This is a genomic window from Chloroflexota bacterium (assembly GCA_026706485.1).
GTDB lineage: Bacteria > Chloroflexota > UBA11872 > UBA11872 > UBA11872 > JAJECS01.
On sequence record JAPOYR010000002.1, the window covers coordinates 230,686 to 288,149 of the forward strand.

Annotated in this window: 50 protein-coding genes and 1 pseudogene (2 of these 51 only partly in view); 22 read left to right on the forward strand and 29 right to left on the reverse strand. The window is 67.6% G+C overall.

The genetic code is table 11. The features are described from left to right. From OXG79_01365 to OXG79_01375, 3 genes are all read right to left on the reverse strand, one after another. A protein-coding gene (locus tag OXG79_01365; GenBank protein ID MCY3782416.1) for a phytanoyl-CoA dioxygenase family protein crosses the window boundary here: on the reverse strand, positions 1 to 738 show its 5' portion. It extends 417 nt beyond the left edge of the window; the window shows 738 of its 1,155 coding nt (coding positions 1-738); its start codon is at positions 736 to 738; its stop codon lies beyond the left edge, outside the window. 277 nt (positions 739 to 1,015) lie between these two features. Then, on the reverse strand, positions 1,016 to 1,927 hold the full coding sequence (locus tag OXG79_01370) for a phytanoyl-CoA dioxygenase family protein (protein MCY3782417.1): 912 nt from the start codon (positions 1,925 to 1,927) through the stop codon (positions 1,016 to 1,018). A gap of 317 nt (positions 1,928 to 2,244) precedes the next feature. Then, positions 2,245 to 3,006: an SDR family oxidoreductase gene (locus OXG79_01375; GenBank protein MCY3782418.1), complete on the reverse strand. Its 762-nt coding sequence runs from the start codon at positions 3,004 to 3,006 to the stop codon at positions 2,245 to 2,247. A 462-nt stretch (positions 3,007 to 3,468) separates the two neighbouring features. Between OXG79_01375 and OXG79_01380 the strand changes: the two genes are divergently transcribed. Beyond that, positions 3,469 to 4,437, forward strand: coding sequence for a dihydrodipicolinate synthase family protein (locus OXG79_01380; protein MCY3782419.1), 969 nt, complete (start codon positions 3,469 to 3,471; stop codon positions 4,435 to 4,437). A gap of 16 nt (positions 4,438 to 4,453) precedes the next feature. On the opposite strand, the gene OXG79_01385 is transcribed toward OXG79_01380, so the two are convergent. Both OXG79_01385 and OXG79_01390 read right to left on the reverse strand, forming a co-directional pair. Next, entirely contained in the window at positions 4,454 to 5,224 is a 771-nt protein-coding gene (locus OXG79_01385; protein MCY3782420.1) for an SDR family NAD(P)-dependent oxidoreductase, read from the reverse strand. A 30-nt stretch (positions 5,225 to 5,254) separates the two neighbouring features. Then, positions 5,255 to 6,406: an alanine racemase gene (locus tag OXG79_01390; GenBank protein MCY3782421.1), complete on the reverse strand. Its 1,152-nt coding sequence runs from the start codon at positions 6,404 to 6,406 to the stop codon at positions 5,255 to 5,257. A gap of 159 nt (positions 6,407 to 6,565) precedes the next feature. Here OXG79_01390 and OXG79_01395 point away from each other — a divergent pair, with 159 nt between their 5' ends. The 4 genes from OXG79_01395 to OXG79_01410 are packed head-to-tail and all read left to right on the forward strand — an operon-like array spanning position 6,566 to position 10,350. After that, positions 6,566 to 8,056 (forward strand): CoA-acylating methylmalonate-semialdehyde dehydrogenase, encoded by a 1,491-nt coding sequence (locus tag OXG79_01395; protein MCY3782422.1) that lies wholly within the window; start codon positions 6,566 to 6,568, stop codon positions 8,054 to 8,056. Positions 8,057 to 8,074: 18 nt separating this feature from the next. Further along, complete coding sequence (locus tag OXG79_01400; protein ID MCY3782423.1) at positions 8,075 to 8,749, forward strand: O-methyltransferase; 675 nt, start codon at positions 8,075 to 8,077, stop codon at positions 8,747 to 8,749. 59 nt (positions 8,750 to 8,808) lie between these two features. Then, positions 8,809 to 9,561: an aldolase/citrate lyase family protein gene (locus OXG79_01405; protein ID MCY3782424.1), complete on the forward strand. Its 753-nt coding sequence runs from the start codon at positions 8,809 to 8,811 to the stop codon at positions 9,559 to 9,561. Between the two features lie 6 nt (positions 9,562 to 9,567). Beyond that, a complete protein-coding gene (locus tag OXG79_01410) occupies positions 9,568 to 10,350 on the forward strand; it encodes an aldolase/citrate lyase family protein (protein ID MCY3782425.1) in 783 nt (260 codons plus the stop codon). Between the two features lie 204 nt (positions 10,351 to 10,554). Here OXG79_01410 and OXG79_01415 read toward each other — a convergent pair whose 3' ends face one another. After that, positions 10,555 to 11,523, reverse strand: a complete 969-nt coding sequence (locus OXG79_01415) for a quinone oxidoreductase (protein MCY3782426.1) — start codon at positions 11,521 to 11,523, stop codon at positions 10,555 to 10,557. A gap of 83 nt (positions 11,524 to 11,606) precedes the next feature. On the opposite strand from OXG79_01415, the gene OXG79_01420 reads away from it, so the two are divergent. After that, a complete protein-coding gene (locus OXG79_01420) occupies positions 11,607 to 12,830 on the forward strand; it encodes an MFS transporter (GenBank protein MCY3782427.1) in 1,224 nt (407 codons plus the stop codon). A 168-nt stretch (positions 12,831 to 12,998) separates the two neighbouring features. Here the strand turns inward: OXG79_01420 and menC are convergent, their stop codons facing one another. Both menC and OXG79_01430 read right to left on the reverse strand, forming a co-directional pair. Beyond that, on the reverse strand, positions 12,999 to 14,111 hold the full coding sequence (menC, locus tag OXG79_01425) for an o-succinylbenzoate synthase (GenBank protein MCY3782428.1): 1,113 nt from the start codon (positions 14,109 to 14,111) through the stop codon (positions 12,999 to 13,001). A 96-nt stretch (positions 14,112 to 14,207) separates the two neighbouring features. Further along, positions 14,208 to 16,496: an MMPL family transporter gene (locus OXG79_01430; protein ID MCY3782429.1), complete on the reverse strand. Its 2,289-nt coding sequence runs from the start codon at positions 16,494 to 16,496 to the stop codon at positions 14,208 to 14,210. 236 nt (positions 16,497 to 16,732) lie between these two features. Between OXG79_01430 and OXG79_01435 the strand changes: the two genes are divergently transcribed. Beyond that, on the forward strand, positions 16,733 to 16,861 hold the full coding sequence (locus OXG79_01435; protein MCY3782430.1) for a hypothetical protein: 129 nt from the start codon (positions 16,733 to 16,735) through the stop codon (positions 16,859 to 16,861). A gap of 128 nt (positions 16,862 to 16,989) precedes the next feature. Here the strand turns inward: OXG79_01435 and OXG79_01440 are convergent, their stop codons facing one another. Then, positions 16,990 to 17,751, reverse strand: coding sequence for an SDR family NAD(P)-dependent oxidoreductase (locus OXG79_01440; GenBank protein MCY3782431.1), 762 nt, complete (start codon positions 17,749 to 17,751; stop codon positions 16,990 to 16,992). Between the two features lie 115 nt (positions 17,752 to 17,866). Between OXG79_01440 and OXG79_01445 the strand changes: the two genes are divergently transcribed. Together OXG79_01445 and OXG79_01450 are read left to right on the forward strand one after the other, a co-directional pair. Next, positions 17,867 to 19,912, forward strand: coding sequence for a thioredoxin domain-containing protein (locus tag OXG79_01445; GenBank protein MCY3782432.1), 2,046 nt, complete (start codon positions 17,867 to 17,869; stop codon positions 19,910 to 19,912). Between the two features lie 44 nt (positions 19,913 to 19,956). Then, on the forward strand, positions 19,957 to 20,856 hold the full coding sequence (locus tag OXG79_01450) for a 4-hydroxy-3-methylbut-2-enyl diphosphate reductase (GenBank protein ID MCY3782433.1): 900 nt from the start codon (positions 19,957 to 19,959) through the stop codon (positions 20,854 to 20,856). Here the strand turns inward: OXG79_01450 and OXG79_01455 are convergent. Then, the gene (locus OXG79_01455) at positions 20,853 to 21,908 is read right to left on the reverse strand and encodes an Ldh family oxidoreductase (protein MCY3782434.1); all 1,056 of its coding nucleotides are present in this window, start codon (positions 21,906 to 21,908) and stop codon (positions 20,853 to 20,855) included. The two genes, OXG79_01450 and OXG79_01455, sit on opposite strands and share 4 nt — an antisense overlap. A 171-nt stretch (positions 21,909 to 22,079) precedes the next feature. On the opposite strand from OXG79_01455, the gene OXG79_01460 reads away from it, so the two are divergent. Further along, the gene (locus OXG79_01460) at positions 22,080 to 22,382 is read left to right on the forward strand and encodes a hypothetical protein (GenBank protein MCY3782435.1); all 303 of its coding nucleotides are present in this window, start codon (positions 22,080 to 22,082) and stop codon (positions 22,380 to 22,382) included. Positions 22,383 to 22,533: 151 nt separating this feature from the next. Here the strand turns inward: OXG79_01460 and OXG79_01465 are convergent, their stop codons facing one another. The 9 genes from OXG79_01465 to OXG79_01505 all read right to left on the reverse strand — a co-directional run bounded on the left by OXG79_01465 (position 22,534) and on the right by OXG79_01505 (position 32,311). After that, complete coding sequence (locus tag OXG79_01465; protein MCY3782436.1) at positions 22,534 to 24,747, reverse strand: hypothetical protein; 2,214 nt, start codon at positions 24,745 to 24,747, stop codon at positions 22,534 to 22,536. A 132-nt stretch (positions 24,748 to 24,879) separates the two neighbouring features. Continuing rightward, positions 24,880 to 25,902, reverse strand: a complete 1,023-nt coding sequence (locus tag OXG79_01470) for a phytanoyl-CoA dioxygenase family protein (GenBank protein ID MCY3782437.1) — start codon at positions 25,900 to 25,902, stop codon at positions 24,880 to 24,882. Between the two features lie 71 nt (positions 25,903 to 25,973). Beyond that, positions 25,974 to 26,996: a phytanoyl-CoA dioxygenase family protein gene (locus tag OXG79_01475; GenBank protein ID MCY3782438.1), complete on the reverse strand. Its 1,023-nt coding sequence runs from the start codon at positions 26,994 to 26,996 to the stop codon at positions 25,974 to 25,976. Positions 26,997 to 27,045: 49 nt separating this feature from the next. Continuing rightward, positions 27,046 to 27,882: an ABC transporter substrate-binding protein gene (locus tag OXG79_01480; protein ID MCY3782439.1), complete on the reverse strand. Its 837-nt coding sequence runs from the start codon at positions 27,880 to 27,882 to the stop codon at positions 27,046 to 27,048. Positions 27,883 to 27,895: 13 nt separating this feature from the next. After that, the gene (gene mqnC, locus OXG79_01485) at positions 27,896 to 28,999 is read right to left on the reverse strand and encodes a dehypoxanthine futalosine cyclase (GenBank protein ID MCY3782440.1); all 1,104 of its coding nucleotides are present in this window, start codon (positions 28,997 to 28,999) and stop codon (positions 27,896 to 27,898) included. Then, positions 28,996 to 29,757 carry a menaquinone biosynthesis protein gene (locus OXG79_01490; GenBank protein MCY3782441.1) on the reverse strand — a complete coding sequence of 254 codons (762 nt, stop codon included), beginning with the start codon at positions 29,755 to 29,757 and terminating at the stop codon, positions 28,996 to 28,998. The genes mqnC and OXG79_01490 overlap by 4 nt, the downstream gene beginning before the upstream one ends. Beyond that, positions 29,747 to 30,853 (reverse strand): aminofutalosine synthase MqnE, encoded by a 1,107-nt coding sequence (gene mqnE / locus OXG79_01495; protein ID MCY3782442.1) that lies wholly within the window; start codon positions 30,851 to 30,853, stop codon positions 29,747 to 29,749. The genes OXG79_01490 and mqnE overlap by 11 nt, the downstream gene beginning before the upstream one ends. Next, positions 30,846 to 31,496: a TetR/AcrR family transcriptional regulator gene (locus OXG79_01500; GenBank protein ID MCY3782443.1), complete on the reverse strand. Its 651-nt coding sequence runs from the start codon at positions 31,494 to 31,496 to the stop codon at positions 30,846 to 30,848. The genes mqnE and OXG79_01500 overlap by 8 nt, the downstream gene beginning before the upstream one ends. Before the next feature lie 74 nt (positions 31,497 to 31,570). Then, positions 31,571 to 32,311, reverse strand: coding sequence for a hypothetical protein (locus OXG79_01505; protein ID MCY3782444.1), 741 nt, complete (start codon positions 32,309 to 32,311; stop codon positions 31,571 to 31,573). Positions 32,312 to 32,466: 155 nt separating this feature from the next. On the opposite strand from OXG79_01505, the gene fba reads away from it, so the two are divergent. Together fba and OXG79_01515 are read left to right on the forward strand one after the other, a co-directional pair. Next, positions 32,467 to 33,516: a fructose-bisphosphate aldolase class II gene (gene fba / locus OXG79_01510; GenBank protein ID MCY3782445.1), complete on the forward strand. Its 1,050-nt coding sequence runs from the start codon at positions 32,467 to 32,469 to the stop codon at positions 33,514 to 33,516. 17 nt (positions 33,517 to 33,533) lie between these two features. Continuing rightward, entirely contained in the window at positions 33,534 to 34,121 is a 588-nt protein-coding gene (locus OXG79_01515; GenBank protein ID MCY3782446.1) for a hypothetical protein, read from the forward strand. Here OXG79_01515 and OXG79_01520 read toward each other — a convergent pair. The 3 genes from OXG79_01520 to OXG79_01530 form a co-directional block, all read right to left on the reverse strand. Continuing rightward, complete coding sequence (locus OXG79_01520; protein ID MCY3782447.1) at positions 34,118 to 34,450, reverse strand: DUF971 domain-containing protein; 333 nt, start codon at positions 34,448 to 34,450, stop codon at positions 34,118 to 34,120. The two genes, OXG79_01515 and OXG79_01520, sit on opposite strands and share 4 nt — an antisense overlap. Next, positions 34,447 to 36,951, reverse strand: a complete 2,505-nt coding sequence (locus tag OXG79_01525; protein ID MCY3782448.1) for a sugar phosphate nucleotidyltransferase — start codon at positions 36,949 to 36,951, stop codon at positions 34,447 to 34,449. Before OXG79_01525 ends, OXG79_01520 begins: the two co-directional genes overlap by 4 nt. A 137-nt stretch (positions 36,952 to 37,088) precedes the next feature. Beyond that, a complete protein-coding gene (locus OXG79_01530) occupies positions 37,089 to 37,973 on the reverse strand; it encodes a tyrosine recombinase (protein MCY3782449.1) in 885 nt (294 codons plus the stop codon). Between the two features lie 166 nt (positions 37,974 to 38,139). Between OXG79_01530 and larA the strand changes: the two genes are divergently transcribed. Continuing rightward, positions 38,140 to 39,396: a nickel-dependent lactate racemase gene (gene larA, locus OXG79_01535; protein MCY3782450.1), complete on the forward strand. Its 1,257-nt coding sequence runs from the start codon at positions 38,140 to 38,142 to the stop codon at positions 39,394 to 39,396. Positions 39,397 to 39,406: 10 nt separating this feature from the next. Here larA and OXG79_01540 read toward each other — a convergent pair whose 3' ends face one another. Beyond that, positions 39,407 to 39,823, reverse strand: coding sequence for a CoA-binding protein (locus OXG79_01540; protein MCY3782451.1), 417 nt, complete (start codon positions 39,821 to 39,823; stop codon positions 39,407 to 39,409). Between the two features lie 323 nt (positions 39,824 to 40,146). Here OXG79_01540 and OXG79_01545 point away from each other — a divergent pair, with 323 nt between their 5' ends. From OXG79_01545 to groEL, 3 genes and pseudogenes are all read left to right on the forward strand, one after another. After that, on the forward strand, positions 40,147 to 40,344 hold the full coding sequence (locus OXG79_01545; protein ID MCY3782452.1) for a hypothetical protein: 198 nt from the start codon (positions 40,147 to 40,149) through the stop codon (positions 40,342 to 40,344). 165 nt (positions 40,345 to 40,509) lie between these two features. Continuing rightward, a complete protein-coding gene (groES, locus tag OXG79_01550; GenBank protein ID MCY3782453.1) occupies positions 40,510 to 40,812 on the forward strand; it encodes a co-chaperone GroES in 303 nt (100 codons plus the stop codon). 62 nt (positions 40,813 to 40,874) lie between these two features. Beyond that, positions 40,875 to 42,494: pseudogene (gene groEL / locus OXG79_01555) on the forward strand (chaperonin GroEL). 243 nt (positions 42,495 to 42,737) lie between these two features. Here the strand turns inward: groEL and OXG79_01560 are convergent. Beyond that, entirely contained in the window at positions 42,738 to 46,010 is a 3,273-nt protein-coding gene (locus OXG79_01560) for an N-6 DNA methylase (GenBank protein MCY3782454.1), read from the reverse strand. A 45-nt stretch (positions 46,011 to 46,055) separates the two neighbouring features. Further along, entirely contained in the window at positions 46,056 to 47,045 is a 990-nt protein-coding gene (locus OXG79_01565; GenBank protein MCY3782455.1) for an FRG domain-containing protein, read from the reverse strand. Between the two features lie 610 nt (positions 47,046 to 47,655). On the opposite strand from OXG79_01565, the gene OXG79_01570 reads away from it, so the two are divergent. The 6 genes from OXG79_01570 to OXG79_01595 all read left to right on the forward strand — a co-directional run bounded on the left by OXG79_01570 (position 47,656) and on the right by OXG79_01595 (position 53,701). Further along, a complete protein-coding gene (locus OXG79_01570) occupies positions 47,656 to 48,771 on the forward strand; it encodes a PLP-dependent aminotransferase family protein (protein ID MCY3782456.1) in 1,116 nt (371 codons plus the stop codon). After that, positions 48,768 to 49,808, forward strand: coding sequence for an Ldh family oxidoreductase (locus tag OXG79_01575; GenBank protein ID MCY3782457.1), 1,041 nt, complete (start codon positions 48,768 to 48,770; stop codon positions 49,806 to 49,808). The genes OXG79_01570 and OXG79_01575 overlap by 4 nt, the downstream gene beginning before the upstream one ends. Positions 49,809 to 49,812: 4 nt before the next feature. Beyond that, positions 49,813 to 50,889 (forward strand): Ldh family oxidoreductase, encoded by a 1,077-nt coding sequence (locus tag OXG79_01580; protein MCY3782458.1) that lies wholly within the window; start codon positions 49,813 to 49,815, stop codon positions 50,887 to 50,889. A 31-nt stretch (positions 50,890 to 50,920) separates the two neighbouring features. Then, entirely contained in the window at positions 50,921 to 51,892 is a 972-nt protein-coding gene (locus tag OXG79_01585; protein ID MCY3782459.1) for a cysteine synthase family protein, read from the forward strand. A gap of 128 nt (positions 51,893 to 52,020) precedes the next feature. Beyond that, positions 52,021 to 52,347, forward strand: coding sequence for a cupin domain-containing protein (locus OXG79_01590; GenBank protein MCY3782460.1), 327 nt, complete (start codon positions 52,021 to 52,023; stop codon positions 52,345 to 52,347). A 67-nt stretch (positions 52,348 to 52,414) separates the two neighbouring features. After that, positions 52,415 to 53,701, forward strand: a complete 1,287-nt coding sequence (locus OXG79_01595) for a hypothetical protein (GenBank protein ID MCY3782461.1) — start codon at positions 52,415 to 52,417, stop codon at positions 53,699 to 53,701. Positions 53,702 to 53,967: 266 nt separating this feature from the next. On the opposite strand, the gene OXG79_01600 is transcribed toward OXG79_01595, so the two are convergent. The 4 genes in view from OXG79_01600 to gmd are tightly spaced (at most 22 nt apart) and all read right to left on the reverse strand, a layout consistent with a single transcriptional unit that may run on beyond the window. Then, positions 53,968 to 54,339 carry a cupin domain-containing protein gene (locus tag OXG79_01600; protein MCY3782462.1) on the reverse strand — a complete coding sequence of 124 codons (372 nt, stop codon included), beginning with the start codon at positions 54,337 to 54,339 and terminating at the stop codon, positions 53,968 to 53,970. Then, positions 54,336 to 55,760: a phosphoglucomutase/phosphomannomutase family protein gene (locus tag OXG79_01605; GenBank protein ID MCY3782463.1), complete on the reverse strand. Its 1,425-nt coding sequence runs from the start codon at positions 55,758 to 55,760 to the stop codon at positions 54,336 to 54,338. Before OXG79_01605 ends, OXG79_01600 begins: the two co-directional genes overlap by 4 nt. 22 nt (positions 55,761 to 55,782) lie before the next feature. Beyond that, positions 55,783 to 56,745 (reverse strand): NAD-dependent epimerase/dehydratase family protein, encoded by a 963-nt coding sequence (locus OXG79_01610; protein MCY3782464.1) that lies wholly within the window; start codon positions 56,743 to 56,745, stop codon positions 55,783 to 55,785. Next, positions 56,742 to 57,464 carry the 3' portion of a GDP-mannose 4,6-dehydratase gene (gmd, locus tag OXG79_01615; GenBank protein ID MCY3782465.1) on the reverse strand. It continues 279 nt past the right edge of the window, so only the last 723 of its 1,002 coding nucleotides appear in the window; its start codon lies beyond the right edge, outside the window; its stop codon occupies positions 56,742 to 56,744. The genes OXG79_01610 and gmd overlap by 4 nt, the downstream gene beginning before the upstream one ends.

Genomic DNA, 57,464 nt, shown 5'->3' on the forward strand with positions numbered 1-57,464 from the left:
GGCCGACGGCGACAGATGGCGTGTGAAGCCGGTGTCCCGCGGCATGGCGTGCACCGCCATGCCGCCGTGCACGGTGCGCCGCAGCTTCGGGCTGTAGTTGCTGCCCCAGTGCAACATGCTGTGGAGATAGATCAAGCCGTCGCCGGCCTCGAGCTTCACCGGCATGCCACCCGGCAGCGGCGACCGCGGATCGTCCGCCAGCTGCCGGTCCTCCTCCGGGGTATTCAAGCGGCGGTGGCTTCCCGGCACCACCCAGAGCACGTCGTCGTCGTAGAGCGGCAGGTTCCACTGCAAGTAACGCGGACCGGTTTCCGCCAGCTCCTCTTGCAGCAGCCACAGCGGGGCCACCTCGAGCGGCCCAATGTCACGGTGCCACTTGGCCGGGCCGTGGTCGGTGCGCGGGTTGCACATCATCATCATGTGCATGGGCACCGCCTCATTTCCGCTGAGCAGCTCGCGGCTGATGCTCATGACCGGCTCACTGAGCCATAGCTCGACCGCGAGCGCTGTTTCCGCGTCCACCAGCGCATGGAACTCGGGCACGCGCGGCTGAGGGCGCATGTCCCACACGCCGCCCGGGAGATCGTCGGGACCAGCCTCCTGGCGCCAAATCTCGCGCTGCCGATCCAGCACGCCCTCGCAGGCTTCGCGCACCTCGTCGAGCCGGTCGGCCGGGATGACGTTGCGCACGATGACGTAGCCGTCGCGACGGAGGAGGGATTGGTTGTGGCTGGGCATGGGGACTCCAGTGCTGAACGACGCGCTACGCGTCGATAGAGGCTAGGCGCGTCGCGCAAGTCACATGGGTGTCACGTGTCCCACGCTGCACGCAGCCTGGGCCACCGGAAACTGGGATTGGCTGGAGCCGTTCGTGGTGAGCCTGTCGAACCACGCCCTTCGACAAGCTCAGGGCGAACGGTTCCGCCGCCGACCGAGCGGGTCTGGGTTGAAGGTTCGCGGCGTGGCCGGGCCTGGATTCCGGCTTTCGCCGGAATGACGGAACGTCACGCACGCCCTATGTCCCATCCACGCCGATGTATTTCATCACCTCGTCCACCCACACGTCGTCGTAGCCTTTGCCTTCCCAGAGGCGGATCAGCGGCGCGTCGGCATCGGTGGGATGCACGCCCGCGGGATCGTGATCCAGCACGCCGAGGAGCTGCCGCCGCACGGGGTCGGCACGCGCGATCAGCTCCGGCGAGCTGGCCACGCGATCGCCCAGCCGCATCCAGATCGGGGAGTAGACGTAGAAGAGGTTCTTGCGCCGCACGGTCGAGGTGTTGCGCGAGACGGAGTGCCAGAGCGCGTTGTGAAACAGCATCGCATCGCCCGCGCGCAGCAGCAGCTGCTTGGCGCCCGGCACGCCCGCGTCGATCTCGTCGACCTCCTTGAATCGCTCCGGCGAGGCGAGGACTTCCGCGTTGGCGTCCTCTCGCGGAAAGTTGCCGCGGTGGCTGCCGGGAATGAGCAGGAAGTTGCCCATGTCGGGCGCGTCCACGTCGGTGAGAAACCAGCCGATCTTGAGGTGCAGCAGCGGCGTGAGCCCGCCGGCGCTGGGAAACGGATAGGGCTTGGGGCCGTCGTAGTGCCAGCGGCTGCCCGGATGCGGCGTTGGCGGTCGCACCATCACCTGCGACGCGAGCAACTGGATCGTGGCGCCCATCAGGTCCAGCACGATGCCCAGGTGATTGGGATGGTCGATGAGGTCGAGGAAGGCGTCGTCCTCCTCGATCACGTTGAGGGTGCTCAGCCACTCGTCGGGCGAACGGCCGGCGCGCTGCGAGGCCTCGTCGACGCGATCCACGGCCTCGCTGAGGCGCGCGATTTCATCGGGCGACAGCACGCCGGGCAGCACCAGATAGCCCTGCGAGTCCCAGTGCTCACGCTGCTCGGGCGTCAGGCGCGTGAGGGTCTTGACGTCGATCACGGGCGCACCTCCCCGAATGGGGCCTTCCGGGTCCGAGGCTCGGTCAGCGACAGCGTAGCGCGGGCGACCCTGGAATGTGTCGAGTCCGTGACTCGAACGAGTCCGTCATGCCGAACGAGTCCGTCATTCCGACCGCACCAAATGTCATTCCGACCGCAGGGAGAAATCAAAGGACTCGGTGCAGTCTCCCAACCCCTTGGATTTCTCGCTCCGCTCGAAATGACAGAAGCGGGCTCAGAGTGAGGGGACTCGGCGTCATTACTTCGCCCTCGAAGTTAAACGCCGAACATGCCAAAAAACCCCCGCCCGCAGCCGCCCTACCAGTTGCCGTTGACCACCCAGCCGCCATCGGCGAAGAGACAGTGGCCGGTGACAAAGCTCGACTCGTCCGAGGCCAGGAAGACGGCCGCCGCGGCGATCTCCTCCGGCGTGCCCAGGCGTCCCGCCGGGACGCGCAACAGCAGCGGCGCGATGGCCTCGTTGCCTTCCTCGCGGGCGCCGCGGAACAGTGGGGTGTCGGTATAGCCGGGGCCGATGGAGTTGGCCCGCACGCCGTGCTCCGCCAGCTCCACCGCCATGACCTGCGTGGCCATGATGACCGCCGCCTTGGAGGTGCAGTAGGCGACGCGCTCGCGCACGGCGCGTCCGCCATAGATCGAGGCGATGTTGATGATGGAGCCGGCGCCGCCTTCCACCATGCGGCGGGCGGCCGTCTGGGCGCTGAAGACGACGGCATCGAGATTGAGGTCCATCAGGCGACGCCAGTCCTCGCGCGTGTGGTCGAGAAACATGGCCCCGATGGAAACGCCCGCGCTGCCCACCCAGACGGTAAGGCCGCCGAGGTCGCTCGCAACGCCGTCGACGAACCGATCGAGGTCCTCTTGCTCGGTCACGTCGATCGGCATGTCCAGGGCGCGTCGGCCCAGCGCGCGCACCTCGTCGGCCACGCTTGCGGCGCGTTCCGGATCGAGATCGCCGATCGCGACGTCGGCTCCCTCGCGCGCAAAGGCCAGCGCGCAGGCGCGGCCAATGCCCGAGCCGCCACCGGTGATGGCGGCGATCTTGCCCTCCAGCCGCATGTTCAGCCTCCTTCGATGTTGGGTTGCACGGATTGGCTGCCGCATTGTCGCGAGATTTCGCGGACGGCGGGGAAGGGTCCGGTGGCCCATGCTGCGTGCAGCGTGGGATCGGCCGTTCCCCGCACCCCATCCCTCTCCCTGGGAGAGGGAGCCGGACCCGACCGGCGGCGGGCTCGCTCGCTGTCCCGTGCCAGCGGAAGAACTGGTCGGTGTAGGGGCAGCCCTAGTGGCTGCCCGGAAAGACCCGGACGGGCGCCCACTAGGGGCGCCCCTACAGAGGCGAAGCGTTGCAGGGCCTGGATTCCGGCTTTCGCCGGAATGACGAAGGGGTTACGCCGAGATTCGAGCGAGGGCGAGGGCGTCGAACGGGCAGTCCCGGCCAGCCGCTATCCTATGCCCGAGCGACGACCAACGCGCGGCCGGGACCGGCCGCCGACGCACCCCTCTACCGGAGGATCTCCCATGCCCCCTAGCAGCGAACGCGCCATACAGGAGTTGCGCGGCCCCGCCGCCCTGGTGATGGCGCCGTTCGACGACGACTTGAGGCTGGACCTTGACGCCCTCACCTCGAACATCCAGTTCCTGCTGGACGGGGGACTCGAAACCGGCAAGGGATTCATCATCTCGCCCTGCGGCAGCGGCGAATACCTGAGCCTCTCGCCGTCGGAGCACCGCGACATGGTGGCCGTGTCGGTCGAGGCCGCCGCGGGCCGGATCCCCGTGGTGGCGGGCGCGGCGAGCCTGAACCTGGACGAGGTGATCGCCCTCTCGCGGGGCGCGGTGGACGCCGGCGCGGAGTACGTAATGATCTCCCCGCCCTGCTACTACCCGATCAGCCAAGAGGGCATGTACGAGTGGTACCGGATCCTCACCGAGTCCATCGACGCCGGGATCATGATTTACGACCAGTCCTGGCGGCAGGAAATCGGTACGTCCCTGGGCGTGGAGCTCATCGGGCGGCTGGCCGAGTTTCCGGGCATCGTGTCGCTCAAGTACGGGGCGCCGAACATCATCGAGCCGATGGTCGAAGCGCTGGATCGCTACGCCGACCGCTACGCCTTCATCGACAACTCGCTGGGATACACCTCCACGCTGGCCTACATGCACGGCGCCACCGGCTACATCTCCGGACCGGCGACCTGGTGGCCCGAGTTCGAGCTGGAGTTCTTCCGCCTGCTCGAGGCCGGAGACTTCGCCGGGGCGGACCGCTGGCACGGCAAGATTGGGCCCTACATGTGGCTGCACCAGAGCGAGGGCGGTCCCGGATGGCGGGAACTGCAGGACTCGGCCATCATCAAGGCCGCCTTGGACTTCGTTGGGCTGCACGGCGGACCGACCCGGCCACCGTTTCGCGGCGTCAACGACGAGGAACGGCTCGTGATCAATGCGGTTCTTGACGATCTGGGCGTTCGGCAGGCGGTGCCCGCCTAGCGACTGATCCGGGCGCTCAGCCTTGACCTAGTGCGATGCGCACGTCTTCGGACGTGTCGCGCAGCACGGTTGGCCGAATCGAGATTTCCTCGATGAGCGTGCGGCCCGGCGTGGCGGCGCAGAACACGATGGCGTCGGCGACGTCGTCGGCCCCGATCATGGTGGCGCGGTCCTCGGCCGTCGGCGGGCGCGGGCGCTGCCCGAGCAGCGGCGTGTCGACCTCGCCGGGCAGGACGGTGCAGGCGCGGATGCCCCGGTTGCGGAACTCGGCGTTCACGCTGCCCATGTAGTTCAACAGCGCCGCCTTGGACGCCGCATAGGCCGCGCCGCCCAGCGGTCCGGGGCTGTAGACGGCGAACGACGAGACGCTCACGATGGTGCCGCCGCCGCGCTCGATCATGCCCGGAATCAGCCCGCGGCAGAGGATCGCCCCCGCGGTGACGTTGATGCGGAAGAGCGCGTCGAGCGCGGCGTCGGCCGTCGCCGAGCTGCGGTGGGGAGAGTTGGCGCCGGCGTTGTTGACCAGCACGTCCACGCCGCCCAACGTCTCCGCCGCCCAGCGCGCGAGCGCGTCAACCTGGGCGGGGTCCATGAAGTCGGCGACGTAGGTCGGGACATCGGCACCGCTCGTGTCCGCCACGACTTCCGCGGCTCGGGCGAGACGGTCGGACGTGCGGCTGGTGAGCGCCACCCGAGCGCCCGCGCGCGTGAGCGCCAGCGCGGCGGCCGTGCCGATGGCGCCTCCGGCTCCCGTGACCAGCGCAACCTGACCGTCCAAGCGACCCATACGTCCCTCCGCCGTGGCGACCGCGGACCGCTACTGGCTGCGGCCGCGCGCGGTGACGTGCCAAACGGCCTCAACGATACCGTCCCGAGCGGCGAAGGCATGGTCGTAGAGGTTCACGCAGGGGCAGATGTGGTTGGGGATGACGCGCAGCGTTTGTCCGATGGCGAACGCGCCCGCGTCCGGCGCGGCGATCACGCCGTGCTCGTCGGACACGCTGGTGATCACGGCTTCGGGATGGCCGACCACCATGCCGTGGCCGGTGTTTTCCAGCACGCCGGGTCCGCGCCGGTCGGAGGTGAGCGCCTTGGCGCCCGCGTCAATCACGACGCGATCCGGCGCCGGCAGGTTCACCACCGTCGCCAGCACCGTTGCCGCGCACCAATCGGCGTGTCCCAGCAGATGCGCGTGCGAGGCGTCGTTGAAGACGGCCGTGCCCGGGCGCAGCTCGTCAATGGGCGCGTGGAACGACTCGAGCAGGAACGACGGCGAGGAGCCCATGCTCACCTCGCACGGTGCGCCGGTTGCGTCCTGGATCGCCTGGGCGACAGTCGTCATCAGGTGCTGCGATTCCTCCGCGGCAACGTGGACGCCGGCCGGTTCGGCGGCCTGGTAGTCATGCCCTTCATGGGTGTAGATGCCGCGCAGGTTCAGGCCGTCGGCGCCGAGCGTCTGCTTGGCGAGGGCAACGGCGGATTCGGAATCCGCCACACCCGTGCGACCTTGGCCGGTGTCGATCTCGATGGAAACGTCGATCGTCGCGTCGGCCGCCGCGAACGCCGTGCCAAGCGCCCGCACGTGCTCGGCGTGATCGACGCCGACTGCGAGGCGGGTGCGCTCGGCAAGCTCCACGAGGCGAATGAGGCGCGACGCGCCCACGACCTGGTTGGCGATGAAGATGTCGTCGAAACCGGCGTCGGCAAAGGCCTCGGCCTCGCCGACCTTGGCGCAGCAGATGCCCTCGGCGCCAGCTCGCTGCAGACGCGACGCGACCGCCGCCATGCGGTGAGTCTTGACGTGCGGACGCAGCCGCCCACCCGCCTGGCGCGCGGTGGCGACCATGCGCGCAATATTGGCGTCGAGCACGGCGAGGTCGATCACGAGCGCCGGGGTCTCGAGGTCCGCCACGGCACGCCCGACGGCGGCGGAGGGCTCCCGGCTGGAGAGCACGGCTTCGGACGTCATGGGTTTTCGGCGCGGTCCTGCGCTGGCGTCAGTGTACGTATCGCGGTCACGCCGCGAAGTGGGCTGACCGGCGGATGTCGTACCGTTCCATACGCGGGTCGGGAATCGCACGAACAGCACCGCGTATGAACGTCACGGGTGGTCGGAGGTTGGGTCGGCATGGGCGCTGAGGTCAGGCGGCTGAGCAACTGGATCAACGGCGAGTGGGTGGAGTCGGCCAGCGCCAATCGCCTCGACGCCGACAATCCGGCGACGGGCGAGGTGATCGCCAGCGTGCCGCTGTCGACCGAGGCCGAGATCGACGCGGCCGTGGAGACGGCGAAGGCGGCCTTCCCGGCCTGGCGCGACACTCCGGCGGTCGATCGCGGACGGGTGCTGTTTCGGCTGCATTCGCTCATGCGGGATCGGTTCGAGGAGCTTTCCCGCACCGTGACCATCGAAAACGGCAAGACGCTGGAAGAGGCCCGCGGCGAGGTCCTGCGGGCCGTCGAAAACGTCGAGGTGGCGGCGGGTATCCCAACCTTGCAGCAGGGTTCGTTCTCGAGCGACATCTCGGCGGCCATCGACGAGCACTCGATCCGCGAGCCGCTCGGCGTGTTCGCCCAGATCGGACCCTTCAACTTCCCGGCCATGGTGCCCTTCTGGTTCGGCCCACTGGCGGTGGCCTGCGGCAACACCTTCGTGACCAAGCCCTCGCAGAAGACGCCGCTGAGCCAGACGTTGCTTACGGAGCTCACGGCCGAAGCGGGATTCCCGCCCGGCGTGATGAACCTGGTGCACGGCGAAGGCGAGCAGGCGCAAGCGTTGAGCGCTCATCCCGACGTGATGGGGGTGTCCTTCGTCGGCTCGACGCCGGTGGCGCGGGCGGTGTACGAAACCGCCACGCGGCACGGCAAGCGGGCACAGTGCCAAGGCGGGGCAAAGAACCACCTGGTGGTGCTGCCGGACGCCGACCTGGACGCCGCAATTCCCAATATCTTGGGCTCGACCTATGGCTGCGCCGGGCAGCGGTGCCTGGCCGGATCGGTGGTGGTGACGGTTGGCGACGTGCGCGAGGAGCTGACGGAGCGGCTGGTTGAGGCAACCTCGTCGATTCGTCTGGGTGACGGGCTCGATCCGGACACCGGCATGGGCCCGGTGATTTCGGCCGAGTCGCGCGACCGCGCGTTCGCCTACATCGATCAAGCGATCGAGGACGGTGCTGAGATGCTGCTGGATGGGCGCGGCGCGACGGTCGAGGAGCTGCCGGGCGGCTACTGGGTGGGCGCGACGGTGCTGCACGAGGTGACGCCCGACATGCCCGTGGTGCGCGACGAGATCTTTGGGCCGGTGGTGAGCCTGATGCACGCCGACACGCTGCAGGACGCCATCGACATGGTGGAAGCCAGCCCCTTCGGCAACGCGGCCACGCTCTACACCAACAGCGGCGGCGCGGCGCGGGAGTTCACGCGGCAGGTCAACGTCGGCAATGTCGGCATCAACGTTGGCGTGGCGGCCCCGATGGCCTTCTATCCCTTCGGCGGGCGCAAGCAGTCGTTCTTCGGCGACATCCACGCCCAGTCCACCGAGCTGGTGCGGTTTTACACCGACCCGAAGGTCGTGATCACGCGCTGGCCGGGCAAGACGGACGGCCGGGACCCATGGGACTGAGCCACCGGGAGCGGCCCAATGGCGCATGAGTACCGCCACTCCGGCGAGCGGCACATTCGCGACAGCGCCTACCTGGAGCGCATCCACCCGGACATCGGCCCCGTGCTGCTGGGCATGGAGGCCGAGGCCGACCGCGACGGCCTGCCGATCACGGAACGGCCGAGCACGCGCCTGCTGTCGCTGGTCGTGCGCGCGATGGGCGCACGGCGCGCGCTCGAGATCGGCACGAACATCGGCTACTCGGCCATCGCCATCGCCTCGGCCCTGGCGGAAGGCGGCGAGCTGGTCACGCTGGACATCGACGAGGAAATGCACGCGCGGGCGCGCGTCAATGCGGACCGCGCCGGCGTGGGCGACCGGGTGACGCTGGTCACCGGCCCGGCGCTGGAGACGCTCGCCGGGATCGAGGGACCGTTCGATTTCGCCTACATCGACGCCGACAAGGGCTCGTATCCGCAATACCTCGACGCCGTCGTGGAGCGGCTGCGGCCCGGCGGCGTTGTGGCGCTGGACAATCTGCTGTGGCTGGGCCAGGCGGCGCACGAGCCGGAGGACAGCGACTTCCACCGCGCGTCGACGCCAATCATCCGCGCGTTCAACAAGGCCTTTCTGGCCGACGCGCGGCTCGACTCGACCATCGTGCAGGTCGGCGACGGCATCGGGCTGGGAATCAAACGACCGTCTGTTGACTGAAATCGGCAGGGCGCGTAGCGTCACGCCGCGGAACGTAGCTGCGTAAGGAAACCGTCCCGATGCTGACCAATCGCGCGAAGCAACGGCTCGAGAGCGGCAAGGTAGCGCTCGGCGTGAGCTGCGGCTTCGGCGCGCCGTTTCTCGCCGAAGTGCTGGCGCGCGCGGGGTTCGACTGGGTCATGGTGGACAACCAGCACGGCATGTGGGACCGGCAGTCCTCGTCCCTCGCCATGATGGGCGTGCGGGCCGGCGGATCGACGCCCATGGTGCGCGCGCCCGAAAACGACTACTACGCCATCGGCCGGCTGCTCGACGAGGGCGCGCTTGGCGTGATCGTACCGATGGTCGACAACCGTGAGGAGGCCGAGCGGGTGGTCCAGGCCTGCCGCTATCCGCCCATCGGCAGCCGCTCGGACGGCGTGAGCGGTGCGAGCGTCTACGGCCCCGGCTATCGCGAGCGGGCCAACGACGAAATCCTGGTGGCGATCCAGCTCGAGTCGCGCGAGGCCATCGAAAACGCCGACGCGATCATGTCGGTGCCGGGCATCGACGCCTGTTGGCTCGGGCCGGCCGACCTGGCGAACTCGCTCGGCCACGCGCGCAACACGCCCGAGCACGACGCGGCGGTGAACGAAATGATCGCGGCCTGCAAGCGCCACGGAAAAGCCGCGGGCATCGCCGCGGGCAGCGTGGAGCAGGTGGAAAAGTGGGTGGCGGCCGGCTGCACCTTCGTCAGCGCCGGCGGCGACAAGATCTATGTAGGAACCAGCGCGGCGGCGGAGTTCAACGCGCTGGCGAGCTTGCGGGAGTAGCGACAAATGGCACGCATCGACTCATTGACCAATCCCGTCAAGGCCAAGTTGCGCCGCGGCGCGGTGGCCCTGGGCGTCGGTGTCGCGCTCGGCAGCCCAAACATCGTGGAGCTGCTCGCGCGGCAGGGATTCGATTGGATCTTGATCGACAACCAGCACGGCACCTGGGGGCGCGAGTCCACGTCGGCGGCGTTCATGGCGGCGCGGGCCGGCGGCGCGGTGCCCATTCCGCGGGTGCTCAGCAGCGAGTACACGGCCATCGGACATCTGCTCGACGAGGGCTGCACCGGGATCGTCGTTCCCATGGTGGATTCGCCCGAGGAAGCGGAGCAGGTCGTGCACGCCTGCAAGTATCCGCCCGCGGGCGGCCGATCGCTCGGCGCGGCGGGGGCGATCGCGCAGTGGCCGGAGTACATGAACCGGATCAACGACGAGCTGCTCATCATGGTGCAGATCGAGTCCAAGCAGGCCGCCGAGGCGGCAGACGAGATCATGGCGGTGGACGGCGTCGACGGCACGTGGGTCGGCCCGGCCGACCTGGCCGCATCCATCGGGCATGAGCAGGGAAGCACGGAGCACACGGATTGCGTCGTCGGCGTGTTCGACGCCTGCCGGAACCAGGGCAAGATCCCGGGCATCTCCGCCGGTCCGCCCGACTCCGCCAAGCGCTGGATCGAGCACGGCGCGCGCTTCGTGACCCTGGGCGCCGACGTGCTCTACGTGCTCCAGGGCGCGCAGGCCGAGCTTGAAGCCTTCGGCCGCGAGCCGGGGCTGGGGGACTGGTCGTAGCCGAAGCGTCCGCGACCCTTGGTTCCAAGGGTGTTCAACCGAGCATCTAGGTTCCGTTCGTGGTGAGCCTGTCGAACCACGCCCTTCGGCAGGCTCGGGAGGCGCCCTTCGACAAGCTCAGGGCGAACGGATGAGAGTCGTCCTTCGGTGCGCCGCCTCCGCTAGATCGAATTCAGCAACCGGTCGCATGGAAAGCACACGTGGCTAGGGAATCAGCAGCAGCTTCCCGCTCGTGGCGCGGCCTTCGAGGTCGGTGTGGGCTTGGGCGGCGTCGGCCAGGGCGTATTCGCCGTGGATCTTCAGCTCGAGCGAGCCGTCCGCGACCCAGCCGAGCACGGACGAGGTGCGCCAGGCGAACTCTTCGGAGGTGATGAGATGGTGCCCAAGGCTCGGACGCGCCAGGAATAGCGATCCTTTCTGGTTGAGGATCTGCGGGTCCATGGGCGGCACGGGGCCGCTGGCCGCGCCGAACAGGACCATGTAGCCGCGCGGCTTGAGGCAATCGAGGCCGCGGTCGAAGGTCGCCTTCCCGACGCCGTCGTACACCACGTCCACGCCGGCCCCGTCGGTGAGCTCGCGGACCTTGGGAAGAAAGTCTTCTTCCCTGTAGTTGATGACGTGATCCGCGCCCACGGCTGCCGCGACTTCCGCCTTGGCGGGTGTGCCGACGGTGGTGATGACCTCCGCGCCGGACTTCTTGGCCATCTGAATGATCAGGCGACCGGCGCCGCCGGCGCCGGCGTGCACCAGCGCGGTGTGACCGGCGCGCAGCGGGAAGCTCGAGGTTGTGAGGTAGTGCGCCGTGCAGCCCTGGAGCATCACGGCAGCGGCGGTGCGGGTGTCCAGCGCTTCCGGAATGCGCACCAGCCGGTCGGCCGCGACGGCCTGCAGCTCGGCATATGAGCCGATTTCGGTGCCGTGCGCGACGCGATCGCCAGCCTCGAGGGAGGTCACCTCCGACCCAACCTCCACCACCACGCCGGCGCCTTCCATGCCCAGCGTGAACGGCGGCTCGACGGGGTAGCGGCCGGTGCGCTGGTAGGTGTCGATGTAGTTCACCCCGGCGGCTTCGGTGCGCACCAGGACCTCGTTGGGCGCGGGCGACGGGTCGGGGATGTCTTCGTAGCTGAGCGCCTCGATGCCGCCCGGCGTGTGGACGCGAATGGCTTTCATGGGTGACTCCTTTGCGGCGGGAAAACGCCAGCATAGGACGCGGCGCGGCCGGGCAGGAATGCGCGTGACTTATATTCCGGCCCGTGCGCATCCCCGACGTGCTCCAAACCCTGCGCCCGCTGATCGCCGGCGTGTACCTGCCGGCGTTCCTGATGTTCTTCGGCGTCGGGATGCTGACGCCGACGCTGCCGCTGTTCGCGGCGGAGCTGGGCGTGAACTACACGCTGGTGACGCTGGCGGTGGCGGTGACCGGGCTGGGCACGCTGCTGTGGAATGTCCCGGCCGGTCTGCTGCAGGCGCGTTGGAGCGAGCATCGCGCCGCGATTGTGGGGGTGCTCGCGATTGCGGCGGCGACGATGGCGATGGGTTTCACGCGCGACTACACCTTGGTGGTGGTCTTCCGCGCGCTGGCGGGGATCGGCATGGCGACTTGGACGATCTCGCGCATGTCGCACCTGGTGGCCGCCGTGCCGCAGCACCACCGGGGGCGCGCGATGTCGCTGTTCGGCGGGATCATGCGCATCAGCCTGTTTCCCAGTCCCGCCGTGGGCGGCGCCTTGGCCGAGTTGGTGAGCTACGAGGCGTGCTTCCTGGTGGCGGGCCTCATCACCGTCGTCGGCGTGCTGCCGATGTTGCTGATGCGGCAGCGGGTCGAGCGGCCGCTGGGCAGCGTTCCGGCGCGGCACGTGGCGCCGGCGAGCCTGTGGGCGGTGCTGCGGGATCACTGGCGCGACCTCGCCACGGCCGGCACGGGGCATGTGCTGGCATCGGCCGCCCGCGCGGGGCGGCAGGTAATCATTCCGATCTATGGGGCCTTCGTCCTCGGTCTGGACGCCGCCGAGATCGGCGTGGTGGTGAGCGCCTCGTCGGCCATCGACATGACGCTGTTTCCGATCGCGGGCTACGTGATGGACCGATTTGGGCGCAAGTTCACGAATGCGCCGTCGATGGTCATGCTCGGCGCGTCCATGGCCGTGCTGCCGCTGGCGCAGGACTTCGTTGGGCTCATTGTGGTGGGGCTGTTTGCGGGCGTGGCCAACGGGTGGGGGTCGGGCGCCATGCTGACCCTCGGCTCGGACCTGGCGCCCCGCGAGTCGCCGGGACCGTTCCTGGGCGTCTGGCAGTTCATGGGCAACACCGGCATGACGGGCGGGCCGCTGATCGTCGGCGTGGTGGCGGATGCCGCCGGTCCCGACGCGACGCCGTTCTACCTGGCGGCGGCGGGATTCGCCAGCGGGCTCATTTTCTTGCTGTTGGTGCGCGAGACGCACCGGGTGCGAGGTCAGCCGGCGACGGCGTCGGCGTAGCATGGGATCTTGGCGTAATTGGGTGCGGGCGGGTCTGAGACCCGCCCCTACCGGACGCTCGGTCTCACGCTGTAGGGAGGTCGGGCCACCGGGCAATTCTGAGTCGGTGTAGGGGCAGCTCTTGTGGCTGCCCGGACCGACTCGCACGGGCGTCCACGAGGGGCGCCCCTACGCGGACGGGGGCGTTACCACGGCATGCCGGGTCGACATGCGTTCCAGCCGCTCCGGGTCGGGTTCGGGAAGGCCCTCGGTCGCCGGCGAAAACGTCAGATCGGGCTCCAACTCCAGGGCTGGCTCCGCCAGGTCCTGGCGGTAGAACTTGGACGACGGGAACAGATCGCCGGGATAGGTGAAGTTGGGCAGCGTCGCGAGCTCCACGCACAGCGCCGCGCCCACGGAGCTCTCGAGCATCCCGCCGATCCACACGGGGATGCCGGCGTCGCGGCAGACGTCGTGCATCGCAACGGAATTGGTGAATCCGCCCGCGCGGCCGGGCTTGATGTTGACGTAGTGGCAGGCGCCGATGCGGATGGCCTGCTGGACCATTTCGAGGTCGCGGGCGGACTCGTCCAGGCAAATCGGGGTCTCGATTGCTCGCGCCAGCTCGGCGTGGTCGAGGATGTCGTTCCAGCCCAGCGGCTGCTCGATGAAGGCCAGCCCCAGATCGTCGATGGCCTCGAAGGTGTCGAGATCGTCGAGGGTGTAGCCGGAGTTGCAGTCGATGTGGATGAGGTGATTCGGAAACGTCGAGCGCACGGCGCGCAGCATGTCGACGTCCCAGCCCGGCCGCACCTTGAGCTTGGTGCGCGGGAAGCCGGCGTCCACGGCCTGCTGCATGTTGCCGAGCAGCATGTCGATGGAATCCTGCACGCCGAAATCGGCGCCGGCGATGACGGGGCGCGTCTCGCCGCCCAGCAGGCGATGGACCGGCGTGCCGGTAATCTTTGACTCCAGCGTCCACCAGCTCAGCTCGACCGCCGCCTTGGCGAAGCCGTTGCCCTTGGCGAAGGCAAGCCGGTCGTGTAGGTCCTGCGCGGTGTCGTACTCACGTCCCACCACGTGCGGCCCAAACACCTCGGCCACCAGGTAGAAGACGCCGCCGGCGCACTCGTTCACGTAGTGCGGGGCGAAGAACGGGGTGGCCTCGGCCCAGGCCTCGTGGTCGCCGCTGGTGGCCTTCACGAGCACCGAGTCGATGTCGTAGTCCTCGCCGTAGGCGGTGCGCCAGGGGTAAATCAGCGGCATTCGGACGTAGTAGACGTCCAGGCGGTCGATGCGCATGCGGGCCTCCTCTGACAGGCATGGTGACGGGACGGGACTCGGGATGCAATAGGAAACCGACGGAGAGACGCGGCGGGGACGCGCGTTGGGTCTGGGCTAGGGCGTGCGGCGCTTGCGGAGGGCGACCGTCGGCTTGGGCGGAGTCACGACCGCGCCTTCCAATCGGACTTGCGGCAGCCAGCGCAGCGGTCGCGGCAGCCACCAGTTGCGCGACCCCAGCAGTTTCATCGAGGCCGGCACGAGGATGGAACGAATGAGCGTGGCGTCGATGGCGACGGCAACCGCCAGCCCGAAGCCAATCTGCTGAAACACGACGAGGTCGCCGGAGGCAAATCCGCCGAACACCGCCACCATGATCAGGGCGGCGCCGGTGATGAGCGCGCCCGTCCGCCGCAGGCCGAACGCCACCGACTCGGCGTTGTCGCCGGTACGGTCGAAGCGTTCCCGAATGCGGCTGAGCAGGAACACGTGATAGTCCATGGAGAGTCCAAACAGCACGGCGAAGAGCAGAATCGGGACCCAGGCCTCGATGGCCGTGACCTTCTGAAAGCCCAGCAGATCGGCGGCGAAGCCCATTTGGGAGACGAGCACGATGAGGCCGTAGGCGGCCCCGACCGCCAGGAGGTTCATGAGGATGGCCTTGGCCGGCACGATCAGCGAGCGGAATACCACCAGCAGCAGGACGAAGCTGATGCTGAGGACGATGCCGAAGACCACCGGGGTGTATTGCGTGGCCACGTCGAAGTAGGCCACGTTCTGCGCCGTGACGCCGGTGACGTAGGCCTTGGCGTCGACATCGGCCAGCGCCTGCGGAATGACCTGGTCCCGCAGACGGCGAACGGCGTCGGCGCCGGCGCCGCTGGTTGGTTCCGCGACCAGCGGCACGGTGATGAGCGCCGCCGTGCCGTCGCGGCTGATCTCGAGGCGCGAGGGACCGAACTCCGGGTCGTCGGCGAGCGCCGCCTGCAGCCGAGCGATCGCCGCCTGCACCTCGGCCACAGAGGTGTCGCCGTCGACGACGATTCGTGCCGGTGAGATCAGGCCACCGAGGAACTCATCCTGTAGCGCCGCAAGTCCATCGTGCGTTCGAGTTCCCGGCGGCAGGCTCGAAAGGCTGGAGGAGCCCGTGTTGATCCCAATGTTGGGCACCGCGGCCGCGGCCAGCAGGCCAACCACGATGACCAGGCTGACGATGGGCCGGCGCATGACGGCGTAAGCCAGGCGGTCCCACAGGGGTCGGCCGCGCCGGCGGTTGGCGGCGGCGGCGAGTCGTCCGAGGAACGGCAGACGGAGGGCATCGACGCGATCGCCCATGAGGCTGAGAACCGCCGGGAGCAGCGTGAGCGCCGCAAACACCGCCGCGGCGACCACGAGGATCGCGCCGGCGGCCAGTCCCTGGAACACGTTGACGGGAATGACCAGCAGCCCGAGCAGGGCCACGATGACGACCAGGCCGCTGATCAGCACCGCGCGGCTCGCGGTCGCTCCCATGGTCCTGATTGCGTCGACGGTGTCGCGGCCCGCGCGGCGCTCCTCGCGGTATCGGGACACGACGAACAGCGAGTAGTCGATGCCGACCGCCAGACCCATCATCGTGACCATGTTGACCACGAAGAACGAGAGGTCGAACACCTGGCCGATCAGCGCGGTCGCGCCCAGGGCAATGACGATCGCCACCCCGGCGAGGACGATGGGGAGCAGCGCCGCGGCGAAGGCGCCGAAGACCAGCACCAGGATCAGAAAGGCGATTGGCAAGGCCACCAGCTCGCCTTTTTGCAGGTCGCGCTCGGCGATCTCGCGAAAGTCCTGGCCGCCGGTGGCACGACCGGTCACATGCGTGGTGAAGCCTTCGGCTTCGATAGCGTCGACGACGGCGTGGACCCGGTGGACGTTGACGATTGCGTCCTCGAGATCGCCGCTCATGAGCACCGGCAGCAGCAGCGATTGCCGGTCACGCGATACCAGCGAGGGATCGCCGGTCTGGTAGTAGCTGAACACGCCCTGGACCGTTGCCGGGCCGAGCGCGATCAGGTCGGCCTGCAGCTGCTCGACCGTGGTGCGGAACGGCAGCTCGTCGACGGTCGTCGCCTCGGCCTGCACGATCACCAGTTCGGTGACGCCGTCCGGACGGTCGAACCGCTCGGCGATGATCTGGTCGCCGCGCACGTAGTCGGGGTTATTCGAAATCCGTTGATCGGTCGTCAGCGAGCCGCCCAGCTGCGTCGCCACCAGCGCGCTCGCCGCCACAAGCATGGCCGCCCAGATGCCGACGGTGCGCCACGGGTGGCGGGCGCAATGGGCGGCGAGTCCTCCCAGCGAGAGCTCGGGAACGGGCAGGCCGCCGACAACTCGAAGGCTCTGCACGCGGCGCACGAACCGCCTCATCAATCCGCCCCCGGGCCGGACTCGGTCGGGCTCGGTTCCAACTAGGTCCTGTCTCCGCCAGAGCCGCGCGTGGCAGGTGCGAAACAAGATGCTGCTCCCAAGGGCGTGGGCATCGCGCTTCTCGAATCGCGGAGGGCGGCGGGAGACGCCGCATGCTAGGTCCGACAAGTGTGGGGCGCGCACGGACGGCGCCTGTGTGAGTTCCGCGACGCCGCGAGGGGATGTGCTGGCGCTTTGTGAGCAGACTTACATTGCGGACGGCGTCGCCGGAGGTAGTGACCACGCCGTGGCTGGGTCTCAACCAGATGTACGTGCTGACAGAGACGACGCTGCTGCGGGATCAGATGCGGGGACTATTGGGTTAGCTCTGAGCGAACAGCGAGGTCCGGTGGCCCGCGCTGCGTGCAGCGTGGGACCGGCCGGGGCTCAATCTCCCAGGCTGCACGCAGCCTGGGCCACCGGGCACGCAGCCTGGGCCACCGGAGCGGAGTGCCTAAACCGGCTTGCCGCCGTGGACCATGAGCACTTGTCCGGTGGCCAGACGGTTGTGGACCACGAAGCCCATGATCGCGTCGGCCACGTCCTCGGGCTCGCAGACGCGCTGGAGATAGGTGCCGGTGCGGGCTCGCTCGCGGTTGGTGTCGGCGTACGTGGGGTCGGGATGGTCGTAGTGCCACTCGGTGTTGATGAATCCGGGCGCGACGCAGTTAACGCGCACATCGGGAGCCAGCGCCCGAGCGAGGGTGCGGGTGAGGCTGTGCACCGCCGCCTTCGAGGCGCAGTAGGGGATCGAGCTGCCGGAGTCGCCGATGCCGGCGACGGACCCCACGTTCACGACCACGCCCGCCCCGCCGGCGCGCAGGTGCGGCGCGGCGGCGCGGGTGACGTTGAACAGCCCCTGGACGTTGGTGGCAAAGATGACGTCCCAGGCTTCATCCTCCACGCTGTCGAGGTTCAGGATGTCGCTGAAGCGGGTGACCGCGGCGTTGTTGACCAGGATGTCGAGGCCGCCCAGGGCGTCGACCGCGTCGGCGACGAGCGCTCGCGCGGCAGTCGGCGAGCTGACGTCCGCCGCAATCGGCACGGCGGCCACGCCGTGGGCGCGGGCCTTGTCCACAACTTCGTCGGCACGGTCCTTCGAACGCGCGTAGTTCACGGCGACGGAGGCGCCGCGCTCGGCCAGCATCTCGACCGTGGCGGCGCCGACGCCGCGGCTGCCTCCGGTTACCAGGGCGCGTTTGCCGCTGAGCGTCATTGCAATGACTCCTTCGATCCGCCTGTTGGACTGGCATGGTACGCGTCCGCCGTTGGCGGCAGGCCGGCCGCCGGGTGAGAATTGGCGGCCGCTCGGCAGTCCGCGCGGCTCACCGATGGGTTCCCGTGTGCCGAATCGCCTCGCCGCCGAGTCCAGCCCTTATCTCCTGCAGCATCAGCACAACCCGGTGGATTGGTTTCCCTGGGGCGAGGAGGCGCTGGCCAAGGCGCGCGACGAGAGCCGGCCGATCTTCCTGAGCATCGGCTACGCGGCCTGCCACTGGTGCCACGTGATGGAGCACGAGTCGTTCGAGGACGACGACACGGCGGCCTATCTGAACGAGCACTTCGTCTCGATCAAGGTGGACCGCGAGGAGCGGCCCGACCTGGATCAGATCTACATGAGCGCGGTCACGGCGATCACGGGGCACGGGGGATGGCCGATGACGGTGTTCCTGATGCCCGACGGGCGGCCGTTCCACGGCGGCACCTACTTCCCGCCCGAGCCGCGCTACGGCATGCCGTCGTTCCTCCAATTGTTGAAGCAGGTGTGGGAAGCCTGGGTGATTCGGCGCGACGACCTGGACAACGGCGCCCAGCAACTCGCGGAGGCGCTGCAGCGCGTGCAAGTGGGCGCGTCGCCGAGCGAGCTCACGGAGCACAAGCTCGGTCAGGCCGGCCGGGTGCTGGCGGCGAGCCACGACCGGCAGCACGGAGGCTGGGGGGCGGCGCCCAAATTCCCGCAGCCCATGGCGCTCGAGTTCCTGCTGCGACGGCACGTGGCCACAGGCGAAGGGTTGCTGTTGGAGGTGGTGGAGCGTTCCCTGACGAAGATGGCGCGCGGCGGCATCTACGACCAGCTCGGCGGCGGCTTCCATCGCTACAGCGTTGACGCCGAGTGGCTGGCGCCGCATTTCGAAAAGATGCTCTACGACAACGCCCAGCTGGCGCGGGTGTACCTGCACGCCTGGCAGGTGACGGGCAATCCCGAGTACCGGGCGGTCGTCGAAGCGACGCTGGACTACGTGGCGCGCGAGATGACGCACCCGGACGGCGGGTTCTTCAGCACGCAGGACGCCGACTCGGAAGGCGAGGAGGGCAAGTTCTTCGTCTGGTCGCTGGCCGAGGTGGATGAGCTGTTAGGAGACGACGCGCCTCTCTTCCGCGACGCGTACGACGTGACGCGAGGCGGCAATTGGGAGGGCAAGACCATCCTGCGGCGGGTGCGCGACGCGGACGTGCTGGCGTCGATGCACGGTCTGGCGGTCGAGGAGGTCGAGGCGCGTCTGGCGCTGGGACGGTCAGCACTGTTGGAGCGGCGCGAAGGCCGCATCCGGCCCGGCTTGGACGACAAGGTGCTGACGGCGTGGAACGGCATGATGCTGGCGACCGTGGCGGACGCGGCGCGGGTGCTCGATCGCGAGGACTACCGCGAGATGGCGGTGCGCGCCGGCGAGTTTGCGCTGCGCGAGCTGCGCCGTCCCAATGGACGCTTGTGGCGCACCTGGCGCAACGGGCAGGCCAAGCTGAACGGCTATCTGGAGGACTACGCGTGCCTCGCCTCGGGCCTGGTGGAGCTTTACCAGACGACTTTCGATCCGAGGTGGTTTGAGGCCGCGTGCGAGCTGGCCGACGCCATGCTGGCGCACTTCGCGGATCCGGCAGGGGGCTTCTTCGACACCAGCGAGGACCACGAAACGCTGATCACCCGACCCAAGGACGTCCAGGACAACGCCACGCCTTCGGGCAACGCGATGGCGGCGACGGTGTTGGCACAGCTTGCCGCGCTGACGGGGGAAGCAAGATTTGCCGATGCGGTGGCGCGGGCGCTGCCGCTGGTTGGACGATTCGCCGGCGAGCATGCCACCGGGTTCGGACAGTGGCTGTGCGCGGCCGACTTTACGCTCGCGGGCGCCCACGAAGTCGCGATCGTGGGCGACCTTCAGGATCCCGGTACGCGCGAGCTCATCGACACCGCGTTCGCCACCTACCGACCCCGCCAGGTGGTCGCGGCGGCGGCGCCTTCCGAGTCGACCGCGGTGCCGCTGTTGGTCGGTCGGCCGCCGGTCAATGGGGCGGCGACGGCCTATGTGTGCCGCAACTTCGCCTGCGAATTGCCGGTCACGGATGCCGCCGGACTCGCGGCGCAACTGGCCGGATAGCGCCGGGCCGGTAGGATAGGGCAGATGCAACCTCAGGGGCTGCGATGGACGTTCTGCGAATAACGCCGCGGGGCTTCTGCCATGGCGTCGTGGACGCCATCCGCCTGGCGCAGGAGGCCGGTCAAACGCACGAGGGCCCCGTGTACATGCTGGGCTACCTGGTGCACAACGCCCACGTGGTGCAAGAGCTGGCCCAATACAACGTGAAGCTGATCGACCTGGACGATCGGTTTGCGGGGCTGGAGAAGATCGAAAGCGGCACGGTGATCCTCACGGCGCACGGCGTTTCGCCGGCGGTGAAATCCCGGGCGATGGACCGCGGGCTGACGGTGATCGACGCTACCTGCTCCGACGTCTACGTGACGCACGACCTGATCATCGACCTGGTCGACAAGGGCTACGAGATCATCTACGTGGGCAAGCCGGGCCATCCCGAGCCGGAAGGGGCGATCGGCGAAGCGCCCGATCACGTGCATCTGGTCTCGTCGACGGACGACGTGGCCAAGCTCGATCTCGACGCGAAGCACATCGCCGTGACCACGCAAACCACGTTGAGCGTGTGGGACACCGAGGACATCATCTCCAGCATTCTGGACAAATACCCCGACGCCGAGGTGCACAACGACATTTGCCTGGCGACCCAGGACCGCCAGGAAGCGGCCGTTGCCGCCGCCGACGAGTGCGATCTGGTGCTGGTGGTGGGAAGCTCGCGCAGCTCCAACTCACGGCGCCTGGTCGAGGTGGTGCGGGACATCAAGGGCAAGCCCGCGCACCTGGTGGACACCGTCGCCGAGATCGACCTGGAGTGGTTTGTTGATACGAAACGAGTGGGGATCACGGCGGGGGCGTCCACGCCCGCGCGCCTGACCCGCGAGGTGATCGAGTTCGTGGAGGCCTACGAGCCCGCGATCACGGCCCCCAACGGAGACGACGCCCGCGCCTAGAGCCGCTCGGACGAGCCGGTTTGCCCGGCTTCCGCGTTGAGGTCGTCGACCACGAATGGAAGCAGCGGCACGCCCAGCTCGCGCGATTCATCGAAGCGCTCCCACTCGATCTCGCCGGGCACGTAGATGCGCGACGTGCCTTCCACACGGTCGCACTCATGGAACAGCGCGATCTGCTGATCGACGAGGGCCGTGAACACGTCAGGCGGCATGAAGGCCGCGATGTCGATGGCGTGAAACCAGTGCCCGGTGTCGCCGTGGCTCCCATCGGGCTGCTGACGCCCGACCTTTGGTCCAAAGCTGGCGCCGGCCAGGACGCCGGCCAGGAGATCGACCACCTGCGCCAGGCCAATGCCCTTGGGTCCGCCGATGGAGACGCCGGATCCCTCGGCAAGATCGGCGGGATCCCTGCTCGGCTGACCATGGCGGTCCAAGATCCAGCCGTCGGGCACTGTCTGCCCCAAGCGTTCGGCAATCGCGACGCGCGAGTTGGCCGAGACGGACATCGCCATGTCCAGCACGATGGGGCGCTCACGAGCCGCGGGAATGGCGAAGGCGATGGGGTTGTTGCCGACCATTCGCTTCCGCCCGCCAAACGGGAACATCGTGGGCCCGGCGTTTGTGGCGGCGAACCCGATCATCCCGTGCGGGAGCGCCATCATGGCGAAGTGGGCGGCCGCGCCGAAATGGTTGCTCCCCCTGGTGAATCCGGTGGCTGCCCCGCTGGCGCCGGCTTTCCGAATGACCGCCTGCATGGTGAAGTGGCCCGCCACCGCACCAGGCGCGCGGTCGCCATCCACGTGCACCGTCGCGGGCGTTTCGCTCACGATGTGCGGCTGAGCCTCGGCGTTGGTGGACCCGCGGCGGATCTCCTTGCAGTACTTCGGCAGCATCACGTGGCCATGGGTGCGGACGCCGCGCATGTCGGCGGCGATGAGGTTGTCGGCCAGGATGCCGGCATGGTCGGAGCTGAGCCCCAGCCCCTGCAGCAGCCCTAGGTCAAAGTCCCGAAGGTCTGCCTCCGGGATGCGAACGTATTCGTCAGGCGGCATGGCGTGCTTGATTCAGGGAGTGCAGAACGCCTCAGAATCGTACGCCAAGCGTGGATCGACGACGGCACGGAGGGCGCGACGGGTGTAATCCCAGCCACGTGCACCAGTGCGCCGCAAGGCGTTGGCCGGGATTGCTACGATCATCGCCGCCGATCCGACCGGGACACCGATATGCCCGCACTTGACGATGCCGCCATGGAAGCCGTGGTCCAGGCGCTTTACGCGCATCCGAACCGTCGCCATGCGGTTCCGGTGGATTCCGAGGACGCCGTGGGAAGTCTGCGGCTTGCGCTCGAGGCGACGGTAGAACGGCTGCACGGGATCGACGCCATGTGGGGTCGGGGCGTTCGACTTGAGGTCGAGCGCGATGATGACGGCGTGCCACATCGCGCCTGGCTATGGCGGGGCTTGGTCGGCGGCCAGCGGCCGATGCGGGATGGCTTCAGCAGCGAGCCGCGGCGGGTGCGCGCTTAGCCCAATCTCGCCCCCCACGCAGCACAACAGCGTCGCGCGCTGCGTCCCGGGCTAACCAGGCGACAAATAGATTCTATCTTCCAGCAGCTCAAGGTTTACACCGAAGTATTGACGCAGCATCGCCCGAAATATATTAACCGAAGTAATTCCATTATACTTCCAGCAGCTCAAGGTTTACACCGAAGTATTGACGCAGCATCGCCCGAAATATATTAACCGAAGTAATTCCATTATACATAGGCATATCCCCGCCTTCCGGGAACAAATAAGCTGCAAGAATATGGTGACAGATCGGCGAGAAACTGCAGTTTTCTATGCCGTGATCGCTCATTATGACAATGATCGGTGTAATCGAAGACCGCTCAAGGATTCCATCGATGATTTCAAGCAACCTTGAATTCAGCCAGATTATCTGGCCGTAAAGCGCCGATTTCACCGTCGGGTCATGGTCGTGAGACCAAGCACCACTAGGCGCGATTTCTCCATATTGATCGAACGAATAGGGGGAGTGGGGCTTAACCAGATGAGCATAGACAAACTGCGGCGATGCATTCGCACCAAGCTCGTTCATATAGTCCATCCAATCAAGAACGCGCCGAGGATCCTCCCACGAATCCACATAGTGATCTTCAGCCTGGAATGAATCCGGACGATGCATGCCGCTAGCGAGCGTAGTCCTCAAGAACTCGCTCATGAATCTGTTGGATAAACTGAAGGCCCGCTGCCAATGATATCTATATTGTGATCGCTGGTCATAGTCGACGTACCCGGAAATGATACGACCTTGAGGCGTGAAATCCACGATTTCATCTGCATTTCGACTCGTCGCGGTCATTTGCCATCCCGACGACACGTGAACGTACTTGTATCCCAGTCCAGTTAGCACTCTGCCTAAAGCATGGTCAAGCGCCGCATCGTAAATCCGGTATGTATCCCCCAGAGATTCCTTGCAGGGGTGGGCATGCTGAATATAACTCATATTCAAAGACGATGTGATCGACCAAACCGAACACGTATAGTTGCTTTGTGCATATGGATCGACATAGAATCCACGGTTTTTCAGTTCTTGCACGAACGCACTGTTGTCAAATGACTCCGGCGAACCACTGCGGGGATATCCGTCCAATTGGATCACGTAGACATCCCGCAGCTCGTGCGACGAGCTCGCGACCAGACCCTCATTGATTTGCCGGTCAATATCAGTCGCATTTGCCAGGATAGAACTTTCTTCAGGCTGCTGAATTTGAGTCGAAAGGAGCACTTGCGCGAGCTGGAACATCGGGAACGCGACAAGCACAATGCTTGCAAAGTTGAGGATTTGACCGATCCTTTGCAAGGAGTCTGTGCGACCTCGCAATAGCATGCCGGAACCGACGATGATCGGCACTCCAATCCCCAGGAGGAATCTCCAATCCGGCTGCTCTACGTCGGCGGCATATATATGGCCATAGGAAAAGAATATGACCCCGAGTATCCCCGTGAGTAAGGCTGCCGGCTCCGCGCCGTTGAGAGCAATTCGAAGCGCGACGAAAACGCCGGTAACTCCGGCCATAATCACAACGCTCGGAAGGATTGCCTCGTATGCTCGTAGGAGAATCAGGTTCGTCGCGAGGAAATGCAGAATGGCAAACGCTGGTATGAGCCATGGAAAGACATAGAAGGCGCGACGCCCAGCCGCTGGTTCCAAGGGCGGGCGTTGCACGCGCAGCCGGGCTCCCACCAGCCGCAGCTTGTCCGCGGTTGCTCCGCCGACGACAACGGCAGCCTGCAATCTCCCATGCACTCGGCTGAGGCGGCGTGCGACCGGGGGGCTGAGCAACACGGCCGCCACCGCCGCGACAATCCCGCCGACCAGGCGCAATAGATCGAGACTCGCTCCTGCCAGCGCCGCCCGCCATCCCTCGCCTCGCCAAATCACTTCGTACGCCAGCGGTCCCTGGTCGGTCGGATTGAGATTGAGCGTCGGCCCCCCACCTGCACCACCAGCCTCCGTGGTGCCGAAAATGGCGTGGTTGCTCCGCTCATCCGACACCCAGAGCTGCAGGACCAACGCCTCTCCAGGCACCGGATGGTATGGCGGGAATTCAAGCACGTAGGGCTGGAGGAGATGGCTGGGCTTGATCCCGACTCGGTCCTGCCGGACTAGCTCCCGGTCCGGTCCTTGCAGCAGCGCCGCCACCACCGGCGCCTCCTGGCCGCGGTCCGCGCCGGCGGCGCCCCAAATCCGGATCTCCGACACCACGCCAAGCCCGTCATCCAGGACCTGCTCCACCGATTGCTCGGGCCACACCGGGCCGACCGCATCGACGATGTCCCCAGCCGATCGCGCCACGAAGCTCGTGCGCGGCAGCAGGCTCAGCAGCAATCCCAGTCCGACCAGACCGAGGATCGCCGAGGCTAGCCGGAGCCGCGAGTCAGGCAGCGGAACAGCCTTGAGGCCGGACGGGAGCGATGGCGCATCCGAGGTTTCGGCAGATCACGAGCAGTGCCGCACGCGCTAGGAGGCTTCGGCTTCCAGTGCGGCGAGCGCCTCGGCGGCCTTGCGCTTCTTATCCGGATCGGGGTCCCGGGCGACGATGCGCTGCAGGGTGGCGCGGGCCTCGATGCCGCCTTGTGCAGCCACCTCGAACGCCATGGCATCGCGCTTTTCGTTGTACTGCGTGTCGAATTCCCCCATGTTGAGGTCCCAGTCGCGCCAGTAGTACTGGTGCTGACCCGGCGCCCAGCCGGCGTAGATCTGCTCCCAGGAGACATCGGGGTCGTGCGGATTCAAGCTGCCAGGCAAGATCGGATCGGCGATGCGCTGGAAGCGCAGGTCCACCGACAGGCGCAAACGTTTGCCTGTGGCCGGCGCCCCGCGATGGACGGTCATGCTGTGGAAGAACAGCACGTCGCCTTGGTTGAAGGTGCCGCCCACCCACGTCCCATGCAGCGGGTCCGAAATCTCCGTACCGCTGGCGCCGAGCGCCGGGACAAAGTCGAAGACGCCCTTCAGATGCGATCCGGCAGCGATCTCAAGCCCACCCATCTCCGATGTCAAGTCGGTGAGGGGAATCCAAGCGGTGATCGTGTCGGCGGCGCCCTGCACGGGAACGAAATCCTGGTGCGCCGGCGTGGTGTAGGCCGTGCGCTCGGGAAATATCACGCGGGCGATGACGCGCGGTTGTGGCATGACGGTGGCGTCCAGGACACGCTCCATCAAGTCCATGAGCTCCGACCGGTGCTGCAGGGCGTGAAACGCGGGCAGGCTGTAGAGCCGGTTGTAGACCTTCTGGTATTCCGGCTCGGGCTCAACGGCGAATGCGCTGGGATCGGCGACCTGGTCAGTCGCGGGAGAGTCGGCGGCGATCCAGCCTGAGTCACGCAGCACGGGAAGGAATTGCCGACGCAGGTCTTCGACCACGGGCGGCGGCAGCAGGCCCCGAACGAAAAGGTAGCCGTCGCGGTCGAAGCGACCGCGCACATCGGCGGCGTCGCCGGCGATTTCAGTAGCGTCAAAGAAGGGACGAACGTCGCTCATGGTCGGACTCTCAGGAGCCGTGACGTCGTGCGTGAGTGTAGCCAGCGCCGACTCCAACACTGCGGCACGCGCTACGCGGTGTCGGCGTCGAGCGCGGCGAGCGCCTCCTCGGCCCTCAGTTTCTTGGCGGGATCGGGGTCACGGGCGACGATGCGCAGCAGCGTGGCTCGGGCCTCCGCATCGCCCTTGGCGGCCAGCTCGAACGCCATGGCGTCCCGACGCTCGTTGTATTGCGTGTCGAAATCTGCAACGTCGAGGTCCCAGTCGCGCCAGAAGTACTGGTGCTGTCCCGGCGCCCAGCCCTCGTAAATCTGCTCCCAGGTGACATCGGGGTCATGCGGTCTGAGGCTGCCCGGCGCAATGGGATCCGCCATCCGCTGAAACCGCAGGTCGACCGACAGCCGCAGCCGAGTGCCCGTGGCCGGCGCCCCGCGATGGACGGTCATGCTGTGAAAGAACAGCACGTCGCCCTGCTGGAAGGTGCCGCCCACCCAGGCGCCGTGCAGCGGATCGGTGATTTCCATGCCGCCGGCGCCCAGTGCCGGCACGAAGTCGAACACGCCCTTTCGGTGGGTGCCGGCCGCGATCTGGAGCCCGCCCATCTCGGGTGACAAGTCAGTGAGCGGAATCCAGGCCGTGATGGTGTCGGCGGCGCCCTGTACAGGCACGAAGTCCTGGTGCGCCGGTGTGGTGTGGGCCGTGCGATCCGGGAACAGCACCCGGGCGATGACGCGCGGCTGGGGAATCACGGGAGCGTCGAGCACCGCTCCGATGAGGTCCAGCAGCTCGGCGCGGTGCTGCAGGGCGTGAAACGCGGGCAGCCGGTAGAGCTGGTTGTAGACCTTCTGGTAGGCCGGTTCGGGCTCGACGGCGAAGGCGCGCAGCTCGGCGACTTGGTCGTCCGGCGGGGAGTCGGCGGCAATCCATTCGGCCTCGCGCAGCACGGTGAGGAATTGGCGGCGCAGGTCTTCCACCACGGGCGGCGGCAGCAGGCCGCGCACGAAGAGATAGCCGTCGCGGTCGAAGCGGCTGCGGGCCGCGTCGGCGTCGCCGGCGATGTCAGTGGCGTCGAAGAAGGGGCGAACGTCGCTCATGATCGGACTCTCGGGAGCCGTGTCGTCGTGCGTGAGTGTAGCGAGCGCCTTAGGCCGGAAGAATGTCCAAGGGCGGCACGCTTTCCAGCAGCCCGGCGTCCGTCGCACGGCGGTAGAGCGCTTCGAGACCGGCGGCGCCCGGCGTCCCCATGTCGCGAGTCAGATCGTTGACGTACATCCGCGTAAACGCCGCCATGAGGTCTGAGTCAACCTCGGGAGCAAAGCCGTGGGCGTAGGCCAGCGCCAGCTCGGGATTCGCATCGGCCCAGGCGATCGAGGCGCCCAGGGCGGACGCGAGCGCGCGCTGTCGGGCCTCGCCGAGTTCGCGCCGCACCACGTTGAGGCCCAGCGGCAGGGGGAGCCCGGTCGAGGCGAACCAACGCTCGCCGAGGTCGAGCTGTTTGACTACTCCGTAGTCGGCGTAGTTGAGCTGTCCCTCATGGATCACGATTCCCGCCGTCACCGAGCCGTCCCGAACCGCGGGCAGCACGTCGGCAAAGGCCATCTCGACCGGCTGAAACGGGGGCAGAAATATCCGGCCGAGGAGATAGGCGGTGGTGTGCTCGCCGGGGATCGCCACCGGCGCGCCGCGGATATCGGCTTCCGCGCTTCGCGCGACGACGATGGGGCCATAGTTGAGCCCCATGGACGAGCCGCAGGCGGTGATGCGGTAGTTGTCCGCGACATAGGGATAGGCGCCCGCCGACACCTGGGACATGTCGAGGTCGCCGGCAAAGGCGCGCCGATTCAATGCCTGGATGTCGGCGTGGACTTCGGAATAGCCACCGGACGGCAAGCCTTCCACCGTCACCTTGCCGTGGGCCAGCGCGTAGAACATGAACGCGTCGTCGGCGTCGGGGCTGTGGCCCACGGTCACTCGCGTCATGACAGGCTGCCGGTCAAACGCCGTTGGGCGTCTCGTCGAACGTGCGCAGAATCTCGTAGAAGCTGTTGCGCTGGGCGGGCACGAATCCGGCCTCGCGGATCATGGTTTGGGTTTCGGCGATGCTGGTGCGGGCGTAGTGCCCGGCTTCTTGCATCACGTTTTCCTCGAACAGCGTGCCGCCAAAGTCATCCGCGCCGAAGTGCAGCGCCACCTGCCCGACCTTCTTGCCCTCGCTAAACCACGACGCGTCCACGTGGTCCACGTTGTCGAGGAACAGCCGTGACGCCGCCAGGATGCGCAGATAGCGATTGGCCGACGCCCGCTTGCCCTCGAGCTTGCGTCCGAGCGGGGTCCCGCCGGGGGCGAAGCTCCAGGGAATGAAGGCCGTGAACCCGCCCGTCTCGTCCTGCAGGTCCCGCACGCGCGCGAGGTGCTCCACGAGGTCGTCGTCGGTTTCCACGTGCCCGTACATCATCGTGGCGGTGCTGCGCACGCCGGCGTGGTGCGCGGCGCGATGGACCGCGATCCACTCGTCAGCGTCCATCTTGAGCGGGCTGATGGCGTCGCGGACGCGGTTGGTGAGCACTTCCGCGCCACCGCCGGGAAAGGTGCGCTGACCTGCCGCGAATAGCGCGGCCATGACCTCGTCGTAGCTCAATCCGGAAACCTTGGCCATCTCGTAGACCTCGGGCGCCGACCAGAAGTGCGGCGTGAGCCCGGGAAACCGCGCGCGCGTGGCGCGCACCATGTCGGTGTAGTAATCGAAGGGCAGCTCGGGGTTCAGGCCGCCCTGCATGAGCACGGTGGTGCAGCCCATCTCCACCGCCGCCGCCATGCGCTCCAGCATTTCGTCGACGGTATGCGTGTAGGCATCAGGCGCGGTGCTCGTGTGCGGCCGATAGAAGGCGCAGAACGAGCAGTAGGCGTCGCAGAGGTTGGTGTAGTTGAGGTTGGTGTCGACCACGTAGGTGACGACGGATTCGGGATGACGCTGGAACCTGACCTCGTTGGCCAGCGCGCCCAGGTCCATGAGCGGCGCGTCGCCGAGCAGGTAGACCGCGTCGGCGGTCGAGAGCCGCCGCCCCTCGCGCACCGTGGCTTCAATCGTGCGCATCATGCGGCATCGTGCTGGACGCTGACCTGGGCATCCAGCTCTCGAAAGCGGTCGACGGCCGTCCAGGCGCGCGGTCCAAAGCGGTACTCGAACGTCTGGAGATAGCGGCGAACCGCCGCCGCGTCTAGCCCGCAGTCGGGACGCCGCGCGGCCAGCGCTCCCAAGTCTTCGAGGTTGATGGTGAGCTGGCGATCCAGGTAGTCCACCGCCGCCGCGGCGCTCGCGGGCGCCACGCCCGCCCGTCGCATCCACGCGGCGAACACGAAGGGCAGACCGGTCCACTCGTGCCATGCCGCCGCCAGGTCGGTGACGTGGGGATAGCGGGGATCTTGCGGCGCTTGCAGCAGCGCGCGGTCGCCGATGAGCAACACGGCGTCGGCCGGGACATCCAACGGCGCCAGCCGGTAGCCGCCGATGGCGTAGTAGCGCTGCAAGAGCACGCTCAGCAGCCGGGCCGAGGTGGCCGTGTCGTCGATGACGCCAATGGTCCGGCCGCCCAGGTCGGATGGCGGCACCTCGGAGAAGAGGAGCACGGACTTGGCGTCGGCCTGGGTCGCGATGCCCATGTCGCCCACCGGTTCGAACAGGTCCGGATGGTCGAACGCGGCGACGATCGGCAGCGGCGCCACGTCGACCTGGCCGCCGCGCACCAGATCGATCATGGCCCGGGGGGTCGCCGTGCGCGCTTCGGCGCGAACCGGATCGTCGCCGAAGAACGGCTCGGTGTTCAGATAGGGAATGCGCCCGAGGCTAGGCAGCATGGGTGCGCATGACGGTGTAGGTGGCGTTGCGTTCCACCGGCACCTTGCCGGCCGAGCGAATGAGCCCCACCAGCCGCGTGCGGGCGACGCCGACCGGGCTGTCGGCTAGCGCGGCGTGCGCGATGCGCTCGGTGCCGATGGTGCCGTCCAGGTCGTCGGCGCCAAAGTTCAGACCGATTGAGGCGGTCTCTTCGCCCGTCATCACCCAATAGGCCTTGATGTGCGGAAAATTGTCGAGCATCAGCCGGGCGGTGGCGATCATGCGCAGATCGTCGATAGCGCTGGCGTGGCGGGGCACGAGGTTCGTGGTGCCGAGCTGGTATTCCAAGGGGATAAAGCAGAGGAATCCGCCGGTGACGTCCTGGGCCTCGCGCAGCCGCACGAAGTGGTGGATGCGCTCCTCGTGCGTCTCGATGTGGCCGTAGAGCATCGTGGCGTTGGATTGCAGCCCCATGCGGTGGGCGAGGTGGTGGATTTCGATCCAGCGGTCGGCGCCGGCCTTGCCGCGGAAGAGCTCGCGTCGCACCCGCTCGGAAAAGACCTCCGCCCCGCCGCCGGGCATCGAACTGACGCCGGCGGCCATCATGCGTTGCAGGACCTCCGCGTCCGAGAGCTTGAATCGCTTGTGGAAATAGTCGACCTCGGCCGCCGTGAACGCCTTGATCTGGACGGCGGGTCGCTCGTCCTTGATGGCGCGCAGCAGATCCTCGTACCACTCGAACGGGATGTCGGGGTGGTGGCCGCCGACGATGTGCACCTCGTGCACGTCGGGCGGAATCTGGCCCAGGATTTCGGCGATCGAGTATTCGTAGGCGTGGCTGTCGCCGCGCTTGGCGGCGAAGTCGCAGAACTTGCACGACAGCACGCAGATGTTGGTCGGATTGATGTGGACGTTGAGCGTGAAGTACACGCGGTCGTCGGAGCGACGGCGGGCGGCCCAATCGGCCATGCGCCCCAGGCCGACGATGTCCGGCGTCTGGAGGCAGCGGAGTCCGTCGGCCGCGCTGAGGCGACGTCCTTCGCGGACGCTGTCCCAGATAGGCTCCAGCGCGGCGTCGCGGAAGCGCATGTCGGGAGCGGTGATCGCCTCAGGCATGGGCCGGAGTCCGGTCCGCCCGGAGCTGGTTGATGTCGATGCCCACGCTCTGCAGCAGCAAATGCCGCAGCGCCGGATAGGTCATGTGCAACGGCCCATGGTCGGGATCGTGCAGCCAGCGGACGACGATTTCGCTGATGGCGCCGAACCAGGCGGTGGCGATGAGATCGGTGTCGCAGGGTTCGAGGGTGCCCTCGGCGACCGCGGCGTCCAGGTGGCGGCGAATCAGCGCGGCAAACTGCTGCCGGACGAAGAGTAAGTCGTCGCTGAAGGCGCGCCCGGCGCCCGCAACCTCCACCAGCGTGACGCGCGCCAGCGTGCGGTGCTTGGTGAAGATGTCGATGACCGACAGCAGCGCGGCGTCGAGCCGGTGGATGGCGGTGGGCTCGTCGACCAGCTCCCGCTCGACGCGCTCGACCAGGTAGGACGCCAACTCCCGCACCAACGCGCGAAAGATGGCCTCTTTGCTCGGAAAGTGAAAGTAGGCCGTGCCCTTGGAACGGCCGGCGCGGGTGACGATTTCGTCAACCGCCGCGCGGTGATAGCCCTTCTCGCCAAAGACGTTGAGGGCGGATTCGAGCAGCGCGCGCCGCGTGGCGTCTCGCTTGGTTCCGCGACGGGCCCCAGGGAGGCGAAGTTGCAACGGCCGATCACCAAAACCGACTGGTGAGTCAGTTTGGCCCAAGTGGGATTCCGGCGTCAACTGAAGGGTTGAGCCTAGACCCGAATGCGGGCGAAGTTCATCCGCAACGGCGCGAGGGCGTCTCGGTTGAGAATCACGGTGGCGGGCATGGGGTCGCGCTTCTGAACCGGCATGGCCCACGCGCCAAACCGGTCGCCCAAGAGGGTGGCGCGGGAGGTGACCCACATGCGCCCGCCGTCGAATGGCGACATCAGCATGGTGCCGATGGCCTGCTCGCCGCCGGACAGCGCCGCGGCAAAAACTAACCCCACCTGCGCGGCGGACACGGCGCCAAATGCCGAGTCCCAAACCTGGGCCATGAACTGGCGCTCGATCATGCTGGCCGCGGCGCGGCGCGGATCGCTGACGTTCACGCCCTGCGCCCGAATGCTGGCCTCGGCGCTGGCGATCAGGGTGTCGCGAGACTTGAAGAACTGGTCGCGCGCCGCCTCGACGCGGGTGCGATATGCCTCGGTGGGATCAAACGGCAGCATAACGACGAGGATGGCCGGAACATGCCGCGGATCGACGTCGAGCGCCACCCGCACCTGATACGGCGGCGAAGGCTGGGTGCGAGCTTCGGCGTCCTTCTGAGGTTCGGTCGTCGCTGCCGGAGCTTCAGCCGCCTCAGCCTCGGCAGCCGGAAGCGACTCAGTCTCCGCGGTGGGCGCTGGCTCCGCGGCGGGTGGAGGCTCCGGCGGAGGAGTGGGCGCGGCCGGCAGCGGCTGGCCGCTGGGACCAAGCAGCACGGGCCGTTTGTTCCTCGACTGGGCCACGGCATCACTTTCCGGCAGCAGTGCGGGGCATGCTACCGCACTCGCGGCCGCGGCCCACCCCCAGGCCATCGCGGGCGCGGCGTATTCTTGGTCGAACATCGCAGCCGGTAGCCGGCCGGCGGGTCGTTGCGACGGGCGAGAGAGGAGACGGTCCGATGGCGCTGCTGCCGATGCGCGTGCTGCTCGATCACGCGGCCGCCAACGACTATGGAGTCGCGGCCTTCAACGTGAACTTCATGGAGCAGATCCAGGCCATCATGGAGGCGGCCGACGAGGCGGACGCGCCGGTGATCATCCAGGCCAGCCGCGGCGCGCGTGAGTACACCAACGACCTCTACCTGCGGCACCTGATGCTGGCCGCCGCGGAGCTCTATCCGCACGTGCCGATCGCCATGCACCAGGACCACGGCAATAGCCCCGCGACGTGCGCCAGCGCGATCGACAACGGATTCACCAGCGTGATGATGGACGGGTCGCTGGAGGCCGACGGCAAGACGCCGGCGTCGTACGAGTACAACGTGGCGGTCACGCGCGAGGTCGTGTCGCTGGCCCACGCGAAGGGCGTGACCGTCGAGGGCGAGCTTGGCGTGCTGGGAAGCCTGGAGACCGGCATGGGCGACCAGGAAGACGGTCACGGCGCGGAGGGGCCAGTCGATCGGGAGCAGTTGCTGACCGATCCCGAACAGGCCGAGGACTTCGTGGCTGCGACGGGCGTGGACGCGCTGGCCGTGGCGATCGGCACGAGTCACGGGGCCTACAAGTTCAGCCGCAAGCCGGACGCGGGGGTGCTGGTGATGGACCGGATTCGCGAAATCCATCGCCGTCTGCCCAACACGCACCTCGTCATGCACGGCAGCTCATCGGTGCCGCAGCACTTGCAAGACGTGATCAACGCGAACGGTGGCGAGATGCGGCAGACGTATGGCGTGCCGATTGCCGAGATTCAGGAGGGCATCCGCCACGGCGTGCGCAAGATCAACGTCGACACCGACAACCGCATGGCCATCACCGGCGCCATTCGCCAGGTGTTTCACGAGGACCCGAGCGAGTTCGATCCACGCAAATACCTGGGCCCTGCGCGCGACGCGATGAAGCAGGTGTGCCTGGCGCGCATGGAGGCGTTTGGGATGGCCGGCCAGGGCTCACGGGTGCCGCACGTGGGGCTGGACGCGATGGCCGGCGAGTACGCGGCGCTGGTCGTCTAACCGGTCGCCGGATCCGGGTGCGAATCGATCGGGACGCGCTGCAGGCGCTCCGCGGGTGCGGCAGCGCGGCGGCCCACGCTTGGGCGAAGGGCTGCGCACGCGAAGCCCTGGACGAGATCGGTCGGACGGCGTGTGCGCCCGAGTTTCAAAGCCGCGGAACCGGAGCGATCAGCCCCCAGGCGGCGACACACCTCGGTCACGCCATCGCCGAGGCCCTGGGCAAGGAGCCTGACTCCAGCGAAACCACCCTGGCGCTGGCAGCGGCGTTGCTCGCGTCACCGAGCCCATCCCTTCGAATGGTCGGCCCGCACGTGCTCACGCCGCTGGCACGGGAGAGTCCCGCCTGCGCCGGTCGCATCGTTCAGCTGGCCGATCTGTGCGCCGATCCGGCGGCAACGACCGCATTGGCGATCCCGCTGGCGGCGGCCGTGACACGCGACTCCTCCGCAGCGGCGGCCAGCTTGGGGCCGGCCGTGAACTCTGCGCGGCGGCGGTTGGCGTTGCAGGCAACTCGACAGGCCCTCGCCACGAGGAGTCCGGAGCTGGCGCGGACGCTGCCGGACGCGATCGCGAAAGCCTCCCGGCACGCGCCGCCAGCCGACTAGGCGTCGCCCTCCCGCGTCACGCCGAAGCCGTCGGCCAGGGCGCGCAGGTTCTCCCAGGGATAGATACCCGTGGCGTGGCCGTCCGTCCAGGTGAAGGTGAGGGCGTAGTGGCCGACGGGCGCAATGCGCACCGCGCCGATGTCGGCCGGGACCGTGTCCGGATCGAGCTGCGGAGCGCCCGTGACCTCGTTGACGCACACCGCGCAGCCACAGGCCAGGCGGATTTCACGCAAGGGCAGGGTTGACTCGGCGCCGTCGGCCCAGGTGATCACCAGTGCCTGCTCCCCCACTCGTCGCAAGCCGGTCGCCGTCGTTGCGGCGCTGGTCATGCCGGGCGGGCGTCCGCGCCGTTGCGCGCCGCGCGCTCGACGAACGAGCCGATTTCATCGGCCAGCGTCTCCGCCAGGGCCTGCGTGCCGGCTTCGGCCAGAATGCGAAACGCCGGTTCGTCGACATCCGGAACGACGACCGCACGCTCGCCGGGAGCGCCGATGACCACGCCGTCCAGCGGACCCTCGTCGCGGCGCCGGCTGTGGCTGTTGAGGCGACGCATGACGGCCCCGCGGCGCTCCCAGTCCACGCGCACCTCGCGGCGGGCGACCGTGAATGCCGGCAGCGCCGCCACATAGGCGCTGACCGGCCGCTCGGCGCCGGCCAGCCCGGCCACGAGGCGGATGACCGTGGCCATGGGGTCGGGACCGGCATGCAGCGATGGGAAGCCGAAGGCATCGCGGCCGTTGATGGTGAGCACGGCGTCGCGCTGCATCGCCGCGCGCATCATGGCGGCGGCGTTCGTGGGCGTGCGGTGAGGCGCAAACCCCAGATCCGCAGCGTGGTTGAACACGCTGTCGGGGACGGTGACCGGGAGCGCGACGGTGCCCGAGAGGCCCGACGCGCGCAGCACCGCCACCACCAGACCGGCCGCCTCGAGCGCATCCAGCGCCCGGCCGCGTTCATCGGTGATCCAGACGCGGTTGCCGTCCGCATCGATGAGCGCCCCGAACGCCGCTCCGACGGCCGGCACGATGCGCCCCAGCCGGGCGCGCCGCGCCTCCAGATCGGCAGGCGTGGGCAGGGACGCGCTGCTCGATGAGGCGTCGATGGCCGTTTCGCGAACCCCGAGCCGCGCGAGCAGCGTCGGCAGAACCTCGCCACAGGCGCCGCCCATGTAGTCCACGACGAGTCCCAGCGTCCGTTCGAGCGGCTGCGGAATCTCACTCAGCAACGCATCCCCGTAGTCGCTCACGGGATCGGCCAAGGTGATCTCGGCAATCTCGGCGGCGCCGACGCGGCGAAAATCCTCGCGGCTGAAGGTGGTCTCGATCTTGCGCTCGTCGCTCGGGCGAATGTCGATCCCGCGCTCGTCCAAGAAACGCACGTCAATGGCGTCCGGGTCATAGGGCGAGCGCCGAATGTGGATGCAGCCGGCGGCGTCGAACTGCTGGGTGGCGAAGCGCGCCACGGGGAAGGGCATGGCGCCGATGTCGACGGTTCGCACGCCGACCGACGCCAGGCCGGACATGAGCGCCCGCTTGAACATTCGCGCCGGACGCGTCTCGTCGCGGTTGGCGGCCACCGTCGATCCGGGGGCCAGCGCCGAGCCCCAGGCCGACCCAAGCCGCGCGGCGAACTCCGGGGTGAGCTCGACATTGGCCAACCCGGCCACGCCGCCGTGCACGAAGATGGTGCGGCGCGCCCGGCTGCCGTGGACCAAATTGCGGTCAATGACCACGCGGTCTTCCACGAACTTTCGCGGCCAGACGCTGATGCCGGCGCGCACGTTCACTTCGGCCCCGAGCGTGGTCCCGTCGCCGACTACCGCGCCCTGCCCGACGGCGGCCGCTCGCCCGAGACGGCAGTGGCGCCCGATGACGCAGCGGTCGAGATTGGCGCCGACGCCGATGTAGGCGTTGCTGAGCACGGTGGATTCGTGCACCTCGGCCCGCTCGTCCACCAGCGTGCGGTCGCCCACCATCGCCGGGCCGCGCACGAGGGCGCCGGCGCGAACCTCGGCCTCCCGGCCCACGTAGACCGCGCCCTCGATCCGGGCCGAGGGATCCACGCGGGCGGTGGAGTCGATGGTAGGGCGCGTCGCGCCATAGCCGGGCGCGTCTGGAACCCGCACCCGGCCGCTGACCAGGTCGGCATTGGCCTGCCGGTAGGCGTCCAGCATGCCGACGTCAGTCCAATAGCCGTCGGCCACGTAGCCGTAGACGGCCTCGCCGCGCCGCAGCATGGCCGGGAACACATCGAGGCTGAAGTCCACCTCGCGCCCGGGCGGAATGTCGTCGAGCGCCGACGGATGCAGCGCGTAGATGCCGGTGTTGACGGTGTCGCTGAGCACCTCGCCCCAGGAGGGCTTTTCCTGGAACTGCCGCACCCGGCCGTCGTCGTCGGTGATGACCACGCCGTACTCGAGGGGATTCTCCACTCGATAGAGCAGCAAGGCGGCCTGCGCGGACCGCTCGGTGAAGAAGCTCGCGAAGGCTGAGAGATCGACGTCGGTCAGCGCGTCGCCCGAGATCACCAGGAACGGCTCATCCAGCACGTCGCGGGCGAGCGCGACGCTGCCGGCGGTCCCCAGCGGTCGGTCCTCGTGTGTGTAGGTGATGTTGACGCCGAGCTCCTCTCCGGAGCCGAAGTAGTCCTCGATGACCGACCCGAGGTAATGGAGCGAAATGACGATGTCGGTGATGCCGTGGTGCTTGAGCAGGCGCAGGATGTGCTCGATGGCCGGGGCGTGGCCCAGGGTGATCATGGGCTTGGGTCGTTCGAGCGTGAGCGGACGAAGGCGGGAGCCTTCGCCGCCGGCCATGACCACCGCTTTCATGCGGAATCACCCGCTGCACGATGGGACTGGCGTTCCAACATGCGGGACCCGGTGGAGCGGACCTTCATCCGAGTCTAGCGGCTGCGAGCGTCATCGCTCGCGGCATTTCCCACCAAAACCGTGGAGGAGAACCGAGGCTAGCCGGCGTCCGCCGCGGCCTCATGGTCCTTGGGCTGAGCGGCCGCCAACTCGGCGTAGATCTGGGTCGTGGCCAGGCTGGCGTGCCCGAGCATCCGCTGGACCTGCCGCACGTTGCCGTCCGCCCGCAGTCGATGCTCGGCAAACGAATGCCGCAGCGTGTGGGGCGTGATGTGGGCCTTGATTCCAGCGCGGCGGGCATAGGTTTTGACGATGAGCCAGAAGCCCTGGCGCGTGAGCCGGGCGCCACGGTGATTGAGAAAAAGCGCCGGTTCGTCGGCGCTGGGCTTGAGTCTGGCGCGGCCGGCCGCCAGATAGTCCTCAACGGCGGCCAGGGCGCGGCCCGGAAGCGGCACGCGGCGTTCGCCGGCGCCGTTGCGCGCCAGGGTGATCGTCTCCTCGGCTTGGTCCACATCGGCAAGGTCGAGCGCCGCAAGCTCGGAGACGCGCATGCCGGTGGCGTACAGCGCTTCGAGCATGGCCCGGTCGCGCAGATTCTCCGGCTCACGGCCGCGGGCCGCTTCTTGCAGCACCCGCTCAACCTGAGCCCGGCTGAGCGTCTGCGGCAGGCGCTTCTTGACCCGCGCCCCGTCGAGTCCCGCCGTGGGATCACTGCTGACCACGCCCGAGCTCAGCAGATAGCGGTAAAGGGATTTGAGCGCCGCCAGCTTGCGCGCCTGCGATGAGGGTTCGTATTCGCGCTGAATCAGCTCATTCATGAACTGGCGCACAAACGCCGGAGGGACGCTCCACGAGCCGCGTTCCGCGCGATCCATGTACTCGCGAAACTGATTTAGATCGCTGCGATAGGCGGAGAGGGTGTTCGCCGACAGCCCACGCTCGATGCGCAAGTGTTCGACAAAGTCCTCGATCGTGGCGTCCATCACACCGCTTTCAGCAAAATGGGGGGCATCTCGAGGCGGTGGTCCGAGGGCCCGCGATCGCCCCGCCGCAGGCTATCCCCCACGGGGACATTATGTTAACACAAGCGCAGGCAGACAGCGGGCAAACGGTGCATACAATCTCCCGACATTCGGCGGAGGACCACTGGTGCGCGTGACGCTGGCCTATGGCACCACCGGCTTGCCGGTGGACTTCGGACGCGCGGTTGACGTGATCGAGCCCGCGGGCGGCGAGCCGCTGGACGACCCGCGCGAGTCGCTGCGTACGGAGCTCCGCCACCCGATCGAATCCCGTCCGCTGCGCGAGATCGCGGCGCCGGGCGATCGAGTCGTGATCGTCATGTGCGACGTCACCCGCCCCGCGCCCAACCGCGCCATGGTCCGGGCGCTGCTGCACGAGCTGGCGCACGTGCCGCCGGACCGGATCACGCTGCTGATCGCCACGGGCCTGCACCGGCCGTGCACGCCCGCGGAGATCGAAGGCATGCTCGGGGCCGACATCGCCTCGGCCTATGCGGTCCGCAATCACGACGCAGAGGCCGAGGACGCATGTCGATCAATCGGGCGCACGTCGTCGGGACGCCCCGTGGCGATCAATCGCGCCTACCTGGACGCGGACGTGCGCATCACGGCGGGGCTCATCGAGCCGCACTTCTTCGCCGGGTTCAGCGGGGGCGCCAAGCTGGTGCTGCCGGGCGTGGCCGCCGCCGCGAGCATCATGAGCAACCATGACGCCGCGCTCATCGGCGACCCGATGGCGCGCTGGGGCCAATTGGCCGGCAACCCCATCCACCGCGAGCAGCGCGAGGCGGCGCGCCTGGCCGGGTGCGAGTTCGCGCTCAACGTGACGGTCAATCCGGCGCGTCAAATCACCGGCATCTACGCGGGGGCGCTGGAACCGGCGCACGATGCCGGGTGCCGGGCGCTGGCGCGCGAGGTGATGCGCGGCGTGGATGAGCCGTACGACGTGGTGGTGACCACGAACAGCGGCTTTCCGCTCGACCTCAACCTGTATCAGGCGGTCAAGGGCATGGACGCGGGCGCCCAGGTGGTGCGCGACGGCGGCCACGTGGTGTGCGCGGCGGAGTGCCGGGAGGGCGCCGGCCACGGGGCGTTCGTGCACATGCTGCGCGACCACGCGACGCCGGCGGACATGCTGGCGAGCATCGTGACGCCGGGGCATCACCAAGTGGACCAGTGGCAAAACCAGATCTTCGCGCGCGTCCTGGACCGGGCCACGGTGCACCTCCACGCCGGCGGCCTGGACGATGCGGCGGTGCGCGAGGCGTTCTGCGAGCCGTGCCCCGACATCGCCGAGCGGGTGGAAGAGCTGGCCGGCCGCGAGGGCCGGGTGTGCGTGCTGCCGCGAGGACCGGAGACAATCCCCTACGTGCGGGCGGCCTGAGCCGCCGGATTCAGCGCCGGCGCAGCAGCCGCTGGACCTCGACGCGCAGGCAGCGGTCCTGCACGGCCCTTAAGCCACCCTCTTCGGCAATCGACATCGCTTCGTCGTTGCGGATCCCCTGCTGCAGCCAGAGCGCGCCGGCCCCAACTTCGACCGCCGCCCGGGCAATGTCCGCGCAGTATTCGGGCCGCCGGAACACGTTCACCATGTCCACCGGGCCGTCGATCAGCCCCAGGTCCGCGACCGCATCCACCCCGAGCACGACGGTTTCATTGGGATTGACGGGCACGATGTCGAAGCCTCTGGCCTTGAGAAACAGGGCCACGCCATGGCTCGGGCGGGCGGGATTGCTCGAGAGTCCGACCACGGCGATGCGGCGGCTGCGCTCGATGATTCCGCGCAGGTCGTCGTCACTGGTGACGGGCATGCTCGGAACCTCGAATTCCCAGCGACGACCGGCGCCGCCGTCTGTCAACAACTACGAAGCATGCACTCGTCTGGATCCCAAGTGCCACACACGCGCCGGGCGAGGCCGCGTCGTGAGTGGCCTAGGGTCCGTCATTCCCGCCAAGGCGGGAATCTACCTTCCCCTTTTCGACCGACGAATCGACCAGCCTCCCGACGCTGAGTCGCCGCGCGGCGCTCAGATGTCTAGGCTGATCACCGCCCCAAGGCGCCCATGAGGAGTTCAAGGGCCAAGGGGTAGACTGCGAGCGGCGCGGCGCGCGCACCCGACGAAAGGTTGGCCCCGTGGCTGACGAGCCCCACGAGCACATCTTTCAAGAGATCTACCAGAGCGACACGGTCGCGATCTCCGAGGAGACGACCCACCAGACGATCACCGTGGAGCTGTTCGACCGCGGCATCGTCATCCACATGGAACGCGACGAAGCGCTCGAGTTGGCGCGGGCGTTCACCGCTGCCAGCCGCTATCTCGACGAGACTTAACCCCAGGCTGGGCGGCGGGAGCGCGGATTCCGCGCTTGCCCATTGAGCCAGCCACGGGTCTTGGCTAGAATTGGCACTTGCCCGGTTCGGCGACCATCCAACCAAGCACGCGCGATCGCGCGACGCCGTCCCGGAATGTCAGCGTGTTGTACGGAGGAGATCTGAATGTCTGAAGTGGCGACGAAGGTCCGCCCGATGGGTGACCGCATCCTCATCCGAACCGTGACCCGTGAGGAAACGACCAAGAGCGGGCTGGTGCTGCCGGATACCGCCAAGGAAAAGCCCATGGAGGGCGAGGTGCTGGCGGTCGGCCGTGGTCGGACGACCGACGACGGCACCGTGATCGAAGTGGACGTGAAGGAAGGCGACCGGGTGCTGTTCGCCAAGTACTCGGGCACCGAAGTTCGAATCGATGACTCAGACCTTCTCATCATTGCGGAGCGCGACCTGCTGGCGGTCCTCAGCTAGCCCGCGGTTCCGCGGAGGCCGCAGCGGTCGCTTCCCCTAGCACCGCGCGGCCGAAGCTCGTTCGCTTTGGCGCGCCCGCTCGCGAGGCATTGCGAGCGGGCGTAGACCTTGCCGCCAATCTCATCGGGGCCACGCTCGGGCCGGGCGGGCGCAACGTGGCCTACGCCCGCAGCATGAGCGCCCCGCGGCTGACCAACGACGGGGCCACCATCGCGAACGAGCTGGAAGAGGTGCGCGATCCGGTCCTGGATCTCGGCCTGCAACTCATGCGGCGCGCGGCGCAGACCGCCGACGACGCCGGCGGCGACGGCACCACGACCGCGGTGGTGCTGGCCCAGGCCATCGTGCACCGCGGTCTCTACAACATCGCGGCCGGCGCCAACGGCATGCGCCTGCGCGAGGGGCTGGAGCGCGGGTTCGAGGCGGCGTCGGCGGCGCTGCGGGACCTCGCCCGTCCCGCGGACTCGACCGAGCAGCTGCGGCACGTGGCGACGGTGTCGTCGGAAGACCCGCCCATGGGACATCTGATCGCGGACATGGCCACGGCGGTCGGTCCGGATGGACTGATCCTGGCCGACTATCACCGCGGCACCAAGCGCCTCGAAGCCCGATACATCGACGGCATGCAGATCGACCGCGGCTGGCTCTCGCCACTCTTCAACGAAGGGGCGAATCGCATCCAGGTGACGCTGGAACAGCCGTACGTGCTCCTGACGGATCGCGACCTGGACCATGAGCGAGACCTGGTGCCGGTGCTCGACCAGGTGCGCGCCAGCGGACCGGCGACGATCCTGGTGGTGGCCCGAAACGTACGGGATCGCGCGCTGCACCTGCTGCTGCAAAACCGCGCCCAGGGACGGCTCAACGTCATCGCCGTCAAGGCCCCCTCGTTCGGCACCGAGATGCTCGAGATGTTGGAAGACCTGGCGGCGCTGACCGGGGCCACGGTGGTGTCGCAAGGCCTGGGCGCGTCCTGGGATGACGTGCCGCTGGAGTGGCTGGGCCGCTGTCGTCGCGCCGTGGTAAACCGAACGACCACGGTGATCCTGGAAGGCGAGGGGCGCGAGCCCGAGATCCGAGACCGGCAACGGCAAATCCGGGCGCAGGTCGAGCAAGCGCGCACGGACGTGGACCGGCGGCGGCTCGAACGCCGCGTCGCGCGCTTGGGCGAAGCGGTGGGCATGATGCTGGTCGGCGGCATCACCGAGCAGGAGCGCCGGGCGCGCAAGGACAAGGCCGACGATGCCGTGGCCGCCGTGCGCCGCGCCCGGGAGTCCGGGGTAGTGCCCGGCGGGGGCGCGGCCTATCTGCGGGCGCAGGACGCGGTGGCCCGCGAGGCCGAAGCGCTCACCGGGGACGCCGCCACCGGCGCGCGCACCCTCCACGACGCGCTGGAAGCGCCCATCCGGCGGATCGCCAGAAACGCCGGGGAGCGGCCGTCCGTGGTCCTGGATCGCGTGCGGCGGATGGAGCCGTGGGGCACCTGGGACGCCCTGCGACGCGACTACGTCGACGCCTACGCCGGCGGCCTCCTCGATCCGCTGGCGACGAAGCTCTCCTCGCTGCAGGCCGCCGTCAGCGTGGGCCAAATGGTGCTAACCACCGACGCCATCGTCTGCGAGAAGCGATCGGTGCCGGTGCCGCGAACCCCGCGCCCCGCCGCATCGCGCGGGCCGTTCTAGGGCAACTCAGACTAGGTCCCGATCCCCTCCGTCGCTTCGGTGTCCGCCTCCCTCTCCCGCGGGGAGAGGGCCGGGGTGAGGGGTCCCCTCCGTCATTCCCGCCCCCTCCGTCATTCCCGCGGAGGCGGGAATCCACTCCCATCGAATCTCGCGCCGGAGCAACGACTCTGGACCCCGGCCTTCGCCGGGGTGACGAGGCCGTCCCCTCCGTCATTCCGGCGGAGGCCGGAATCCAGGGTCCGCCTAAGGAAAAGGCAGCCCCACCTCATCGATCGCCACCATCAGGCGGATGGTCTCGCGCAGCGCGGCGGCGATGCGGATGTAGTGAAACTGGTCGTCGATGGTTAACTTGCGGCCCTTGCGGTCCTTGAGCCACTTGTCTAGTGGCTGGTAGCCGCCGATGCGGAACTCCCAAACCTCGGGGGCAATGCCCTCGAAATACTGAGCACGCGCCCCGCCGTTGATGTAAACGCGCCCGCGCTCGAACGGCGTGGTCTCGGGCCAGCGGGTCTCACCCGGCGCGAAGTACTTGGGATGCTGCGGCTCGACGATGTCGTCGCCGGGAATTGGGAATCTAATGTCCGAAGCGTCGAGCGTCGGTGACTCCAGGAGGTGAACGGCCGTGATCTCTCGCCCCAGGACAGCCAGGCCATGAAACTGCTCCAAGCCATTCGGCAAGGGGATGCGCGGAAAGTCGGCACGCAGAAATTGAGCGTAGCGCTCGCGGTAGCTGGGGGAATGCAATACCGCGTAGATGTAATGCAATACGTCCTCTGGTCCGAAGGTGGATTCTAGGTCGCCGCGACCGCCGTGCACGAACTCCAGATCAAGCCGCCGTTCCAGATCCGCAGTGAATGCCGGATCAAGATTGGGACGACGTTCGCTACGCTGATAAAGGCCTTGCTTAATCTCTCGATCTGACGGACGAATGTAGAGCGGGAACAGGCAGTTTCCACCTCTGCGGAATAGGTTAAACTCGGAGATGCTTCTCGAGATGAAGGCAATGTCCCACATATCTGAGCCAATGACTTGTCCGGCCCTACCTATACATAGCCCGACATTTCGTCCATCCAGCATATGCCGCATGACCCTTCGAGCCGTGCGCCAAACAAGCTTGTCCTCGTAGAATACGAACTTTCGGTCAAACGGTCGGTAGATAATTGGTTCGACGAAGCCATCCAAATCATCTCGGCCCTGTAGATTGTCCCAGCCATCGAGAATATTCCATCCCTTCTTTCTTTCCACATGAAACGAATCATGCAGGATCTCCGCGCTGCGTTCAGTATGCTTGAAGTCGTCGAACCGGCTAACAAGTACAGACTTATCGATATCTATAACAAAATCGTCATGCGCGGTCGTTATTCCGACACCATTGATTGGAAAAATCTCTTTGACTCCCCATCCTGAGAGATAGTCCTCAATGTTCTCCTCATCTCTCGGAACAAAAAGATATTGTGGTGTAGTCGGACTCAGAACCGACCACTCGATAGTCGATACGTCCTCCATCGCAAGGGTTTCGTATTTTGATTCTCTGTCGCCCCAGATGTCCTGGTGGTGGATGCGGGCCGGAGTGGTCCTGCCAGCCTCCTTGATGAGAATTGCGATGGCAACGCCCTGCTGGATATCGAAGACGTTCTGGTCGACCCCACCATCGGGCGCGCGCTCCCGGAGCTTTGCGTTGCCGTGGAGGTCGAGCAAATAGATGTCTGTAAAGGCGTGCATCAATTGCTGGCGCATGCCGCGAAAAGTCGGGTTGTTAAGGTAGGCGTGGTTGGTTATGAAGGCGAGAATGCCTGCGCCCGACTGCTCGATGCGCCATTGGCCGAAGCGGATGAATTTGACGTAATCGTCTTGTAGCCATTTGGAGGTCCTCTCGCCCAAGGGTTTCCCGTCCACCTGCCGGTAATCCTCGATAAGGTTGCCGATCCAGGTCAGCTTGCCGTCCCTGCGGCTGGCGTTGGCCGAGTGCCCCGAGTACGGCGGATTGCCCAGCACCACCATGATCGGCAGGTCGCGCTTGACGCCGATCGCCGCATTGGCCTCCTGGGTGAGAGTGCGCAGCGGACCGAACATGCTGGCGGTTTGGCTCTCGCCGGGGTCTAACGTATTGGTGAGATAGACTCCCAGCCGCTCGCCGGCGTCGAAGGGATAGGCCCAGTCCTCCCGCGCGGTCTCGGGCAGGTCGAGGGCCGCCAGCTGCATGCCCAGCTTGAGGTGCGCCATGGCGTAGGCCGCCATCAGTAGCTCGAAGCCGAACAGCCGCGGCAGAAGGTGGTCTTTGACGTAGCCGCGCCACATGCCCGCCCGTCCGCTGGTCTGATGGTGCTCGCGCACGTGGTCGATCACGGCGTAGAGAAACGAGCCGGTGCCGCAGGCGGGGTCCAGCACCAATACGCGGTGCGCCTCGCGCTCCGCGCCGCCGTCGTCGCGGTAGCGCGCCTTCCCGTGGTCCGCGAGGCCCTCGGGGCAGCCGAACCGCTCCCGCAATAGGTGGTCCACCGAGCGCACGATGTAAGAGATGACGGGCTCGGGCGTGTAATACACGCCGCGCCGCTCCCGCAGTTCCGGGTCGTAGGCGGCCAGGAAGGTTTCGTAGAAGTGCATGATCGGATCCTGGCGCGCCTCGCGCCGGCCAAAGTGCGCCAGCACCAGGTCCATCTGAGCAGCGTCGAGCAACTGCGCCAGGTCATCCACGAAGCTGGCAAAGGGTTCGCTGCTCAGGCCAGGGCCGGCCACCATGGCAAAGACCTGCTGCATGAATGGATTGGCGGCGGGAATGTGGTGAGCAGCGTTCTGCCAGTGGAAGGGACCGGACTCGTGATTCACGCGCGCGGCGAAGAGGCCGTAGGCCAGGGTCTGCGCGAACATGTCGGCGAAGTCGTCCGGGTCCAGATCAGGAACCAGGACATCTTTTGACGCCGCGTACAAGTCTTGCAGATCCTGGGAAACCTGCTCTTGCTCGAATCCCCTTCCCACGATGTCGCGGATCATGTGGGCGATGCGCGCCATGCGCCGCGCTAGATCTTCGGCAGTGGAAAGCTCTACCGGGCCCTGGATGAGGAAGTACTGGAGCAGTCCACGCAGGGCCTCAATCCCGCCTCGATCCACTGCCAAGCCACTGCGGTCGTCCAGGTCCGCCAGCGTGGCGACCTGGCGCGGCTTCCCATCCAGGTACCACCGGAATTCGAGGTAGTTGGTCAGCAGCAGGTTTGGTAGCGCCGCACGGTAGCGCTTGAGCTGCTTGCCGTTATCGGTACGCGGGCTGCGCCGGTCGCTGTCCCGCTCGATCACGCTCAAGTCGACGTCGCAGTCCTTGGCTTCCACGTAGCCGACCGGCTGCGGCATACCGGCGCTCTCGCGGGCTGTCCGCGAAACCACGAAATCCGGCGCGCCGCACTCAATGCGCCGTGGCTCGTTTGTCGCCGTCACCCCCACGGCGGCGCCTTCCAGCAACGCCTTCAGCGCCGGCCGGTGCGTGTGCTCCGTCGCGTTGCCGGCGGCCAGGTTGGCGCGCAACTCTCGCAGGTAGGTGCGGAAAGCGCTCTCAGCGGCTATTTCGGACTACCCATCTTCTGGTGTGTTGGGACTGCCGGCGATGAAGCTCTCTGGCCGAAGGCTTACGGTGAACGGCTGCGCTTCTTGCTGAACCGGTCTGCCATCCCAGGATGGCATTTCATTGCTTGCCCCTAGACTGAATCCGTGCCAACTAGAGGCCAGATTAGCCTGCCTTGCAGCGCCACCCGGGTCGGGATAAACCGTGCCGAAATGAATGTTCATACGATCAAGATCGGAGATTGCAGCATTCACGCTACGAGCATATTGGATCTCGTAGCGTTCGAGAAGATGCCCGAGATCCCTCGATGCCAAATAGCTTTCAATCTCGATATAGGCGTCATGTTCAAGCCGCGTAAAAACGCCCTGCTGCGCACGTTGCCTGTGGAGCTCATATCTCACGTTATCGATGAAACTGAATTCTCCGTCGACAAAGACATCGCGTGTGCACGAAAGCTCCCAGACGACCACAGGCGGCCCTGAACTCGTGATTGCCTCAGGATTGGGACTTCCCAGATGAGGATTCTCGGAAATAACCCGCTCCGAGAAAGCCCAGAAAGCGGCAACAAATGGGCTCCGCGACCAATCGAGCAACGGCGTATTCAGTCCGTGGTGCCGTCCGAATGTCCACCAATCGTCATCGGTCTCAAGAGTTCGCTCTGGTAGCTCAGGCATTGTCCCGGCTAGCCACTTAAATGCTAGCAAGTTAGCGTCGCGCGCTTGTTCGTAGTTGCCGATGGAGCTATGCCGGCTGCTGAATCGTTCGAATCCGTCATGGGGTCCGAAAAACTCCTCACGGGTGCGCGGCATCCCTCGACTCAGGTAGGCGATAAACCGCTCCCAGGTGGACGACAGCTTCCACTCAGGTTTGGCGTGTCCGCGATATATGCGGCCACCGATTTGCTTACCTCCTGTTACTCGAAGAGCCTGGATGAATGCGTCCCAGGACTCACACTGAGTGACCCTAATCCCGGAGTCTTCGGTATAGCGGTTGGGCAATGCGGTACGCCTCGGCCAACGTAGGAAGTCGAGGCCAATTCTACCCCGCGCGGTTTTGTGGGCCGGTCAGCATGGCGTGGCGATAGGGACGACGCATGCGCCGCCCCGCCACTGGACTACGGGATTTATTTCGTGGTCGAAGTTAAACCCCGAACATGCCAAAAAACTCCTGCCCCAATCTGTTCGCTCCGCGCCGGTCGCACGGGCAATCGACCGGATTGGGGTGCCAGGAGGAGGTTTGGGAGCCGTTTGCGGCCAAAGTCTTCGCACTTTGCCTGGACCCCGGCATTCGCCGGGGTGACGAATAGGCGATCCCTCTCACCCCAGCTCTCTCCCTCGGCGGGGAGAGGGAGCCGGAGGAGCGCGGAAATGGCGGGGAACCCCTCACCCCGACCCTCTCCCCAGGGGAGAGGGAGCTGGACTCAAGTCGGAAGTGGGAGCCGGACTCGAATGGGGAGAGGACACGGGACAGCCGCCGGGGCGGCCCGCCCGTGTGCCACGATGACGCCGCGCGCCGTATTGCCACCTGGGGCGAACCCAACTGCCGGAACCATTTGACTTCGAACCCGCGCTGAGCGCTGCCGGGCGGCGGCGTGGACGCGGCAGCGCGATGGTGACGCCGGGGCGCTCGACCGGACCGATGGTGGCGGACCTGACCGTGGGTCAGCCGGCGGTTGACGTGCTGCCGCTGGACGAGCTGGCGGAGGCGGCGCGGGCCGCGCTGCCCGGCAATCCCAAGGCCCTGCTGTATACGCACACCGAAGGCGCGGCGGAGCTGATCGACGTGGTGCGGGCCAAGCTGCGGCACTACGAAGGGCTGGACCTCGACCGCGACCAGATCGCCATCACCAGCGGCTCGAGCCAGGCGATCGACCTGGTACTCCGGACGTTCACCGAACTGGATGGGCCGTTGGCCATGGATGAAGTGTCGTACGGCGCCATTCCGGCGCGCCGGCTGACCGGTCGCGTCGACCACATTCCGTTCGACGACGACGGACCGCAGCCGGAGGCCGTCGCCCGGCATGCGCGTGCGCTCGACCGGCCGTTCGTGTTCTACACCATGCCGACGTTTCAGAACCCGACGGGCCTGACCGTCGGCATGACCCGCCGCCGCGAACTGCTCGACGTCTGCCGCGCGGAAGGCGTGCCAATCCTCGAGGACGACGCCTACTACGAGCTGCGCTATGAGGGCGAGCGCGTGCCGTCACTCTTGGAGCTGGACGGCGGCAGCGGGCTGGTGGTGCGCACCGGCACGTTCTCGAAGATCTTGGGGGCCGGCATTCGCCTGGGGTGGATGGCCAGCTCGGCGCCGCTGATCGACCGGGTGCTGCGGCTGAAGCCGGACAGCGGCACCAGCCCCTTCGCCTCGGCCATCGCGGCGCGGTTCATGCAGGACCACATGGAGTCGCAAATCGCGCGGGTGCGGGCCTTCTATCGCGACAAGCGCGACTTGATCATGGAGGCGCTCGACCGGCATCTCGAGGATCGGGCGACGTGGCGGACTCCCGAGGGTGGCTTCTTCGTGTGGATCACGTTCGACCCGTCGCGCGACGTGGCGGCGATCGTGCATGAATGCGCCTCGCGCGGCGTGCGAGTGCGCAGCGGCGCGGAGTTTCGAGTGGACGGAGACACGCGCCACGCCATTCGGCTGGCGTTCAGTCACACTGAGCCGCAGGCTATTGAGAGAGGCGTGAAGATCCTGGGCGAGGTGGTGGCGGAGCAGTGACCGATTCCCGGCGCATGGACCACCAAGCCATGCGGACGTTCGCCGCCGATGTGATGGCCGCCGCCGGATGCTCGGCCGACGAGGCGGAAAGCGTCGCCGACATGCTGGTGGAAGCCGACCTGCGCGGCTTGTTTTCCCACGGCGTGATGCGGCTGACGGTCTACACCGACTGGATTCGCGAAGGCCGGATGCGCCCCGGCGCCGAGATCCGGGAAGTCGTTTCGGGACCCGCGGTGGCCGTCCTGGACGCCGACGGGGCCCTCGGCCCGGTGTCCGCCGCCCGCGGCGTCGACCGCGCCGTCGAGCTTGCCCTCGCCGGCGCCGCGGCGTTCGTGTTCGTGAAGAACGGCACGCACTTCGGGCCGGCGGCGCACTGGGCGCTGCGAGCGGCCGAGCGCGACTGCATCGGGTTCTGCTCCAGCAACGGCGGCGGCGTGGCCGGCGTGCTGGCCTACGGCAGCCGCGAGGTGGCCCTGACCAACGGCCCCATCGCCTGGGCCCTGCCGACAGCCAGACACCCGGCACTGGTGGCGGACATGGCCGTGGGCGCGGCCGCGATGGGCAAAGTGCGGGTGGCGCGGGCGGCCGGTACGCCGATCCCGGACGACTGGGGCGTGGATGCCGACGGCAATCCGACCACCGACCCGGCCGCGCTCGTCAACCTGATTCCGTTCGCGGGACCCAAGGGCTACGGAATGGGCATCGTGACCGAGACGCTGGCGGGAATCCTGGCGGGCGCGGTGGCCCGAGTGAACCGGAAGCCCGACGATCCGCAGCCGGTGGGGCAGGTGTTCGGCGCGATCAACATCGCCGCGTTTCGGCCCGTGGCGGAGTTCAAAGCCGATGTCGACGATGCGATCGATCGGCTCCACGCCATCCCGCCAGCGGTGGGATCCGACGGAGTGATGGCTCCGGGCGAGCCCGAGTGGCGGAAGCGTAACCAGTCGCTGGCGGACGGCATCGAGTACCCCGACGGCCTGCTGGAAGACTTGGCCGTCACCGCACGAAGCCTGGGCGTCGCCCCGGCCTGGAGCTGATCCCATGGGCGCCGCGACATACACCACCTACGACACCAGCGGCCCGCAGGTCGCGCGCCAGGAGCTCGAGACGTTCGGGGGCAAGCTGCTGGAATCCGTGGGGATGAACGCAGCGGGCGCCGCCCTGACGGCCCGGACGCTGGTGCACGCGGACCTGCGCGGCGTGCATTCGCACGGCGTGCGGATGTTGCCGCTCTATCTGAAGACGCTGGCCAACAAATCCTTGAATCCCAGGCCGACGGTGCGGGAAGTCAGCAGCGGCCCCGGCCACGCGACGTTCGACGGCGACAACGGGATGGGCCAAATTGCGTCCGAAGTCGCGATGGCGCGGGCGATCGAGTTGGCGCACGACTTCGGCGTGGGGATGACCGTCGTCGACAACACCGGCCACTTCGGCGCGGCCGGCTATTGGGTCATCATGGCGGCGGAGGCGGGCTGCATGGGCTATTGCGCCAGCAACCTGCGCGGCCCTGTGCTCCTGGCGACCGGGGGCCGCGGCGGAGCCGCCGGCAACAATCCGCTGGCCTGGGCCTTCCCCGGCCGGCGCCACCGTCCCACGGTGCTGGATATGGCGACCGGGGCCGTGGCCCTGGGCAAGATCGCGGCGCTGGGGGAGGGCGGATTTCAAGCCCCGGAAGGCGTCGCGGCCGATGCCGAGGGCCGGCCGACCCGCGATCCGTCCAAGGTGGCCTTCGTGGCTCCGGCGGCGGGTCCCAAGGGATATGCATTGGCCGTGGTGCACGACGTGCTGGTGGGCGCCCTGACCGGCGGCGGATCGGCGCTGCAGAAGGAGCCGCTGGTGCTCGGCGGCCCGCTGGACGGCGGCCTGTTCTTCATGGCCATGGACATTTCGGCGGTCATGCCGCTGGCGGATTTCACCGTCGCCATGGACGCGCAGACCGACGCGGTGAACGGCCTCGAACCGGCGGCAGGCGTGGACCGGGTAAGCATGCCGGGCCAGATCGAGTGGGACCTCTACGACGAGCGCGTCGCGACGGGCATTCCATTTCCCGCAGGCGTGCTCGATCCATTGGCCGAGGTCGCCAAACAGTATGGCGTGGCCCCGCCGTGGGTCGGCTAGGCTGCATGGCTTCGAGCGCCAGAGGCCAGCGATGAGCAGCATACGCGCCGACGGGACCCTTGGCTCCGTGCTGGGCGCGATCGGCAATACGCCGGTCGTCGAGCTGTCGCGGCTGACCAACGGGCTGCCGGGGCGGCTGGTGGTCAAGCTGGACTACTTGCAGCCCGGATTCTCGAAGAAGGATCGCGTGGCGCTGCGGATGATCGAGGACGCCGAGGCCAGCGGCGAGCTGCGGCCCGGACAGCCTGTGGTGGAGCTGACCAGCGGCAACGCCGGCACGGGCTTCTCCATCGTGTGCGCGATCAAGGGCTATCACTTCGTGGCGGTGATGTCGCGGGGAAACTCCGAGGAGCGGGCGCGCATGATGCGCGCGCTGGGCGCCGAGGTGGTGCTGGTGGACCAGTTGCCCGAGTCGACCCCGGGCAAGGTCTCGGGGGCGGACCTGGACCTGGTGGAGGCCGAGGCCCAGCGCATCGTGCGCGAGCGCGGCGCATTCCGGCCGGACCAATTCCGCTTGCAGAGCAACTACCGGGCGCACCGGGACACGACCGGTCCCGAGCTGGTGGCGCAGACCGGCGGCGTCATCGACGCGTTCTGCGACATGGCGGGATCGGGCGGAACCGTGGGCGGCACGTCGGCGGCGCTCAAGCAGGCGATTCCCGGCGTCAAGTGCTTCGTCGTCGAGCCGGTCGGCGCCGCCGTTCTGGCCGGGAAGCCCATCGTGAACGCGGACCACCGCATCCAGGGCGCGGGCTACTCGCGCGCGGAGCTGGCGAACATTCCGTCGGAGGCGGTGGACGGTTTTCTCACCATCGACGATGAGGCGGCGACGGAGATGACGCGTCGGCTGGCGCGCGAGGAAGGGATCTTCGCCGGCTTTTCGTCGGGCGCGAACGTCTCGGCGGCCATGGAGCTGCTGCAAGGCAAATTCCAGGGCGGCACCGTGGCCACGATCATCAACGATTCGGGACTCAAGTACCTGAGCACAGACCTCTGGGACTAGCCGGAGGGCGAGTCGCCGATTGACCGTGGGTCGTGATCGGCGCGCAACTGCGACACAATGGCAGCCATCGACATTGAGCGGGCGCTGACTCCGCCCGCAACCCGTCCGAGGCCCAAGGAGCAGCCACGATGAGCATCAACCAGCGAGACGACCGTCCGATCATCGACATGGGCGACGGCATACAGCGCCGCACGATGGTGTGGGGCGACCGCATGTTGCTGGCCGAGATTCACATGGAGGCCGGCGGCACCGTGCCGCGGCACGACCATGTCTATGAGCAGATCGGGTACTGCATCAGCGGGAGCCTCGAGCTGCACATGGGCGACGACACGACCGTGGTCGGGCCCAACACGTCCTGGGTGATTCCGGGCAACGTGCCGCACGGGGCGCACGCGCTGGAGCCGAGCTTCGTGATCGAAGTCTGGAACCCCGCGCGCGACGACTACAAGGACTAGCGCCCGCTCGCATCGCATTGCCCCTCATGCCGACTAAACCGGCGTCGCGGCGGATGGACGCGTCCGCTTGAGCGCGCGTGGCGGTGTCGCCGGGCGCATGTCGCGCGCGACCATCGAAATTTTGCGCGACAACCTGACGCTCATACCCTTCGTCACCGCAGGTGGACTGGCCGCCGCCGGGTTCCAGGTTTTCCTGTCACGCACCCTCGAAAAGACGGTCTACGGCGAGACGTTCGTCGTGCTCGGCGTCCTTTCGGTGCTGGGGGCGTCCACCCTGGTCATCCAGACCGTCCTCGCGCGAAGCAGCGCGCGGCTCTTCGCCTTGGAGCGGCTGGCGGATATGCGCCTGGCGGCCTGGACCGCCGGCCGGCGGCTGACCATTGCGGCGATCCTGCTCACCGCGATTCTCGCCGCGCTCACACCACTGCTGGTGCGCGCCCTTCAACTGACCAGCCCCTGGCCGATGCTGGTGGCCGCGGTTGGGGCCGGCTTGGGGCTGGTGGAGCCGCTGTTCCGCGGCATCACGCAAGGGGCGCGGGACTTCGTGGCACACGGCGCCGTCGTGGCAATGCATGGGTTTGGCCGGCTGGGCGTAGGGGCCGTCGGCGTGCTGGCCGGGGGTGGATCGACCGGGGCGCTGCTGGCAGGCCCGGGGGGCGCACTCGCTGCCATCGGCACGGGTGTGGTCGCGCTGCGGCGCCTTCTGCGCGGCGACTCCGAGCCGGCCCACGCGGCGAGTTCAAGCGAGCCGGCATGGGTGCACATTCGCGTCGGCCTGATCGTGACCATCATGGTCGCCATGCTGCACCTGGACGGGCTGACGATGCGCGTGTTCCATCCTCCGGACGTCGCCGCCGACTACGCCGTCCTCGCGGTCATCGGGCGGATGGTCTACTGGAGCGGGATCACGATTGGGTTGGTCCTGCTCCCCTTTGTGGTCCAGGCCGCCACGCGCGGTGAGGACTACGTGCGGGCCTACCTGATCAGCGTGAGTCTGATGGTGTTTGCCGGGTCGATCGTGGCGGTGGTCGTGCTGCTGCGGCCCGAGTTCGTCTACGGCGTGGCATTCCGTGACGAATACACGCTCAACACGACGCTGCTGCCGATGTACGTCGCCGCGGCGGCGATGTTGGCGATTGCGACGATGACGGCAAGTCTTCACATTGGCGCGTCCAACCTGCGGGTGTGGATTCCCCTGGCGGTACTGGTGGTGGCGACCCTCGTTGCATTGGCCGTGGCGCACGAAAGCGCGCGCCAGGTGGTGACGGTCATCCTCGTAGCGGACGCCGTGGCCTTCGTCTACCTCGTCGGGGAGGCCGCGCTGCTCACGCGGCGGCGGCCGGCGCCTGCATAGGGGGCAGGCTCTTCGCCGGAGTGACGGAGAAGGCGGGATTGGCGGGTTTGGCAGGCATGTCATTCCGAACGCAGTGAGGAATCTAAGGGCGCTGCGCCATTTCCCTGCCCCTTAGATTTCTCGCTCCGCTCGAAATGACAGGCAAGGAACGCGCGGAGGTAATGGTGGCGCGGGCGGCGACGTAGGGGTGGATTCCCGCCTTCGCGGGAATGACGGAACGGGAGCGTGGTTCGACGGGCTCACCACGAACGGAGGGGGACGAGCTTCTAGTCGGGCGAGCGGCCGTAGTCGTCGGAAAAGCGCACCACGTCGTCGGGGTGCGGGGTGGACACTTCCAGCACTCGCACGGCGCCGTAGGGGGCGGCGAAGCGATGCACGGTGCCGGCTCGAACGCGGAAGGCCTCGCCGGGCTCCATGTCGTGCGTCTGCACCGATTCCGGCGCAGATCCGACGGACAGGGCCAGGCGTCCGTCGAGCACGTAAATGGTTTCGTCCTTTTCGACGTGCGCTTGCAGGCTCAGCCGGTGGCCCTCGCTGATCTCGATCACCTTGCCCAGGTAGTGCTCGCAGCTGGCATAGATGATCTCCCGCCCCCATGGCTTGTCCACGATGGTGACGTCGTCGGACGGCGCGTTCATGGAACTCCGGCGGCAGACCGCCCAATGTCGAGCAGACGATGGACGCGGTCGGGGGACGTCGTCTCGCAATAGATGCGCAGCAGCGGCTCGGTGCCCGAGAAGCGCACCAGCAGCCAGCTTTCGTCGGCCAGGTAGTACTTGAATCCGTCGAAATCGCCGCGCCGGGCCACGGGCGTGCCGTCGATGCTCTCGGGCGTCCACGCCTCCATGCGGGACATGATCGCCGCTCGCTCCTCGGCCGGAAAGCGCAGGTCCAGGCGGCGGTAGTGGTACTCGCGGCCGAGCTTCTCGAAGAGCATCTCGACGAGCTGTGACGGGGTCTTGTCCTCGCAGATCATGAGGTCGAGGAAGAACAGGCCGGCGACGATGCCGTCGCGCTCGGGCATATGCAGGCCGAAGACATAGCCGCCGCTCTCCTCGCCACCCATCACCGCATTGGTGTCGCGCATGGTTGGCGCCACGTACTTCATGCCGACGCCGGTCTCGTGCACGGGAACGTCGTAGAGCCGCCCGAGCCGCTCCAGCATCGCGGACGTGGTGAGCGTCTTGACCAGCGGCCGGCGGTCGTCGCGGTGCTCCAGCATGTAGTAGGCCAGCAGGGCGATGGTGCGGAGCTGATCGACGAAGTGTCCGTGCTCGTCGACCACGCCCAGGCGATCGGCGTCACCGTCGACCGCCAGGCCTACGGCGGCCTGCGCCTCGCGGACCGCGTCCCCGAGGGCGCCCGTTTGGGGCGGGATGGGCTCTGGTCGCGCCAGACCCGGAAACGCCGGGTTCCACTCGGAGTGAATCTCAGTGACCCGGAGCTTGCCGCCCTGGAGCAATCGCGGCAGCCAGCCGGCGCCCGAGCCGTACATGGCGTCCACGACCACGCGGCGGTCTCGCTGCCGCAAGCCGGGCAGGTCGAGCAGGTTTGGCACGTGCCGGAGATAGGCGGAGCCCGGGTCGAAGGTCTTGACCTGGCCGGACTGGGCCGGGCCAAGCTGTCGGACCTGCTCCGGCGTCACGCGGGCGACGGCCGCCTCGACCTTCTCCAGGCTCGCGGGCGGCAGGGCGGCGCCGCTGGCGGTGCGGATCTTGAAGCCGTTGTCGCTGGGCGGGTTGTGGCTGGCGGTGATCATCACGGCGCCCGCCGCGCCCACGCCGGCGATGCTGAACGCCGCGACCGGGGTGGGGCAGGGCCGGTCGACCAGGAACGCGGGGATGCCGTTGGCGCCCAGCACGTCGGCCGTGGTGCGGGCGAACTCGGGCGATCCGAAGCGGCGGTCGTAGCCGACGACGATGCCGTTTTGCCAAGACCACTCGCGGCGCACGAAGTGGGCAAGGCCCTGGGCCACGCGGCGCACGTTGGCAAAGGTGTACTCGTCGGCGATAGCTGCGCGCCAGCCGTCGGTGCCGAAGCGGATGGTTTCGCCAGTCATGTTTGGCTTGGGACGGCGCGGCTCACGCGACGATTGGCACGGACGAGGCGAGGCGCTCGCGCACTTCGCGCAGGCCATCTCGCAGCGAGTTGTCCAAGGTCCGGCGGACGCGCCAGCCGGTGTCGCGGGCAATCAGGGACGGGTCGCCCACGACGACGCGGCCCTGCGCCGCAGCATTCGACCCACCTTGGTGAACCTCGGCTTGAATGCCGGCGATCTCGATGAGCCGGTCGACCACCGCGCGCAGGGGCGTGGCCTGCCCGGAGGCGACGTTGTAGGCGGCGCCAGTCCGCCCGCGCGCCGCCGCGGCTTGAATGGCGTCAGCGGCGTCTCGCACGTCGACGAAATCCAGGGTGTCGCGCAGGCTCAGGGTGCGAATGGCCGGCGGGGCGCCGCGATCCAGGATCTCGGCAGCCTGTCGGATTTGCGGGGCCGGGAAGTACTCCTCAGGCCGGCCGGGACCGATGACATTGAAGAGGCGCACCCGGACGATGTTGAGTCCGTCCGAGCGGTGATGCTGGGCGGCCTGCACGTCCGCCGCCGCCTTGGTGGTGGCATACACGCCTTCCGGTCGCTGCGGATCGTCTTCGAGGACCGGACGGTCGTGGCCATCTCGTCCGTATTGCAGCGCCGAGCCGACGACGATCAGGCGAGCCTTCGGCGCAAGCTCGCGCAGGCTCAGAATGATCCGCAGCTGCCCGAGAACGTTCACGTCGTAGGCCGCCAGCGGGTCGGCCTCGGCCTGCCGCGGATCGGCAATGGCGGCGAGGTTGATCACGACCGAGGGCTGTGTGGTTTGCAACGCCGCGTGGATGGTGTCGCCGTCGCGCAGGTCCAGCTTGACGTCGGCGTCCCCGCCGCGGTCGGCGGCGATGACACTAGCGCCGGCCGCCTCCAAGCTGGTGATCAGATGCTTGCCGATGAATCCCCGAGCCCCGGTGACCAGCACCCGGGCGCCGTCCCACGAGACTTCGGCCGGGCTCACGCGCCGTGCCGCGACGCCATGATCTCCGCGTGCGCCAGCTCGCTCTCGACCAGCTCCATGTCGGCATCGACCATGATGGTCACGAGCTCCTTGAAGGTGACGCTCGGCTCCCAGCCCAGCTTCTCGCGGGCCTTGGTCGGGTCACCGATCAGGCGGTCAACCTCGGCGGGCCGAAAGAGGTCTTCGCTGGTGTAGATGTGATCGCGGGCGTCGAGACCGAGATGGGCGAAGGCCAGCTCGGCAAACTCCTCGCCGGAGTGCGTCTCGCCCGTCGCCAGCACGTAGTCGTCCGGCTCGGGCTGCTGCAGCATCAGCCACATGGCCCGCACGTAGTCGGGGGCATAGCCCCAGTCGCGCGTGGTGGTCAGATTGCCGAACGGAACCTTGTCGATGATGCCGTGGCGGACGCGGGCGGCGTTGTAGCTGATCTTGCGGGTGACGAACTCCATCCCGCGGCGCGGCGACTCGTGGTTGAAGCAGATGCCCGAGCAGGCATACATGTTGAAGCTCTCGCGGTAGTTGATGGTGATCCAGTGGGCGTAGAGCTTGGCGACGCCATAGGGACTGCGCGGGTAGAAGGGCGTGGCCTCGCTCTGGGGCCACTCCTGCACGGCGCCGAACATCTCGCTGCTGGACGCCTGGTAGAAGCGGATGCCGGGATCGACGGCCCGCACGGCCTCCAGCATGCGGGTGGCGCCAAGGGCCGTGACCTCGCCGGT

Bases quoted from the DNA above. Each gene is read 5' to 3' on its own strand.
- OXG79_01375 (MCY3782418.1), bottom strand. From the start codon at position 3,006: ATGCGGCTGGAGGGCAAGATCGCCGCCATCACCGGTGGCGGCTCGGGC.
- OXG79_01385 (MCY3782420.1), bottom strand. From the start codon at position 5,224: ATGGGTCGCTTGGACGGTCAGGTTGCGCTGGTCACGGGAGCCGGAGGC.
- fba (MCY3782445.1), top strand. From the start codon at position 32,467: ATGGCGCTGCTGCCGATGCGCGTGCTGCTCGATCACGCGGCCGCCAAC.
- OXG79_01525 (MCY3782448.1), bottom strand. From the start codon at position 36,951: ATGAAAGCGGTGGTCATGGCCGGCGGCGAAGGCTCCCGCCTTCGTCCG.
- OXG79_01570 (MCY3782456.1), top strand. From the start codon at position 47,656: ATGGTGACGCCGGGGCGCTCGACCGGACCGATGGTGGCGGACCTGACC.
- OXG79_01530 (MCY3782449.1), bottom strand. From the start codon at position 37,973: ATGGACGCCACGATCGAGGACTTTGTCGAACACTTGCGCATCGAGCGT.
- OXG79_01415 (MCY3782426.1), bottom strand. From the start codon at position 11,523: ATGAAAGCCATTCGCGTCCACACGCCGGGCGGCATCGAGGCGCTCAGC.
- OXG79_01540 (MCY3782451.1), bottom strand. From the start codon at position 39,823: ATGCCCGTCACCAGTGACGACGACCTGCGCGGAATCATCGAGCGCAGC.
- OXG79_01395 (MCY3782422.1), top strand. From the start codon at position 6,566: ATGGGCGCTGAGGTCAGGCGGCTGAGCAACTGGATCAACGGCGAGTGG.
- OXG79_01405 (MCY3782424.1), top strand. From the start codon at position 8,809: ATGCTGACCAATCGCGCGAAGCAACGGCTCGAGAGCGGCAAGGTAGCG.
- OXG79_01460 (MCY3782435.1), top strand. From the start codon at position 22,080: ATGCCCGCACTTGACGATGCCGCCATGGAAGCCGTGGTCCAGGCGCTT.
- OXG79_01400 (MCY3782423.1), top strand. From the start codon at position 8,075: ATGGCGCATGAGTACCGCCACTCCGGCGAGCGGCACATTCGCGACAGC.
- OXG79_01440 (MCY3782431.1), bottom strand. From the start codon at position 17,751: ATGACGCTCAGCGGCAAACGCGCCCTGGTAACCGGAGGCAGCCGCGGC.
- OXG79_01600 (MCY3782462.1), bottom strand. From the start codon at position 54,339: ATGAACGCGCCGTCCGACGACGTCACCATCGTGGACAAGCCATGGGGG.
- OXG79_01455 (MCY3782434.1), bottom strand. From the start codon at position 21,908: ATGCCGCCTGACGAATACGTTCGCATCCCGGAGGCAGACCTTCGGGAC.
- OXG79_01410 (MCY3782425.1), top strand. From the start codon at position 9,568: ATGGCACGCATCGACTCATTGACCAATCCCGTCAAGGCCAAGTTGCGC.
- OXG79_01450 (MCY3782433.1), top strand. From the start codon at position 19,957: ATGGACGTTCTGCGAATAACGCCGCGGGGCTTCTGCCATGGCGTCGTG.
- OXG79_01480 (MCY3782439.1), bottom strand. From the start codon at position 27,882: ATGACGCGAGTGACCGTGGGCCACAGCCCCGACGCCGACGACGCGTTC.
- OXG79_01520 (MCY3782447.1), bottom strand. From the start codon at position 34,450: ATGACCAGCGCCGCAACGACGGCGACCGGCTTGCGACGAGTGGGGGAG.
- groES (MCY3782453.1), top strand. From the start codon at position 40,510: ATGTCTGAAGTGGCGACGAAGGTCCGCCCGATGGGTGACCGCATCCTC.
- OXG79_01430 (MCY3782429.1), bottom strand. From the start codon at position 16,496: ATGAGGCGGTTCGTGCGCCGCGTGCAGAGCCTTCGAGTTGTCGGCGGC.
- OXG79_01590 (MCY3782460.1), top strand. From the start codon at position 52,021: ATGAGCATCAACCAGCGAGACGACCGTCCGATCATCGACATGGGCGAC.
- mqnC (MCY3782440.1), bottom strand. From the start codon at position 28,999: ATGATGCGCACGATTGAAGCCACGGTGCGCGAGGGGCGGCGGCTCTCG.
- menC (MCY3782428.1), bottom strand. From the start codon at position 14,111: ATGCGCATCGACCGCCTGGACGTCTACTACGTCCGAATGCCGCTGATT.
- mqnE (MCY3782442.1), bottom strand. From the start codon at position 30,853: ATGCCTGAGGCGATCACCGCTCCCGACATGCGCTTCCGCGACGCCGCG.
- OXG79_01605 (MCY3782463.1), bottom strand. From the start codon at position 55,760: ATGACTGGCGAAACCATCCGCTTCGGCACCGACGGCTGGCGCGCAGCT.
- OXG79_01585 (MCY3782459.1), top strand. From the start codon at position 50,921: ATGAGCAGCATACGCGCCGACGGGACCCTTGGCTCCGTGCTGGGCGCG.
- OXG79_01390 (MCY3782421.1), bottom strand. From the start codon at position 6,406: ATGACGTCCGAAGCCGTGCTCTCCAGCCGGGAGCCCTCCGCCGCCGTC.
- OXG79_01445 (MCY3782432.1), top strand. From the start codon at position 17,867: ATGGGTTCCCGTGTGCCGAATCGCCTCGCCGCCGAGTCCAGCCCTTAT.
- OXG79_01380 (MCY3782419.1), top strand. From the start codon at position 3,469: ATGCCCCCTAGCAGCGAACGCGCCATACAGGAGTTGCGCGGCCCCGCC.
- OXG79_01475 (MCY3782438.1), bottom strand. From the start codon at position 26,996: ATGAGCGACGTTCGCCCCTTCTTCGACGCCACTGACATCGCCGGCGAC.
- OXG79_01490 (MCY3782441.1), bottom strand. From the start codon at position 29,757: ATGCTGCCTAGCCTCGGGCGCATTCCCTATCTGAACACCGAGCCGTTC.
- OXG79_01470 (MCY3782437.1), bottom strand. From the start codon at position 25,902: ATGAGCGACGTTCGTCCCTTCTTTGACGCTACTGAAATCGCCGGCGAC.
- OXG79_01580 (MCY3782458.1), top strand. From the start codon at position 49,813: ATGGGCGCCGCGACATACACCACCTACGACACCAGCGGCCCGCAGGTC.